General features: G+C 65.8%; 45 protein-coding genes and 1 tRNA gene. 15 read left to right on the top strand and 31 right to left on the bottom strand.

Annotation, left to right across the window (positions count from 1 at the left end):
* Positions 1–344: 344 nt before the first annotated feature.
* From HSX43_RS18285 to rpsJ, 4 genes are read right to left on the bottom strand one after another with little or no spacing between them, the layout of a single operon-like run.
* The gene (locus HSX43_RS18285; protein ID WP_179381585.1) at positions 345–629 is read right to left on the bottom strand and encodes a 50S ribosomal protein L23; all 285 of its coding nucleotides are present in this window, start codon (positions 627–629) and stop codon (positions 345–347) included.
* Positions 626–1,243, bottom strand: coding sequence for a 50S ribosomal protein L4 (gene rplD, locus HSX43_RS18280; protein ID WP_179381584.1), 618 nt, complete (start codon positions 1,241–1,243; stop codon positions 626–628). The genes HSX43_RS18285 and rplD overlap by 4 nt, the downstream gene beginning before the upstream one ends.
* Entirely contained in the window at positions 1,240–2,112 is an 873-nt protein-coding gene (gene rplC, locus HSX43_RS18275; RefSeq protein ID WP_179381583.1) for a 50S ribosomal protein L3, read from the bottom strand. The genes rplD and rplC overlap by 4 nt, the downstream gene beginning before the upstream one ends.
* Before the next feature lie 12 nt (positions 2,113–2,124).
* A complete protein-coding gene (gene rpsJ, locus HSX43_RS18270; RefSeq protein WP_179381582.1) occupies positions 2,125–2,433 on the bottom strand; it encodes a 30S ribosomal protein S10 in 309 nt (102 codons plus the stop codon).
* A 371-nt stretch (positions 2,434–2,804) separates the two neighbouring features.
* On the opposite strand from rpsJ, the gene HSX43_RS18265 reads away from it, so the two are divergent.
* Both HSX43_RS18265 and HSX43_RS18260 read left to right on the top strand, forming a co-directional pair.
* Positions 2,805–3,065: a hypothetical protein gene (locus HSX43_RS18265; protein WP_179381581.1), complete on the top strand. Its 261-nt coding sequence runs from the start codon at positions 2,805–2,807 to the stop codon at positions 3,063–3,065.
* 240 nt (positions 3,066–3,305) lie between these two features.
* On the top strand, positions 3,306–3,647 hold the full coding sequence (locus HSX43_RS18260; protein ID WP_179381580.1) for a hypothetical protein: 342 nt from the start codon (positions 3,306–3,308) through the stop codon (positions 3,645–3,647).
* Between the two features lie 266 nt (positions 3,648–3,913).
* On the opposite strand, the gene tuf (HSX43_RS18255) is transcribed toward HSX43_RS18260, so the two are convergent.
* The 4 genes from tuf (HSX43_RS18255) to rpsL form a co-directional block, all read right to left on the bottom strand.
* On the bottom strand, positions 3,914–5,089 hold the full coding sequence (gene tuf, locus HSX43_RS18255; protein WP_179381563.1) for an elongation factor Tu: 1,176 nt from the start codon (positions 5,087–5,089) through the stop codon (positions 3,914–3,916).
* 69 nt (positions 5,090–5,158) lie between these two features.
* On the bottom strand, positions 5,159–7,276 hold the full coding sequence (gene fusA, locus HSX43_RS18250) for an elongation factor G (RefSeq protein WP_179381579.1): 2,118 nt from the start codon (positions 7,274–7,276) through the stop codon (positions 5,159–5,161).
* An 84-nt stretch (positions 7,277–7,360) separates the two neighbouring features.
* On the bottom strand, positions 7,361–7,831 hold the full coding sequence (gene rpsG, locus HSX43_RS18245; RefSeq protein WP_179381578.1) for a 30S ribosomal protein S7: 471 nt from the start codon (positions 7,829–7,831) through the stop codon (positions 7,361–7,363).
* 113 nt (positions 7,832–7,944) lie between these two features.
* On the bottom strand, positions 7,945–8,316 hold the full coding sequence (gene rpsL / locus HSX43_RS18240; RefSeq protein ID WP_179381577.1) for a 30S ribosomal protein S12: 372 nt from the start codon (positions 8,314–8,316) through the stop codon (positions 7,945–7,947).
* Between the two features lie 297 nt (positions 8,317–8,613).
* Here rpsL and HSX43_RS18235 point away from each other — a divergent pair, with 297 nt between their 5' ends.
* Positions 8,614–9,417, top strand: coding sequence for a glycosyltransferase (locus HSX43_RS18235; RefSeq protein WP_179381576.1), 804 nt, complete (start codon positions 8,614–8,616; stop codon positions 9,415–9,417).
* A gap of 57 nt (positions 9,418–9,474) precedes the next feature.
* Here the strand turns inward: HSX43_RS18235 and HSX43_RS18230 are convergent, their stop codons facing one another.
* The 12 genes from HSX43_RS18230 to HSX43_RS18175 all read right to left on the bottom strand — a co-directional run bounded on the left by HSX43_RS18230 (position 9,475) and on the right by HSX43_RS18175 (position 26,012).
* On the bottom strand, positions 9,475–10,362 hold the full coding sequence (locus tag HSX43_RS18230; protein WP_179381575.1) for a DMT family transporter: 888 nt from the start codon (positions 10,360–10,362) through the stop codon (positions 9,475–9,477).
* A 4-nt stretch (positions 10,363–10,366) separates the two neighbouring features.
* Positions 10,367–11,200, bottom strand: coding sequence for a glycosyltransferase (locus HSX43_RS18225; protein ID WP_179381574.1), 834 nt, complete (start codon positions 11,198–11,200; stop codon positions 10,367–10,369).
* Between the two features lie 204 nt (positions 11,201–11,404).
* Positions 11,405–15,646 (bottom strand): DNA-directed RNA polymerase subunit beta', encoded by a 4,242-nt coding sequence (gene rpoC, locus HSX43_RS18220; protein ID WP_179381573.1) that lies wholly within the window; start codon positions 15,644–15,646, stop codon positions 11,405–11,407.
* 97 nt (positions 15,647–15,743) lie between these two features.
* Complete coding sequence (rpoB, locus tag HSX43_RS18215; protein ID WP_179381572.1) at positions 15,744–19,883, bottom strand: DNA-directed RNA polymerase subunit beta; 4,140 nt, start codon at positions 19,881–19,883, stop codon at positions 15,744–15,746.
* 309 nt (positions 19,884–20,192) lie between these two features.
* Positions 20,193–20,573, bottom strand: coding sequence for a 50S ribosomal protein L7/L12 (gene rplL / locus HSX43_RS18210; protein WP_179381571.1), 381 nt, complete (start codon positions 20,571–20,573; stop codon positions 20,193–20,195).
* Between the two features lie 77 nt (positions 20,574–20,650).
* A complete protein-coding gene (gene rplJ / locus HSX43_RS18205) occupies positions 20,651–21,163 on the bottom strand; it encodes a 50S ribosomal protein L10 (RefSeq protein ID WP_179381570.1) in 513 nt (170 codons plus the stop codon).
* Positions 21,164–21,517: 354 nt separating this feature from the next.
* Complete coding sequence (rplA, locus tag HSX43_RS18200; protein ID WP_179381569.1) at positions 21,518–22,231, bottom strand: 50S ribosomal protein L1; 714 nt, start codon at positions 22,229–22,231, stop codon at positions 21,518–21,520.
* Positions 22,231–22,680, bottom strand: a complete 450-nt coding sequence (gene rplK / locus HSX43_RS18195; protein WP_179381568.1) for a 50S ribosomal protein L11 — start codon at positions 22,678–22,680, stop codon at positions 22,231–22,233. Before rplK ends, rplA begins: the two co-directional genes overlap by 1 nt.
* Positions 22,681–22,810: 130 nt before the next feature.
* Positions 22,811–23,344: a transcription termination/antitermination protein NusG gene (gene nusG / locus HSX43_RS18190; RefSeq protein WP_179381567.1), complete on the bottom strand. Its 534-nt coding sequence runs from the start codon at positions 23,342–23,344 to the stop codon at positions 22,811–22,813.
* Between the two features lie 172 nt (positions 23,345–23,516).
* On the bottom strand, positions 23,517–23,711 hold the full coding sequence (gene secE / locus HSX43_RS18185; protein WP_179381566.1) for a preprotein translocase subunit SecE: 195 nt from the start codon (positions 23,709–23,711) through the stop codon (positions 23,517–23,519).
* Between the two features lie 90 nt (positions 23,712–23,801).
* A complete protein-coding gene (locus HSX43_RS18180) occupies positions 23,802–25,829 on the bottom strand; it encodes a methyl-accepting chemotaxis protein (protein WP_179381565.1) in 2,028 nt (675 codons plus the stop codon).
* A gap of 107 nt (positions 25,830–25,936) precedes the next feature.
* A tRNA-Trp gene (locus tag HSX43_RS18175) sits at positions 25,937–26,012 on the bottom strand.
* A gap of 50 nt (positions 26,013–26,062) precedes the next feature.
* Between HSX43_RS18175 and HSX43_RS18170 the strand changes: the two genes are divergently transcribed.
* On the top strand, positions 26,063–26,527 hold the full coding sequence (locus tag HSX43_RS18170) for a hypothetical protein (protein ID WP_179381564.1): 465 nt from the start codon (positions 26,063–26,065) through the stop codon (positions 26,525–26,527).
* 465 nt (positions 26,528–26,992) lie between these two features.
* Here HSX43_RS18170 and tuf (HSX43_RS18165) read toward each other — a convergent pair whose 3' ends face one another.
* The 3 genes from tuf (HSX43_RS18165) to HSX43_RS18155 all read right to left on the bottom strand — a co-directional run bounded on the left by tuf (HSX43_RS18165) (position 26,993) and on the right by HSX43_RS18155 (position 31,195).
* Complete coding sequence (gene tuf, locus HSX43_RS18165) at positions 26,993–28,168, bottom strand: elongation factor Tu (RefSeq protein ID WP_179381563.1); 1,176 nt, start codon at positions 28,166–28,168, stop codon at positions 26,993–26,995.
* Between the two features lie 111 nt (positions 28,169–28,279).
* Complete coding sequence (locus HSX43_RS18160; RefSeq protein ID WP_179381562.1) at positions 28,280–28,828, bottom strand: hypothetical protein; 549 nt, start codon at positions 28,826–28,828, stop codon at positions 28,280–28,282.
* Positions 28,829–28,876: 48 nt separating this feature from the next.
* Positions 28,877–31,195: a DNA topoisomerase IV subunit A gene (locus tag HSX43_RS18155; RefSeq protein WP_179381561.1), complete on the bottom strand. Its 2,319-nt coding sequence runs from the start codon at positions 31,193–31,195 to the stop codon at positions 28,877–28,879.
* Between the two features lie 222 nt (positions 31,196–31,417).
* On the opposite strand from HSX43_RS18155, the gene HSX43_RS18150 reads away from it, so the two are divergent.
* The 6 genes from HSX43_RS18150 to HSX43_RS18125 all read left to right on the top strand — a co-directional run bounded on the left by HSX43_RS18150 (position 31,418) and on the right by HSX43_RS18125 (position 35,566).
* Positions 31,418–31,978: an SH3 domain-containing protein gene (locus HSX43_RS18150; RefSeq protein ID WP_179381560.1), complete on the top strand. Its 561-nt coding sequence runs from the start codon at positions 31,418–31,420 to the stop codon at positions 31,976–31,978.
* 87 nt (positions 31,979–32,065) lie between these two features.
* Positions 32,066–32,887: an SDR family oxidoreductase gene (locus HSX43_RS18145; RefSeq protein WP_179381559.1), complete on the top strand. Its 822-nt coding sequence runs from the start codon at positions 32,066–32,068 to the stop codon at positions 32,885–32,887.
* A 45-nt stretch (positions 32,888–32,932) separates the two neighbouring features.
* On the top strand, positions 32,933–33,136 hold the full coding sequence (locus tag HSX43_RS18140) for a twin transmembrane helix small protein (RefSeq protein ID WP_179381558.1): 204 nt from the start codon (positions 32,933–32,935) through the stop codon (positions 33,134–33,136).
* 4 nt (positions 33,137–33,140) lie between these two features.
* Positions 33,141–33,716 carry a cob(I)yrinic acid a,c-diamide adenosyltransferase gene (locus tag HSX43_RS18135; RefSeq protein WP_179381557.1) on the top strand — a complete coding sequence of 192 codons (576 nt, stop codon included), beginning with the start codon at positions 33,141–33,143 and terminating at the stop codon, positions 33,714–33,716.
* A 165-nt stretch (positions 33,717–33,881) separates the two neighbouring features.
* Positions 33,882–34,640, top strand: a complete 759-nt coding sequence (locus HSX43_RS18130; RefSeq protein ID WP_179381556.1) for an electron transfer flavoprotein subunit beta/FixA family protein — start codon at positions 33,882–33,884, stop codon at positions 34,638–34,640.
* Complete coding sequence (locus tag HSX43_RS18125) at positions 34,640–35,566, top strand: FAD-binding protein (RefSeq protein ID WP_179381555.1); 927 nt, start codon at positions 34,640–34,642, stop codon at positions 35,564–35,566. Before HSX43_RS18130 ends, HSX43_RS18125 begins: the two co-directional genes overlap by 1 nt.
* Before the next feature lie 355 nt (positions 35,567–35,921).
* Here HSX43_RS18125 and HSX43_RS18120 read toward each other — a convergent pair whose 3' ends face one another.
* Entirely contained in the window at positions 35,922–36,740 is an 819-nt protein-coding gene (locus HSX43_RS18120) for a DUF6473 family protein (RefSeq protein WP_179381554.1), read from the bottom strand.
* Between the two features lie 156 nt (positions 36,741–36,896).
* Between HSX43_RS18120 and HSX43_RS18115 the strand changes: the two genes are divergently transcribed.
* The gene (locus tag HSX43_RS18115; RefSeq protein WP_179381553.1) at positions 36,897–37,772 is read left to right on the top strand and encodes a 3-hydroxybutyryl-CoA dehydrogenase; all 876 of its coding nucleotides are present in this window, start codon (positions 36,897–36,899) and stop codon (positions 37,770–37,772) included.
* A gap of 12 nt (positions 37,773–37,784) precedes the next feature.
* Here HSX43_RS18115 and HSX43_RS18110 read toward each other — a convergent pair whose 3' ends face one another.
* From HSX43_RS18110 to HSX43_RS18085, 6 genes are all read right to left on the bottom strand, one after another.
* Complete coding sequence (locus HSX43_RS18110; RefSeq protein WP_179381552.1) at positions 37,785–38,054, bottom strand: HPr family phosphocarrier protein; 270 nt, start codon at positions 38,052–38,054, stop codon at positions 37,785–37,787.
* Positions 38,055–38,074: 20 nt separating this feature from the next.
* The gene (locus HSX43_RS18105) at positions 38,075–38,467 is read right to left on the bottom strand and encodes a PTS sugar transporter subunit IIA (RefSeq protein WP_179381551.1); all 393 of its coding nucleotides are present in this window, start codon (positions 38,465–38,467) and stop codon (positions 38,075–38,077) included.
* Entirely contained in the window at positions 38,464–39,381 is a 918-nt protein-coding gene (gene rapZ, locus HSX43_RS18100; RefSeq protein WP_179381550.1) for an RNase adapter RapZ, read from the bottom strand. Before rapZ ends, HSX43_RS18105 begins: the two co-directional genes overlap by 4 nt.
* Positions 39,382–39,470: 89 nt before the next feature.
* On the bottom strand, positions 39,471–39,920 hold the full coding sequence (locus HSX43_RS18095; protein ID WP_179381549.1) for an HPr kinase/phosphorylase: 450 nt from the start codon (positions 39,918–39,920) through the stop codon (positions 39,471–39,473).
* Between the two features lie 3 nt (positions 39,921–39,923).
* Positions 39,924–41,675: a sensor histidine kinase gene (locus tag HSX43_RS18090; RefSeq protein ID WP_179381548.1), complete on the bottom strand. Its 1,752-nt coding sequence runs from the start codon at positions 41,673–41,675 to the stop codon at positions 39,924–39,926.
* Positions 41,676–41,687: 12 nt separating this feature from the next.
* A complete protein-coding gene (locus HSX43_RS18085; protein WP_179381547.1) occupies positions 41,688–42,389 on the bottom strand; it encodes a response regulator transcription factor in 702 nt (233 codons plus the stop codon).
* Between the two features lie 312 nt (positions 42,390–42,701).
* On the opposite strand from HSX43_RS18085, the gene HSX43_RS18080 reads away from it, so the two are divergent.
* Genes HSX43_RS18080 through HSX43_RS18070 form a run of 3 tightly spaced genes read left to right on the top strand, consistent with a single transcriptional unit; the run spans position 42,702 to position 45,328 of the window.
* Complete coding sequence (locus HSX43_RS18080; RefSeq protein ID WP_179381546.1) at positions 42,702–44,297, top strand: phosphoenolpyruvate carboxykinase; 1,596 nt, start codon at positions 42,702–42,704, stop codon at positions 44,295–44,297.
* Complete coding sequence (locus HSX43_RS18075) at positions 44,282–44,806, top strand: DUF3859 domain-containing protein (RefSeq protein ID WP_179381545.1); 525 nt, start codon at positions 44,282–44,284, stop codon at positions 44,804–44,806. The genes HSX43_RS18080 and HSX43_RS18075 overlap by 16 nt, the downstream gene beginning before the upstream one ends.
* Positions 44,807–44,815: 9 nt before the next feature.
* Positions 44,816–45,328, top strand: coding sequence for a DUF3859 domain-containing protein (locus HSX43_RS18070; RefSeq protein WP_179381544.1), 513 nt, complete (start codon positions 44,816–44,818; stop codon positions 45,326–45,328).
* Here the strand turns inward: HSX43_RS18070 and HSX43_RS18065 are convergent, their stop codons facing one another.
* Positions 45,329–46,087, bottom strand: a complete 759-nt coding sequence (locus HSX43_RS18065) for a sulfite exporter TauE/SafE family protein (protein WP_179381543.1) — start codon at positions 46,085–46,087, stop codon at positions 45,329–45,331.
* Positions 46,088–46,239: 152 nt separating this feature from the next.
* Here HSX43_RS18065 and HSX43_RS18060 point away from each other — a divergent pair, with 152 nt between their 5' ends.
* Positions 46,240–47,928 carry an acyl-CoA dehydrogenase family protein gene (locus HSX43_RS18060; protein WP_179381542.1) on the top strand — a complete coding sequence of 563 codons (1,689 nt, stop codon included), beginning with the start codon at positions 46,240–46,242 and terminating at the stop codon, positions 47,926–47,928.
* The last annotated feature ends 491 nt before the right edge of the window (positions 47,929–48,419 follow it).

Raw genomic sequence — 48,419 nt, 5'->3', positions numbered from 1 at the left:
TCGCCTTGAACGCGGCCGCGTGCCGCTTCCTCTTCGCCATCTCGTCCGTCTCCTTCTCGAAGACCAAGATGACCTCAGATCGTAGCTCCCGTCAGCGTCCAATTTCCAGGGAGCACCTCATTGTGAAAATCGATACGTGCTGAATAAGGAAATTGCTTCTGTGTTTCCCGGTACGCCGCTTTCGCGCCAATGAAGACGTTAGAGTTATCCCAGAATACAAATACTTTCTTCATCCTGTCTGCCCGTTTCTTAACTGTGGGTAAGCTAGGCGTAAGGCCCCGCCGTCTCCGGCGGGGCCTTATGTCTCGTGACAAGCAGTGGGCATGTGATGCCCACCCTTCGGCTTACAGCCCCGTCGTCACATCAATCGTGTTGCCCTCTTCGAGCGTGACGTAGGCCTTCTTCACGTCCTTCCGCTTGCCCATCTGGCCGCGGAAGCGCTTGGTCTTGCCCTTGGTGATGGTCGTGTTCACGGCCTTCACCTTCACGCCGAAGAGCTCCTCGACGGCAGATTTGATCTGCGGCTTGTTCGCGTCGATCGCCACTTCGAAGACGACGGCGTTGGCCTCGGAGGCCATGGTCGCCTTCTCGGTGATGATCGGTTTGCGGATCACGTCGTAGGTGTTCATTTCAGTCGGGCCTCCAGGGCTTCGACACCCGCCTTCGTGAGCACGAGCGTGTCACGCTTGAGGATGTCCATGACGTTGGCGCCCATCGACGGCAGCACGTCCACGGTGTCGAGGTTACGCGCGGCCTGCGCGAACTCCTCGTTCACCTGTGCACCGTCGATGATGAGCGCGCGCTTCCAGCCGAGCTCCTTGACCTGCTTGGCGAGGGCCGAGGTCTTGCCGGCGGCGCTCAGCTCGTCGAGCACGACCAGCTTGCCCGCCTGCGCCTTCGACGACAGCGCGTGGCAAAGACCCATCTTGCGGACCTTCTTCGTAAGGTCGTGCGCGTGGCTGCGGGGCGTGGGGCCCTTGTAGACGCCGCCCTTGCGGAAGATCGGCGCCTTGCGCGAGCCGTGGCGTGCCCCGCCCGAGCCCTTCTGACGCACGATCTTCTTCGTGGAGTAGCTGACCTCGGTGCGGGTCTTGACCTTGTGGGTCCCGGCCTGCGCCTTGTTGCGCTGCCAACGGACGACGCGGAACAGGATGTCGCGGCGCGGCTCCTGACCGAAGATGTCGTCGCTCAGCTCGACGGACCCGGCTTTGCCGCCGTCCAGGGTGATGACATCGAGTTTCATTCGTCACCTTCCTTCTTCTCGGCGTCGGAGTTGTCGGTGTCGGCGGACTCCTCGGCGATCTGGGCTTCGGCTTCCTTCAGCGCGGCTTCCTCGGCGGCGGCCTGCTCGGCGGCAAGTGCCTCCTCGGCGGCCTTGGCTTCGGCTTCGGCCTGGGCTGCGGCTTCCTCGGCGGCCTTGATGGCTTCCTTCTTGGCCGACATCAGCGCGGCGGGGACGATCGCGGTCTCGGGGAAGGGCTTCTTCACCGCATCCTTGATCGTGACCCAGCCACCCTTGGAGCCGGGAACGGCACCCTTGACCATGATGAGGCCACGGTCGGTGTCGGTGCGGATGACCTGCAGGTTCTGCGTGGTCACGCGGGCGGCACCCATGTGACCGGCCATCTTCTTGCCCTTGAACACCTTGCCCGGGTCCTGACACTGGCCGGTGGAGCCGTGCGAGCGGTGGGAGATCGACACACCGTGGGAGGCCCGCAGACCGCCGAAGTTGTGCCGCTTCATCGCACCTGCGAAGCCCTTACCGATCGAGGTGCCCGAGACGTCGACGAACTGGCCCTCGAAGTAGTGGTCGGCGATGATCTCCTCGCCCACTTCGATGAGCGCCTCGGCGTCGACGCGGAACTCCGCGATCTTGCGCTTGGGCTCGACGCCGGCGGCCTTGAACACGCCGCGCATCGCTTGGGACGTGCGCTTGGCCTTTGCCGTGCCCGCACCCAGCTGAACGGCGGTGTAGCCGTGCTTGTCTTCCGTGCGCTGACCCACGACCTGAAGACCGTCGAGCTGCAGCACGGTGACGGGGATCTGCTTCCCGTCTTCCATGAACAGGCGGGTCATGCCCACCTTCTTCGCGATCACTCCGGAACGCAGCATATCGTGCCCTCCTTAGACCGAGATCTGGACGTCGACGCCGGCGGCGAGGTCGAGCTTCATGAGCGCGTCCACGGTCTGCGGCGTCGGGTCGACGATGTCGAGCATCCGCTTGTGCGTGCGGATTTCCCACTGGTCGCGCGACTTCTTGTCGATGTGCGGACCGCGCAGGACGGTGAAACGCTCGATCTTGTTGGGGAGCGGGATCGGACCGCGCACCTGCGCGCCGGTCCGCTTGGCCGTGGCCACGATCTCCTGCGTGCTGGCATCGAGCACGCGGTAATCGAACGCCTTGAGCCGGATACGGATATTCTGGCTTTTCATGTCATTCGCCTGACAGGCCGCCCTGCCCCTTGTGCGGACGGACGGTCGTGAGAGTTGAGAGGAGGAGGACGGACCACCCGGCCCCCTCGTCGAACCCGAACGGACGCGGGGCCGCCAATGCGACCCCGTCCGTAGATGCGCGCGTCTAGACCGACTCGGCGGCCTCGGCAACCCCCTGCGCGAAAGGATTTGGAAAGACTTCGCCAGTAGGGGACTCGACGGGCCCTCCGGTGCGGGCGACCTCACAACCGGTCACGACACACGGAGATCACGGCCTTGTGGGGGGACTCGTGATCGCAGTGCGACGCACCCCTTCTGCATCGACCGTCCGAATGGCTCGGCCGGCGATGATCTCAGGACTGGAGAGATAGATGAAACTGAAGATGACCGCAGCTGCCGCCCTCATCGCACTGACCGCCGGGGCCGCCTTCGCCGACGGCCACGCCGGGCAAGGCTTCAACATGCTGCAGACCGCCCTGATGAGCGAGCTGGAGCGTATCGGCGTCGATCCTGCGTCGATGGGTGACGACCTGACCCTGGGCGAGATCGCGACGATCAAGACGATCGTCGACAGCGAAGACAGCGACGCCCAGAAGAAAGGCCGCATCGAGGCGATCATCGCCAACAACTGATCTAATCATCGGATTACAGAAAAGGGCGGTCTTTGGGCCGCCCTTTTCCATGCGCGGCTCGGTCGTTCCGCGACCGAATGTCTTGCCTGTATCCGCTTCAAGACCGGCCAAGGTCGAACGACGTTTGGAGAGAATTTCGTCAAATTCGCGTCGAGCAGCTCGAAATCGCCACAAAGGATCCAATCGACCGTCGCCATCGCCTCGCATGAGAACGGTGGGAACATCGAAAGGAACCCGACAATGACAAGATATACCCAAGTCGCACTTGCGGCAGCTTTTGCCCTGACCGCAGGTGTCGCAAAAGCTGATCACCACGATTTGGGCACCTGCTTCGAAGACGCAGCGATCGCTTCGGTCGCGGCATCCTCCGGTGTCGACCGGACGACCGCGCGGCAGATGGCCGCGATCTTGCCCGAGGGACAGCAAATGCTCGGGAATATGCGTTCCATGTCCCATCAGATCGCGACGGCCCGTCGCGATGGTGTTCAGCGTGAACTCCTCCTCGTGGTCTTGCGTGGCAGCATGCAAGACAGCCCGAGCCTCGCCGTCGGCGTGGAAACCTGCATCAACCGCTACTACTAGACGCTGCCGGCTAGGCCAGGACGCTGCGCCGCGATCGGTGGAGCGCTGGCGTGAAACCCGCGTTCTCTCGTGACAAGGGGCCGCCCGTTGGGGCGGCCCTGTCTCAAGGCTATTCTTGATCGGCTCTCGCGCCCCGGCAGGCCGGGACGCTGCGCCTTGTCGGGACAGTCACCGCTGGCGCGGTGAATACCCTTACTCTGTAATCTTGCTCACGACGCTATCGGGAGACTTCGCTGTGCGAAGTCCCCTGTCGCGTGCGAGCAAGATTACTCTGTAATCTTGCTCACGACGCCGGCACCGACGGTGCGGCCGCCTTCGCGGATCGCGAAGCGCAGGCCCTGCTCCATCGCGATCGGCGCGATCAGCTCGACCCCGAAGGACACGTTGTCGCCCGGCATCACCATCTCCGTGCCCTCGGACAGCTGGACCGTCCCCGTCACGTCCGTCGTGCGGAAGTAGAACTGCGGGCGGTAGTTGGCGAAGAACGGCGTGTGACGGCCACCCTCTTCCTTCGTCAAGATGTAGGCCTCGGCCTCGAACTTCGTGTGCGGCGTCACCGAACCCGGCTTGCAGAGCACCTGGCCCCGCTCGACGCCGTCCCGGTCCACACCGCGCAGCAGCGCGCCGATGTTGTCGCCCGCCTCACCGCGATCCAGCAGCTTGCGGAACATCTCGACGCCCGTGCAGGTCGTCTTCTTCGTGTCGCGGATGCCCACGATCTCGATCTCGTCGCCCACGTTGATCACGCCGCGCTCGACGCGACCCGTCACAACCGTGCCGCGACCCGAGATCGAGAACACGTCCTCGACCGGCATCAGGAACGGCTGGTCCACCGCGCGCTCGGGCGTCGGGATGTACTCGTCCACGGCCGCCATCAGCTTCTTGATCGACTCCTCGCCGATCTCCGGGTTGTTGCCCTCCATCGCGGCCAGGGCCGAGCCGGGGATCACCGGGATGTCGTCGCCGGGGTACTCGTAGCTCGACAGAAGCTCGCGGATCTCCATCTCGACGAGCTCCAGCAGCTCCTCGTCGTCCACCTGGTCGACCTTGTTCATGTAGACGACCATCTTCGGGATGCCGACCTGACGGCCCAGAAGAATGTGCTCGCGCGTCTGCGGCATCGGGCCGTCGGCCGCGTTCACAACCAGGATCGCGCCGTCCATCTGCGCGGCACCCGTGATCATGTTCTTCACGTAGTCCGCGTGGCCGGGGCAGTCGACGTGCGCGTAGTGACGCGTCTCCGTCTCGTACTCCACGTGCGCCGTCGAGATCGTGATCCCCCGCGCCTTCTCCTCCGGCGCACCGTCGATCTGGTCGTAGGCCTTGAAGTCACCGAAGTACTTCGTGATCGCCGCCGTCAGCGTCGTCTTCCCGTGGTCAACGTGACCGATCGTGCCAATGTTAACGTGCGGTTTCGTACGCTCAAACTTTGCCTTCGCCATGGAAGGTCTCCTCTTGTCAGATGTTGGGGGGCACCCGCCCCGCGCGGTCGCGGAGCGGGTGAAATCGCGTCAGGCGAACTTCTTCTGGATCTCTTCCGAGATGTTCTGCGGCACCGGATCGTAGTGATCGAACTGCATCGTGAACTGGGCCCGTCCGCTCGACATGGAGCGCAGCGTGTTGATGTAGCCGAACATGTTCGCCAGCGGCACGAAGGCGTCGATCGCGATGGCGTTGCCGCGCGGCTCCTGCCCCGAGACCTGGCCCCGGCGGGACGTCAGGTCGCCGATGATGCCGCCCGTGTATTCCTCCGGCGTGATCACCTCGACCTTCATCACCGGCTCGAGGAGTTTCGCCCCGGCCTTGCGCATGCCTTCGCGCATCCCCATCCGCGACGCGATCTCGAAGGCCAGGACCGACGAGTCCACGTCGTGGAACTTGCCGTCGAGCAGCTGGACCTTGAAGTCGATCACCGGGAAGCCGGCGAGCGGACCAGAGTCCATGACCGAGTTGATGCCCTTCTCGACGCCGGGGATGTACTCCTTCGGCACCGCGCCACCGACGATCTTCGACTCGAAGGAATACCCTTCGCCCGGCTCCGTCGGGGAGATGAGCAGCTTCACTTCGGCGAACTGGCCCGAGCCACCCGACTGCTTCTTGTGGGTGTAGGTGTGCTCGACCTCATGACCGATGGTCTCGCGGTAGGCCACCTGAGGAGCACCGATGTTGGCCTCGACCTTGAACTCCCGCTTGAGACGGTCGACGAGGATGTCGAGGTGAAGTTCGCCCATGCCCTTCATGATCGTCTGACCGGACTCGAGGTCGGTCTCGACGCGGAAGGACGGGTCCTCGGCGGCAAGCCGCTGCAGGCCCTGGGACATCTTCTCCTGGTCGGCCTTCGTCTTCGGCTCGACCGCGATCTCGATGACCGGGTCGGGGAAGGTCATCGTCTCGAGCACGACCTGGTCGTTCTGATCCGAAAGCGTGTCGCCCGTGGTCGTGTCCTTCAGGCCGGCGAGTGCAATGATGTCGCCCGCGAAGGCTTCCGTGATTTCCTCACGGTTATTCGAGTGCATCATCATCATCCGGCCGACGCGCTCTTTCTTGCCCTTCGTGGTGTTCTGGAGCGTGTCGCCCTTGTTCAGAACGCCCGAGTAGATGCGCGTGAAGGTCAGCGAGCCGACGAAGGGGTCGTTCATGATCTTGAACGCCAGACCGGCGAAGGGCATCGCATCATCCGCGCGGCGGGCGATGTTGCGCTCTTCGGTCTCGTCCCCCGGCTTGAAGCCCATGTAGTCGACGACGTCGAGCGGGCTCGGCAAGTAGTCGATGACGGCGTTCAGGAGGGGTTGGACACCCTTGTTCTTGAAGGCGGAGCCCCCGAGGACGGGAACGAAGCTGAGCGAGAGCGTGCCCTTGCGCAGCAGGGCGCGCAGGGTCGGCACGTCGGGCTCGTTGCCCTCGAGATATTCCATCATGGCGTCGTCGTCCATTTCGACGGCGGCCTCGACCATCTTGCCGCGCCATTCGTCGGCCATGTCCTTCAGACCGTCGCGGATCGGAGCCTTGACCCAGGACGCGCCGAGGTCTTCGCCCTGCCAGAGCCATTCTTCCATGGTGACGAGGTCGATGAGACCCTCGAGCTCGCTCTCGGCCCCGATCGGGATGCCGACGGGCACCGCGCGGGAGCCGGTGCGATCCTCGATCATCTTCACGCAATTGAAGAAGTCGGCCCCGATCTTGTCCATCTTGTTGACGAAGACCATCCGCGGAACCTTGTAGCGGTCGGCCTGGCGCCAGACGGTCTCGGTCTGGGGCTCGACACCGGCGTTCGCGTCGAGCACGCAGACGGCCCCGTCGAGCACGGCGAGCGAACGCTCGACCTCGATGGTGAAGTCCACGTGGCCGGGGGTGTCGATGATGTTCAGGCGGTGCTTCGGCGTGTCGGCCGTCTGGCCGTCCTCGGTGCGCTCCCAGAAAGTGGTCGTCGCGGCCGAGGTGATGGTGATGCCACGCTCCTGCTCCTGCTCCATCCAGTCCATGGTGGCGGCACCGTCGTGGACTTCACCGATGTTGTGGGATTTGCCGGTGTAATACAGGATCCGCTCCGAGCAGGTGGTCTTGCCTGCGTCGATGTGGGCCATGATCCCGAAGTTCCGGTAGCGGTCGAGGGGATAGTCGCGTGCCATTTGGCGTACCTCTGATTGAGGAGAAAACGGGCACGGGGGCCCCCTTCGGGCCCCCGTGATATGTGCTCTATATAAGCGCTGCGCTTACCAGCGGTAGTGGCTGAACGCCTTGTTGGCGTCGGCCATCTTGTGGGTGTCTTCGCGCTTCTTGACGGCGGAGCCACGGCTCTGGACGGCGTCGATCAGCTCACCGGCCAGACGCTCTTCCATCGTGTTCTCGTTGCGCGCGCGGCTTGCGTTGATGAGCCAGCGGATCGCCAGCGCCTCGCGGCGCTCGGGGCGGACCTCGACGGGCACCTGGTAGGTCGCGCCGCCAACCCGGCGGGAACGGACCTCGACCGAGGGCTTCACATTGTCGAGGGCCTCGGCGAAGACCTCGATCGGCGAGCGCTTCAGCTTGGCCTCGACGCGATCCATCGCGTTGTAGACGATCTTCTCTGCGACCGACTTCTTGCCGTCGATCATCAGGTTGTTCATGAACTTCGTCAGAACCTTGTCGCCGTACTTGGCGTCAGGCAGGACTTGGCGCTTTTCAGCGGCGTGGCGGCGGGACATCGGGGTATCCTCTTTGATCTCTTCGTTGCGTCATCCGCGGGCGTGACCCGAGGATCTTGCGGCCGGGAGATCCTCGGGTCGCGCCCGAGGATGGCCCGAACCGGCGGTTCGGGTCACTTCGGACGCTTGGCACCGTACTTGGAGCGGCGCTGGCGACGGTCCTTGACGCCCTGCGTATCGAGCACGCCGCGCAGGATGTGGTAGCGGACACCCGGAAGGTCTTTCACACGACCGCCGCGGATGAGCACGACCGAGTGCTCCTGCAGGTTGTGGCTCTCGCCCGGGATGTAGGAGATGACCTCGAACCCGTTGGTCAGGCGCACCTTGGCGACCTTCCGCATGGCCGAGTTCGGCTTCTTGGGCGTTGTGGTGTAGACGCGGGTGCAGACGCCGCGCTTCTGCGGGCAGTTTTCCAGGTGCAGCGACTTGGAACGCTTGACCCGGGGCTGACGCGGTTTGCGGATCAGCTGCTGGATGGTGGGCATTGATACTTCCCGTTCAGTTAATCTCAATCGTCGTCCGGCACGAGCCAGCAGCGCGAAAACCGGCTTGGCCGCATTCGCCCGGAATTCCGACCTGGACGATGCGGTTGTGTGACAGAGGATACGGGAAGCAGTATCCCGGATCTTGTGCGACGGTTTTGGCGTGCCGGACCCCGGACGTGTCACCACGCCCAGACCGAATTGCGGCTCACTTAGGGGAATCGCGACCGGGTGTCAACGCACCGCGACGGACCTGCGCGCCCTTGCCCGTCGGGGGCGATGGCGGCAACCTGCATCACCATGTCGGACCTGCAGATCCTCGCCATAACGCGTTTCGCCTATCCCGGTCTCGGCGGTTACCAGACCGAACACGAGACGGTCGAGGCGCGCAAGGCGCACCTCTGGCACCCGGACCGGATGGAGGCGCGGCTGAGGACGCTCGAACATGTCAGCTTGCGCACCCTCTCGATGCAGAGCGACAGTGACTTCCGCACTCTGGTCATCACCGGCGCGGATCTGCCGGAGCCCTGGCGCGGGCGTCTGGAACGCATCGTCTCTGGGCTCAAGGGCGGCACGATCGTCTATCACCCCGACGAGCCCTACCGCGACGCGATCCGCAACGCGGTTCTGCCGCACATCGACCCCGAGGGCCCGCCCGTGCTGCAGTTCCGTCACGACGACGACGACGGTGTCGCCCGCCGTTTCGTGGCCCGCGCTCGCGAGACCTTCACAGCGCTCGAACACGTCTGGGCGCAGCACAAGCGCCTGACGATCGACTTCAACCGTGGCTATCTGCTGAATCTCACACCGGACGGCCCTCGGGTGGAGGAGACGTTCTTGTCGTACATTTGTATCGCACAGGCGATCGTTCTCGCGCCGACAAACCGGCGAACGGCACTGCACTTTCCGCATCACCGGCTCGGTACGCTCATGCCGTCGTTCACTCTGCCCGATGCGCCCATGTGGCTGCGCGGGATCGACGGGACGAACGATAGCGGACAGGCAGGACAACTCAAACGGTTGAAGCCCGCGGACGAAGAACAGAAGCGCGTGCTGCGCCGCCGCTTCGCGCTCGACCTCAAGGCGATCCGCGAGAGTTTCTAGGGCTTGCCCCGAGTGAAGGTACCGGGATCGAGTATTTGACGCAGGAAGATGCGGCGGTCAGCGCGGCGCGTTCGGACGCGGGGCCGGGGCGGGGCGGCTTTCGCGGAAAAGCGTGTAGAGCCCTGTCCCCGCGATAAGCGCCGCGCCCATCAATGTCATCGGCTTCGGCCAGTCGCCGAAGACGAACCAGCCCAGCAGGAGACCCCAGATCAATGCGGTGTAGCGGAAGGGAGTCACGGCCGAGACCTCGCCCACGCGCATCGCCATGATCGAGAAGAGGTAGCCGCCCAGGATGAACGCGGAGGCCAGAAAGATGAGCCCGCCCTGCCCCGCGTCGACCGGAGCCCAGTCCTGTCCGACGGTGAGCGCGGCCCCGAGCGCCGTCACGCCGGCGGCGGTGATGATCGCCACGTTGAGCGAGGGCACCTCGGGCGAGAGGCGGCGCGTGATGAGGTCGCGCGCAGTTATCGTGAGCATGGCTGCGCAGGCGACGAGCGACCAGCCGTCGAAATCCGCTCCGCCCGGGCGCACGATCATCAGCACGCCGACGAAGCCCAGCGCGATCGCCGTCCATCGCCGCCAGCCCACCCTCTCGCCCAGAAAAACCGCCGAGGCCGCCGTGATGGTGAGCGGCAGCGCCTGCAGGATAGCCGTGACATTGGCGAGCGGCATATGCGTGAGCGCGAGGACAAAGGGAAAGAACGACGCCACCTCGACCACCGACCGCCCGATCACGGCGGGCCAGTCTCCGCGCGGAATCGGGCGGCAGAGCGCGCCCGTGAGCCAGGCGAGCAGCGTGATGAGCGCCGTCGCCGCGAGGCCGCGCAGCAAGACGACCTGAAACGTCGGCAGGCCCTGTGCGAGGTACTTGATGACCGCATCGTTGAGCGTGAAGGTCGCCATCGAGCCCATCATCAGGACGGACCCGCGCAGGTTCTCGTTCATCGTCTCACCAACCCGCGGGCCGGACCGGCATCAATCCGAAGACGCGATCCGCATCGAGCGCGAACCGCTTGCGCAGGAGCTTCGCCGCCTCCGCCGTTGCGATCGCCTCGGCATGGGGCGGCGCGACGCGGTTGCTGTCGTTGGTGTCATGCTGGGTGCGGACGAACATCTCCTGCCCGCCGGGCTCCAGGTAGGTCGGGATGAAGCTCGCGATACGGCGGTGGTTGTAGCGGTAGATGCAGGTCGGCATGTCGGGGGCGGTGATCATCGCGCAGGCGAGGCTCGGCGCAAAGGCTTCGCGGAAGCGGTGGAACGGCTCTCCGGGGGCGTTCAGATTCCAGTAGAGGCCGCGGGTGAAGGCGACGCAGGCCGGCTTCTCCGCAAAGCCGCCGGCGATCAGGCGGTCGGCCCGGTCCCGTGTCTTCTCGATGTAGTCGACCGCGAGCGCGTCGTCGTCGTCGAGGCGGAAGCCCGTCACGTGTGTCGCGTCGGTCTCCACGCAACGCCGGAAGCTGCGCTTCGCGGCGGGCAAGGGTCCCATGCGCTCGAGAAAGATCGGCCGCACGAAGGGAAACCGGTCGGTCAGCGCGCGCAGACGATCCTGCCACTCCTGCGGCAGGGTGTCGCCCGCGAGGATGCCGCAGATGAAATCCCCGTCGGTCTGCGCGGCGAGCGTCGGCAGCACCAGCGTCTCCAGATAGGCGAAGCGCATCGTCAGTCGCCGCGGATCGTAAAGCAGCTCCTCCAGCGCCGCTTGTCCAAGACGCGAGGCTGCGAAGCCTTCCGTCGCTGGGTAGCTGAAGCGGATCAGGCCGATGATCTGGTTGCGGATTGCCATGGGGCCTGCGTGGCATGGGGCACAGCGGCTGACAAGCGGGCAAGATCTGTCGGGGCCCGGGCTCCGCCGAAACGCGGCCCGCCGGTTGCGACGCATTGCGCAGGGCGCGCAAAGACCGGACCGCGACGAAGCCTTGCATTGCCAAGGAAAAACCCCCGCCGGATCGCTCCGGCGGGGGCTCTATCACATTGTCGGAAAGGTCGATCAGTCCTCCGACGTCTCCTCGGTCGTCTCGGCCGACTTGAAGGCGTCCTCCGCCGAAACCGTCTCCTCGGGCGCGGCGAGCGCCGCGGCCTTCTCGGCCTCGATCCGCGCCGCCTCAATCACCGTGTTGTCGCGGCTCTGGGCGATGGCGCGCATCTTCTGGGTCGCGCCACCGGTGCCCGCCGGGATGAGGCGGCCGACGATGACGTTCTCCTTGAGACCGACGAGACGGTCGCGCTTGCCCTGCACCGAAGCTTCGGTCAGCACGCGGGTCGTCTCCTGGAAGGAGGCGGCGGAGATGAAGCTGCGGGTCTGCAGCGACGCCTTGGTGATCCCGAGGAGGATCGGCTCGGCCTGGGCGAGGCGACCGCCCCGCTTCTCGGCCTTCTCGTTGGCTTCCTCGAGCTCCGCCTTGTCGATGTGCTCGCCCTTGAGGAGGGTCGTCTCCCCGCTGTCGAGCACCTCGTACTTCTGGAGCATCTGCCGGACGATGACCTCGATGTGCTTGTCGTTGATCTTCACGCCTTGCAGTCGATACACGTCCTGCACCTCGTCGATCAGGTAGTCGGCGAGCGCCTCGATCCCGAGGATGCGCAGGATGTCATGGGGGGCCGGGTTGCCGTCCATGATGTAGTCGCCACGCTGCACGAAGTCGCCTTCGCTGACCGGGATGTGCTTGCCCTTCGGCACCATGTAGTCGATCGGCTCGAGGCTGTCGTCCGCGGGGACGACCGTGATCCGGCGCTTGTTCTTGTAGTCCTTGCCGAATTTCACGGTGCCGTCGCGCTCGGCGATGATGGCGTGGTCCTTGGGACGACGGGCCTCGAAGAGTTCGGCCACCCGCGGCAGACCGCCGGTGATGTCCTTCGTCTTCGCACCCTCGCGCGGGATCCGCGCGACGACGTCGCCGGCCTTGAGATCCTGCCCGTCCTCGACCGACAGGATGGCGTCGACCGACATCGGATAGGTGACCGGGTTGCCGGCCTCGTTGCGTACCGGCTCCCCGTCGGCACCCACGATCAGGACCTCGGGCTTCAGGTCGCTGCCCTTCGGTGCAGAGCGCCAGTCCGAGACGATCTTCTGGGTCATGCCGGTCGCGTCATCGGTCTCGTCGCGGACGGAAATGCCCGCATAGAGGTCGACGAACTTCGCCTTGCCGTCGGCTTCGGCGATGATCGGCAACGTGTAGGGATCCCACTCGAAGAGCTTGTCGCCCCGCTCGACCGACTGGCCGTCCTTCACGAAGAGGGTCGTGCCGTAGCCCAGCTTGTGCGACGTGCGCTCCTCGCCGGTCTGGTCCTTGATGACGAGCTGCATGTTGCGGCCCATCACGATGATCCCGCCGGCCTCGTTCGTGAGCGTGTTCGGGTTGCGCAGCTCGATCGTGCCGGGGGCCGAGGCCTCCATGAACGACTGCTGACCGCCCTGGGCCACGCCGCCGATGTGGAACGTCCGCATCGTCAGCTGGGTGCCCGGCTCGCCGATGGACTGGGCCGCGATGATGCCGACGGCCTCGCCGAGGTTCACCTTGGTGCCGCGGGCCAGGTCGCGACCGTAACAGGTGGCGCAAACCCCCTCCTCGGCCTCGCAGGTCAGCGGCGAGCGGATGCGCATGGACTGCACGTTCGCCTGGTCGATGGCATCGGCCTTGCGCTCGTCGATGATCTCGCCGGCGGAGACGATCACCTCGTCGGTGCCGGGCACGAGCACGTCATCGGCCGCCGTCCGACCGAGCACGCGCTCGGCCAGCGTGGCGACGACTTCGCCGTCGTTCACGGCCGCCTCGGCGGTGATCGCACGGTCGGTGCCGCAGTCGTCCACGCGCACGATGCAATCCTGAGCCACGTCGACGAGGCGACGCGTCAGGTAGCCCGAGTTCGCGGTCTTGAGCGCGGTGTCCGACAGGCCCTTGCGCGCGCCGTGGGTCGAGTTGAAGTACTCGAGCACGGTCAGGCCTTCCTTGAAGTTCGAGATCACCGGCGTCTCGATGATGTCGCCGTTCGGGCGGGCCATGAGGCCCCGCATCCCGCCCAGCTGCTTCATCTGCGTGACCGAGCCCCGCGCGCCCGAATGGGCCATCATGTAGACGGAGTTCGGTTCCTGCTCGGACCCGTCCTCGGCCGTGCCGGCCTCGGAGATGGTGGACATCATGGCCTCGGTGACCTGGTCATTGCACTTCGACCAGGCGTCCACGACCTTGTTGTACTTCTCGCCCTGGGTGATCAGGCCGTCCATGTACTGCTGTTCGAAGTCCTTCACCTGCTCGCGCGTGGCGTCGACGATCGTCCACTTCTGATCGGGGATGACCATGTCGTCCTTGCCGAAGGAGATGCCGGCCTTGAAGGCCTCGCGGAAGCCGAGCGTCATGATCTGGTCGCAGAAGATGACCGATTCCTTCTGACCGCAGTAGCGGTAGACGGTGTCGATGACCTGCTGCACCTCCTTCTTGCGCAGAAGGCGGTTCACCAGCTCGAACGGAGCCTTGGCGTTGAGCGGCAGCATCGCGCCGAGGCGCACACGGCCGGGCGTCGTGTCGACGACGACGCCGACTTCCTCGCCCATCTCGTCGATCTGCGTGATGCGGCACTTGATCTTGGCGTGCAGGTGCACCTGCCCGGCGTCGAGGGCGTGCTGCACCTCGTCGACCGAGGCGAAGACCATGCCTTCGCCCGTCATCCCGGCCCGCTCCATCGAGACGTAGTAGAGACCGAGGATCATGTCCTGCGACGGGACGATGATCGGCGCGCCGTTCGCGGGCGACAGAACGTTGTTCGTCGACATCATCAGGACGCGCGCCTCGAGCTGCGCCTCGAGCGAGAGCGGCACGTGGACGGCCATCTGGTCCCCGTCGAAGTCGGCGTTGAAGGCCGAGCAGACGAGCGGGTGCAGCTGGATCGCCTTGCCCTCGATCAGCACGGGCTCGAACGCCTGGATGCCGAGGCGGTGCAGCGTGGGCGCGCGGTTCAGGAGCACGGGATGCTCGCGGATCACCTCGTCGAGGATGTCCCAGACCTCCGGGCGCTCCTTCTCGACCAGCTTCTTGGCTTGCTTAACGGTGGACGACAGGCCCTTGGCCTCCAGCCGCGAGTAGATGAACGGCTTGAAGAGCTCGAGCGCCATCTTCTTGGGCAGGCCGCACTGATGCAGCTTGAGTTCCGGCCCGGTCACGATGACCGAGCGGCCCGAGAAGTCGACGCGCTTGCCCAGAAGGTTCTGGCGGAAGCGGCCCTGCTTGCCCTTGAGCATGTCCGAGAGCGACTTCAGCGGGCGCTTGTTGGCCCCCGTGATGACGCGGCCGCGGCGGCCATTGTCGAAGAGCGCGTCGACGGATTCCTGCAGCATCCGCTTCTCGTTGCGCACGATGATGTCGGGCGCGCGCAGCTCGATGAGCCGCTTGAGGCGGTTGTTGCGGTTGATGACGCGGCGATACAGGTCATTGAGGTCGGACGTGGCGAACCGGCCGCCATCGAGCGGCACCAGCGGGCGCAGCTCGGGCGGGATGACCGGGATCACGGTCAGGATCATCCACTCGGGGCGGTTGCCCGACTCGATGAAGTTCTCGACGATCTTCAGGCGCTTGATGATCTTCTTCGGCTTCAGCTCGCCCGTCGCTTCCTTGAGATCTTCGCGCAGCGTCGCGGCTTCCTGTTCCAGGTCGATCTGGCTGAGCATCTCGCGGATGGCCTCGGCCCCGATGTTCGCCTGGAAGGCGTCCGCACCATAGGCGTCCTGCGCGTCCATGTACTCTTCCTCGGACATCAGCTGCCCGTAGGTGAGGTCGGTCAGGCCCGGCTCGATGACGACGTAGTTCTCGAAGTAGAGGATCCGCTCGAGGTCGCGCAGCGTCATGTCGAGCATGAGGCCGATGCGGCTGGGCAGCGACTTCAGGAACCAGATGTGCGCGACCGGCGAGGCCAGCTCGATGTGGCCCATGCGCTCGCGGCGGACCTTCTGGAGCGTGACTTCCACGCCGCATTTCTCGCAGACGACGCCGCGGTACTTCATGCGCTTGTACTTGCCGCAGAGGCACTCGTAGTCCTTGATCGGACCGAAGATGCGCGCGCAGAATAGGCCGTCACGCTCGGGCTTGAACGTGCGGTAGTTGATGGTCTCGGGCTTCTTGATCTCGCCGTAGGACCACGAGAGGATCCGCTCAGGCGAGGCCAGTGAGACTTTGATCTCGTCGAAGACCTTCTGCGGCGCGATCGGGTTGAACGGGTTGTTCGTCAGTTCCTGGTTCATGTCAGGTCCCTATCAATAAGGTGTGTGCGGAGGGCGGGGGCAAATCCTTCAAGAAGGATTTGCCCGGCCCGATTTTCTTCGAAAAGAAAATCCGGGCTCACTCGCTCTCTTCCTCCGCATCCAGGAGTTCCATGTTCAGGCCGAGACCGCGGACTTCCTTGACGAGCACGTTGAAGCTCTCGGGAACGCCCGCCTCGAAGTTGTCCTCGCCCTTGACGATGCTCTCGTAGACCTTGGTCCGGCCGGCCACGTCGTCGGACTTCACCGTCAGCATTTCCTGCAGGGTGTAGGCCGCGCCGTAGGCTTCCAGCGCCCAGACCTCCATCTCGCCGAAACGCTGGCCGCCGAACTGCGCCTTGCCGCCCAGGGGCTGCTGCGTGACGAGGCTGTAGGGCCCGGTCGACCGCGCGTGGATCTTGTCGTCCACGAGGTGGTGCAGCTTCAGCAGGTACTTCACGCCGACCGTCACCTTGCGCGAGAACTTCTCGCCGGTGCGACCGTCGTAGAGGTCCGACTGACCGGAGGTGTCGAAGCCCGCGCGGGTCAGCGCGTCGTTGACGTCGCCTTCCTTCGCGCCGTCGAAGACGGGCGTGGCGATCGGCACGCCGTTCGTTACGTTACCCGCGTATTCGAGCAGGGCGTCCTCCTCCATACCGGCCATCGCTTCCTCGTAGGCCTCCTCGCCGTAGGCGATGCGCATGGCCTCGCGGACGGGGGTGAGATCGCCCGAGCGGCGATACTCGTCGAGCGCCTCGTCGATCTTGAGGCCAAGGCCGCGCGCGGCCCAGCCCATGTGGGTCTCGAGGATCTGGCCGACGTTCATGCGCGAGGGCACGCCGAGCGGGTTGAGGCAGAAGTCGACGGGCGTGCCGTCGGCGAGGAAGGGCATGTCCTCCATCGGGACGACCTTGGAGATGACGCCCTTGTTGCCGTGACGGCCGGCCATCTTGTCGCCCGGCTGAAGCTTGCGCTTCACCGCGATGAAGACCTTGACCATCTTCATCACGCCCGGCGGCAGGTCGTCGCCGCGGCGCACCTTCTCGACCTTGTCCTCGAAGCGGGCCTCGAGGGCGCGCTTCTGGATCTCGTACTGCTCGTTGAGGGCCTCGACCTGCTTGGCCGCTTCCTCGTCCTCGAGCGCGATCTGCCACCACTGGCCGAAGCTGAGCGCCGAGAGCGCCGCCTCGTCCACGGTGGAGTTCGCCTTGAAGCCCTTGGGGCCCTTCACGGCCGTCTGACCCTCGATCATCGAGCGCAGGCGAGCGTAGATGTTGCGGTCCAGGATCTCGCGCTCGTCGTCGCGGTCGCGTGCGAGGCGCTCCACGAGCTCCCGCTCGATCTGCAGCGCGCGCTCGTCCTTCTCGACGCCGTGCCGGTTGAAGACGCGGACCTCGACCACGGTGCCGTAGTCGCCCGGCTTCACCCGCAGCGAGGTATCGCGCACGTCCGAGGCCTTTTCGCCGAAGATGGCGCGGAGCAGTTTTTCCTCCGGCGTCATCGGGCTCTCGCCCTTGGGGGTGATCTTGCCCACCAGGATGTCGCCCGGCTCCACGTCGGCCCCGATATAGACGATGCCCGCCTCGTCGAGGTTGCGCAGGGCCTCCTCGCCGACGTTCGGGATGTCGCGGGTGATCTCCTCCGGCCCGAGCTTGGTGTCGCGGGCGGCGACTTCGAATTCCTCGATGTGGATCGAGGTGAAGACGTCATCGCGCGAGACGCGCTCGGAGATGAGGATCGAGTCCTCGTAGTTGTAGCCGTTCCACGGCATGAAAGCGACAATGACGTTCTTGCCGAGCGCCAGTTCCCCCATGTCGGTGCTCGGGCCGTCGGCCAGCACCTGGTCCTTGGCGACGGCGTCGCCGACCTTCACCAGCGGGCGCTGGTTGATGCAGGTGTTCTGGTTCGAGCGCTGGAACTTGCGCAGGCGGTAGATGTCAACGCCTGCGTCGCCGAGGGCCAGATCTTCGGTCGCGCGCACGACGATGCGTTCGGCATCGACCTGGTCGATGACGCCGCCGCGGCGCGCCATGATGGCGGCCCCGGAGTCGCGGGCCACGACGGCCTCCATGCCGGTGCCGACGTAGGGCGCATCCGCCCGCAGGAGCGGCACGGCCTGACGCTGCATGTTCGAGCCCATGAGAGCGCGGTTCGCGTCGTCGTTCTCGAGGAACGGGATGAGGGCGGCCGCGACGGACACGAGCTGCTTCGGCGACACGTCGATCAGGTCGACCTGATCGGTCGGAGTGAGCGTGTATTCCCCGGCGTGGCGGGTGTTGACCATCTCGTTGACGAACTTGTTGTCGTCATCGAGGTTGGCGTTCGCCTGCGCCACGACATGCCGCATTTCCTCGGTCGCGGACATGTAGCTGACCTCGTCGGTCACGGTGCCGTTCTCGACCTTGCGGTAGGGCGTCTCGATGAAGCCGTACTTGTTCACCCGCGCGAAGGTGGCGAGCGAGTTGATGAGACCGATATTCGGGCCTTCCGGCGTCTCGATCGGGCACATCCGGCCGTAGTGCGTCGGGTGCACGTCGCGGACCTCGAAGCCCGCGCGCTCGCGGGTCAGACCGCCCGGCCCGAGGGCCGAGAGACGGCGCTTGTGCGTCACCTCCGAGAGCGGGTTCGTCTGGTCCATGAACTGCGAGAGCTGCGAGGAGCCGAAGAACTCGCGCACGGCGGCGGCGGCCGGCTTCGCGTTGATGAGGTCCTGCGGCATGACCGTGTCGATTTCCACCGAGGACATGCGCTCCTTGATGGCGCGCTCCATCCGCAGGAGACCCACGCGATACTGGTTCTCCATCAGCTCGCCGACCGAGCGCACCCGGCGGTTGCCGAGGTGGTCGATGTCGTCGATCTCGCCCTTGCCGTCGCGCAACTCGACCAGGGCCTTGATGCAGGCCATGATGTCCTCGTCGCGCAGCGTGCGGACGGTGTCCTCGGCGTCGAGGGCGAGGCGCATGTTCATCTTGACCCGGCCCACGGCCGAAAGGTCATAGCGCTCGCTGTCGCGGAAGAGTTGATCGAAGAGCGCCTGCGCGGCGTCGACGGTGGGCGGCTCGCCCGGGCGCATGACGCGGTAGATGTCCATGAGCGCGGTCTCGCGGCCCATGTTCTTGTCCGACGCCATCGTGTTGCGCATGTAGGGGCCGACAGTGACGTTGTCGATGTCGAGCACCGGGATCTCGGTCACGCCCGCGTCGAGCAGCTCCTTGAGGGTGCCGCCCGTGACTTCGCCGTCTTTGTCGACTTCCCAGGTCAGCTCGTCACCGGCCTCGACGTAGATCGCGCCGTTCTCCTCGTTGATGATGTCGCGCGCGGCGAACTTGCCCACGATCCCATCGAACGGAACGAGGATCTGGCCGATCTTGCCTTCCTCGTTGAGCTTCTTGACGAGGCGCGGCGTGACCTTCTTGCCGGCCTCCATCACGACCTCGCCGCTGTCGGCGTCGATCACGTCCATGGCCGGGCGGGTGCCCGCGTAGCGCTCGGGGAAGAACTTCGTCGCCCAGCCCTCGCCCTTGCGCAGCTCGTAGTCGACAGTGTCGTAGTAGGCATTCATGATGCCTTCCTGGTCGAGCCCGAGCGCGTAGAGCAGCGTCGTCACCGGCAGCTTGCGGCGACGGTCGATGCGGCAGAACACCAGGTCCTTGGCGTCGAACTCGAAGTCGAGCCAGGAGCCGCGGTAGGGGATGATGCGGCAGGCGAACAGCAGCTTGCCCGAGCTGTGCGTCTTGCCCTTGTCGTGGTCGAAGAACACGCCGGGCGAGCGGTGCATCTGGCTGACGATCACGCGCTCGGTCCCGTTCACGATGAACGTGCCGTTCTTCGTCATCAGGGGCATGTCGCCCATGAAGACGTCCTGTTCTTTGATGTCCTTGACGGACTTCGCGCCGGTATCCTCGTCGATGTCGAACACGATGAGCCGCAGCGTGACCTTCAGCGGGGCCGAATAGGTCATGTCGCGCTGCTGGCACTCCTCGACGTCGTACTTCGGCTCTTCGAGCTCGTACTTCACGAACTCGAGGATCGCGGTCTCGTTGAAGTCCTTGATCGGAAACACCGACTGGAAGGTGCCCATCAGGCCCTCCCCGTCGGAGGGCTCTGCCTGGTCACCGGACTTCAGGAAGAGATCGTAGGAGGATTTCTGAACCTCGATGAGGTTCGGCATCTGGAGCACTTCTTCCAGTTTGCCGTAATACCGACGGATACGCTTGGAGGACGCCTGCGTCTGAGCCATGTGATGCTCGCCTTTCAAGTTTCGCGCCGCGCGGTCCGTCGGGCACCGGACCGCAGCAGCCTGCGAAGAGGTCGTCGGAAAGGACCATCTGGCAGCACCCTCCCACAGGTGCGCCCCCGTCCTTCCTCCTGACCGGGAAAACCGCGAAAGGCGGCTTTCCGAGACAGGAGCGGGTGGAGCGGGAAATCCCGCTCCACCCCTCGAAATCCGTACCCCCGCCGCTTACTCGGGAGGCTTTGCAGGCAAAGCCCCCTTTCGCTTCGAGGGAACGCGACGCTCGCGCGTCGCGCCATCACGGCAGGGCCGTGATTACTTCAGCTCGACTTCGGCACCGGCCGCTTCGAGCTTCGCCTTGATGTCCTCGGCCTCGGCCTTGTCGACGCCTTCCTTGACGGCTTTGCCGCCGGCTTCGACCAGGTCCTTGGCTTCCTTCAGGCCGAGACCCGTGATGCCGCGGACTTCCTTGATCACGTTGATCTTGGAGGCACCCGCCGACTTCAGGATGACGTCGAACTCGGTCTGCTCCTCGCCGCCGCCGGCAGCGCCGCCGTCGGCCGGACCCGCCATCATGACCGCGCCGCCGGCGGCGGGCTCGATGCCGTACTCGTCCTTGAGGATGGTTTTCAGTTCCTGGGCTTCCAGGAGGGTGAGACCGACGATGTCCTCGGCCAGTTTTTTCAGATCAGCCATTTCACTGTTTCCGTTTTGCTAGGTGTGTTCCGGTGTCGTGCCGTTCAAGGCCCCGACGAAGGATGACTTCAGGTGCTTCAGGCAGCCTTCTCTTCGATGGTCGAGAGAATGCTCGCGATGTTGGAAGCAGGCGCGCCAATGGCCCCCGCGATGTTCGAAGCGGGTGCGCCGATGCAGCCCACGATGGAAGCGATGAGCTCCTCGCGGCTGGGCATCTTCGCGACCGCTGCGACACCGGCGGTGTCCAGCGCCGTCTCGCCCATCGCCCCGCCCAGGATCACCAGCTTCTGGTTGTCCTTGGCGTAGGCGTCGAAGACCTTGGCCGCAGCCACGGGATCTTCGGAATAGCCGAGTACGGTCATGCCCGTGAGGTAATCGGAAATGCTGCTGACAGCCTTCCCCTCGAGGGCGATCTTGGCGAGCTTGTTCTTGGCAACGCGAACGGATCCGCCGGCTTCGCGCATACGCGCCCGCAGGTCCTGCATTTCGGCAACTGTCATGCCTTCGTAGTGGCTGACCACCACGACGCCAGAGCTTTCGAAGATCTGGCCGAGCTCTTCGACCAATTTCTCTTTCTGGGCTCTATCCACAGTTTCACTCCAAGTATGGGGGTTGCCCCCCGGCTCAGCGGTACCGGATCGCTCCGGCGGTTGGGTCCTTTGACAACGGGACTCCCGAACCGCCCGGAGCCTGATGCCCACGGTCAATCTGGTCTGATCCCGCCTCGGGCAGGAATTAGCGGGGCATGGCCCCAACCCACCGTCTCGGACGAACGAAACACGCCAGGCGACGAATCGTCTGGCGTGTCACGACGTTCCCTATTCCTCTTTCCGTCCGGATCCAACCCCCGTTTCCGCACTTTGCGGGGGTGCGCGGGCCGCAGCCGTAGAAACGAAAACGGCGGGGATCGCCCCCGCCGCTCTCCTGTCGCAATGATCGGTCGATCAGCCGGCGGCCGCCTCGTTGCCCGTCGCGCTCTCGACGCTGACGGAGACGCCCGGGCCCATGGTCGAGCTCAGGAAGATCTTCTTGAGGTAGGAGCCCTTGGCCCCTGCCGGCTTGGCCTTCGACACGGCGTCGACGAACGCGAGAACGTTCGCCTTGAGCGCCGCCTCGTCGAACGACGCCTTGCCGACGCCCGCGTGGATCACGCCGGCCTTCTCGACCTTGAACTGGACCTGGCCGCCCTTGGCCGCCTCGACGGCTTCCTTGACGTCCATCGTCACCGTGCCGACCTTCGGGTTCGGCATCAGGTTGCGGGGCCCGAGTACCTTACCCAGACGACCCACGATGGGCATCATGTCGGGCGTGGCGATGCAGCGGTCGAAGTCGATCTTGCCCGACTGAACCGTCTCCATCAGATCCTCGGCCCCGACGATGTCGGCACCGGCGGCCTGGGCCTCTTCGGCCTTCGGTCCGCGGGCGAAGACCGCCACGCGGACTGTCTTGCCGGTGCCGTTGGGCAGGCTGACCACACCGCGGACCATCTGGTCGGCGTGACGCGGGTCGACGCCGAGGTTCATCGCGATCTCGATCGTCTCGTCGAACTTCGCCTTGGCGTTCGACTTGACCAGCTTCACGGCCTCGTCGATGGCGATGTCTTCCTTGCCGGCGAACTGCTCGCGGGCGGCTTTGGTGCGTTTTCCGAGCTTGGCCATTACTTCACCTCGATGCCCATGGACGCCGCAGAGCCCAGGATGATCTTCATGGCCTGATCGACGTCGTTGGCCGACAGGTCCTTCATCTTCGCTTCCGCGATCTCGCGCACCTGCTTGACGGTGACGGTCGCGACGGTCTCGCGACCCGGGTTCTCGGCCCCGCGCGGACGGTTGCGCTTGCCCACGGGCTTCAGACCGGCGGCCTTCTTGAGGTAGTAAGACGCGGGCGGCGTCTTGATTTCCATCGTGAAGGACTTGTCCTGGTAGTAGGAAATCACGGTGGGGCACGGCGCGCCGGGCTCCATTTCCTGCGTCTTGGCGTTGAACGCCTTGCAGAATTCCATGATGTTGATGCCGCGCTGACCCAGGGCGGGGCCCACGGGCGGCGACGGGTTGGCCTTGCCTGCAGGGATCTGCAGCTTCATCGTGCCGACGAGTTTCTTCGCCATTGGCTTTCTCCTTCCGGCGGCGGGATGACCCCGCCCTACATCTGCCCCGAGGGGCGGTTATGCCGTGGTTCGGTCCGGACAAATGCCCTCGCCTCCCACGTCCGTTGCCACCGGTTGCCCGGTCGCGGAATCACGCGGTCTTGGCGACCTGCGTGAATTTCAGCTCGACCGGGGTCGCCCGGCCGAAGATCGAAACCGTCACCTTCAGCGACTGCGCCTCGTCGTCCACTTCCTCGACCTGACCCGAGAAGCCCTCGAACGGACCATCGGTCACGTTCACGTTCTCGCCGATCTCGAAGGAGATCAGGCTGCGCGGGGCTTCCTCACCTTCCTGGACGCGGTTGAGGATCTGGTTCACCTCGGCGTCGCGCATCGGCATCGGGCGGCCCTGGGGACCGAGGAACCCGGTGACGCGGTTGATCGAGTTCACCAAGTGATAGCCCTCGTCCGACATCTCCATGCGCACCAGCACGTAGCCCGGCATGAAGCGCCGCTCGGAGGTGACCTTCTTGCCGCGACGGACCTCGATCACCTCTTCGGTAGGCACCAGGACTTCTTCGATCTGGTCCTGCAGCTCCTGCTCCTCGACGGCGGTGCGGATATGTTCCGCGACCCGTTTCTCGAAGTTGGACAGCACGCTGACCGAATACCACCGCTTCGCCATGTCTCGTTCGTGCCTCTCGTCTGGTCGATGCCGGGTCGGCATGGCGCGCACGCCGCCCCGAAACGTCAAGCAGCGCGCATCCGAATCAATGCGCGCCGCCTCATGAAAATCCCGCTCTGTCTAGCGCCCGCCTGTCACGGGTTCAACCCCGCATCCCCGACCCTCGCCGGGCTCAGAAGGCCGCGAGCAGCTCGGTCAGACCAGTCCGGATGACGAGGTCCACGAGGAAGAAGAAGGTCGCCGCGACGATCGCCAGAAGGAAGACCATCACCGTCGTCAGCATAACCTCCCGACGGGTCGGCCAGGAGATCTTGGCCACTTCCGCCCGGGTCTGCTGAATGAACTGGACCGGATTGGTCATCGCCATCTGTCGCTCTCCTGCGCTTCGATTGGAGTGCAGATAAGCGGGGCCGTCTGGCAATGCAAGGTAGAGCGTCACGGGTCGCGACGGGGCGGCTCAACCGGCCTCGGCCCAGGCACGACGCTCGTCGCGCAGCTCGGCGAGGTCGAACTGCTCGATCAGGCGCAGCATCTCGGAGGCCGACCCCTTGAGCGACTGGTTGGCCGTCGTGATCTCCTCGAACATGGCGGTGTTCTGCTGGGTCGCGCCGTCGATCTCGTTCATGGCGCGGTTGATCTCGGCGGCCGCCGCCGACTGGGCCCGCGAAGCCTCGGCGATCTCGTCGACCTGATCGCCGATCTTCGCCACGCTGTCACCGAGGAGCGTCAGCGTCTCGCCCGTTCGCGCGACCCGCTGCACGCCGGTGTCGATCTGCTCCGAGCTGCGTTCGATGAGGAGACCGATCTGCTGTGCCGCATCGGACGCCCGCTGCGCCAGCGCACGAACCTCCGAGGCAACCACGGCAAATCCGCGGCCGGCCTCGCCCGCCCGTGCCGCCTCGACGCCCGCATTGAGCGCGAGCAGGTTGGTCTGGAACGCGATGTCGTTGATGACCTCGAGCGTCCGGGAGATCTCGCCCGACACGCTCTGGATCTCCTGCATGGACTGCACCGCGTCGTTGACCACCTGATCGCTCTCGCGGGCTTCGGTCCGCGCCGTTTCGGCAAAACCGCGGGCGCGTCCCGTCAGGTCCGCGGTCGAGGAGATCGACTCCACGATCTGGTCGAGCGCATGGGTCGTCTCGGCAAGCGACCCGGCCGTCCGCTCCGTCCGCTTCGACAGATCCTCGGCCGAGGCCGAAAGATCGCTGCTGTCGTCGAGGATGCCGGTCGCGTGCCGCGACAGGTCGCCGAGCGCCGTCTGGAGCTGCTCGGCCATCGCATTCGTGGAGGCCTGCAGCCGGCCGAAGGATCCGGGGCGTTCTCCCTCGAGCCGCGCCCAGAGCTGCCCTCCCTCGAACTGCGCGAGGACGGAGATCATCTCCGCGATATTCGTCCGGACCCGCTCGAACGCGGTATTGAGCATCCGACGGATCTCGATCTGGTCGTCGGGAACGCCGTCGAGCGCCATACGCTGATCGAAGTCGCCGGATGCTGCAGCACCGAGAACGCGGGACAAATCCGACTGCAGCGCCTCGCGTTCGGTGGCGAGGCGCGTGGCGCGCGCGCGTGCCTCGCTCTCCCTTTGTCGAGCCGCGGCCTGTTCCGCCTTGCGGGCTTCCTCCTTCTCTTCCTCGAAAGTCCGGTTCTTTTCCTCGGCCGCCTTGCTTCGGACCTCGAGGTCGTGCCGTGCTAGGATGTTGGACTGGAACACGCGAAGCGCATCGGCGATACGCACGAGTTCGGTCGCGCTTCCCTTCGGAATCGTCAGATCGACCTCGTCGCGGGCGAGCCCCTGCATGGCGGCGATCATGCCGTTGACAGGCCGGACGAGCGTGATGCGCATCATCAGAAAGAGGATCCCCGCGATCACGGCAATGACGACCGCCAGCATGATCAGCATGAGGTTCCAGTCCTTGCCGAGTTCGGCCATCAACGCCGACTTGTCGAATACGGTCTCTGTCCAGCCGACGACCGGGCCATCGGGGCCGATCTGCGAATAGACCGGGGCCCGCACGACAAGACGTTCGCCGATCCCGGACGATCGCGCGACGCCGGGCACGGATGTCGCGGGCTCCAGCCCGCGAAAGGCATCCCGGGCACCCGTTGCCTCGGTCTGGAAGACAAGCGCGCCCTCCGCGTCGAAAGCCCGGGTGCCGAGGATGTTGATCCCCTCGATCTCGAAGAGCATCCGGCTCATACGCTCCGCCTGCGCGGCATCGTAGGCCCGGATGCCTGAAGAGATGCGATCCGTCAGAAGGACAGCCTTGATCATCGCGCTCGACCGGAAGTCCTCGACCGAAAGACGGCTGCCCTGATTGAAGACGGTGTAGAGCGAAATCGACAGGCTTGCCGCCAAGACGAGCAATGTAAGGCCGATGACGCGAAACGAAAGAGAGTTCCAAGCCCGCTTGACAGGAGTTGACGTGCCGTCTTCCAGGCGTTGACCGGGCAGGCCCGGCTCCTGCGCATCGTGATCCAGCATGACGACCTCGGGTTGTTTCCCGGGCTCGATATCCGACAGGACTTAACAAACGCTTTCCGTGCGGTCCGTCGGTCGGGATTTCCGGAAGCTTACTTGGTTGAAGCACCTGGCAGGGGCAGCAGGATTCGAACCCGCGACCTACGGATTTGGAATCCGTTGCTCTACCAACTGAGCTATACCCCTGCGGTGCGCTGCGGGGATACGTCCGAGACGCGCACAGCGCAAGGGTCCAGATGGCGGAGAACGAAGTTTCTGCCCGGGCCACGATGCCGGTCGAGACAGACCAAGGCGGAATATTCGGCCCGCTGGATAAAAAGTGGCGACGTTGCGGAACCTTATCCGATGTCGGGCGGTTGTTGGTGCGAGCCGGCCGCAACTTGGACGTTGCGGTGTCTGATGCTCAGACCACTGCTTTCGAAAAGGAGCACACCATGAAGCGCACTCTTGTTTCCCTCGCCACTATTGCCACCCTCGCGGCTGGTCCTGTTTTTGCGGATGCGCATTCGCCGACCATGGGCGAAGGCTTCGACATGCTGCAGACGGCCCTGATGAGCGACTTCGAGCGGATGGGCATTCCGACCGACTCGCTCGACGACCTGACACTGGGTCAGATCGCAGCCATCAAGGCGGTCGTCGAGTCGAGCGACAGCGACACGCAGAAGAAGGGTCAGATCGAGGCGATCATCTCGAACAACTGATCCGCATCGGATGTTCCGGAGGGCGGTCCGTCGGGCCGCCCTTTTGCGTGGGCGGCTCCGGACGGACACGGGCGCGCCCTCGAACGCCGCCCGCCGATGCCACGCCATCACTCGCGCAGCAGGAGCCGCCCCTTTATCTCAACCGGGTGGTAGAGCGTGGCGTGCGGCCGTCGGCGTTCGCCGAAGGCATGGCCACCCCCGTTGCAACCCGAGGGTGTCGATGTCGCGGATGCCCTCTCGTGACAAAGGCCGCCCCTCGCGGGGCGGCCCTTGCAGTGTCGGGTGACGCGCATCCGTCCTGCGGGCTGTCACGCTTCCGCGGCTCTCGCGCCCCGGCAGGCCGGGACGCTGCGCCGTGTCGGGACGTTCACCGCTGGCGCGGTGAATACCCTTACTCTGTAATCTTGCTCACGACGCTATCGGGAGACTTCGCTGTGCGAAGTCCCCTGTCGCGTGCGAGCAAGATTACTCTGTAATCTTGCTCACGACGCCGGCACCGACGGTGCGGCCGCCTTCGCGGATCGCGAAGCGCAGGCCCTGCTCCATCGCGATCGGCGCGATCAGCTCGACCCCGAAGGACACGTTGTCGCCCGGCATCACCATCTCCGTGCCCTCGGACAGCTGGACCGTCCCCGTCACGTCCGTCGTGCGGAAGTAGAACTGCGGGCGGTAGTTGGCGAAGAACGGCGTGTGACGGCCACCCTCTTCCTTCGTCAAGATGTAGGCCTCGGCCTCGAACTTCGTGTGCGGCGTCACCGAACCCGGCTTGCAGAGCACCTGGCCCCGCTCGACGCCGTCCCGGTCCACACCGCGCAGCAGCGCGCCGATGTTGTCGCCCGCCTCACCGCGATCCAGCAGCTTGCGGAACATCTCGACGCCCGTGCAGGTCGTCTTCTTCGTGTCGCGGATGCCCACGATCTCGATCTCGTCGCCCACGTTGATCACGCCGCGCTCGACGCGACCCGTCACAACCGTGCCGCGACCCGAGATCGAGAACACGTCCTCGACCGGCATCAGGAACGGCTGGTCCACCGCGCGCTCGGGCGTCGGGATGTACTCGTCCACGGCCGCCATCAGCTTCTTGATCGACTCCTCGCCGATCTCCGGGTTGTTGCCCTCCATCGCGGCCAGGGCCGAGCCGGGGATCACCGGGATGTCGTCGCCGGGGTACTCGTAGCTCGACAGAAGCTCGCGGATCTCCATCTCGACGAGCTCCAGCAGCTCCTCGTCGTCCACCTGGTCGACCTTGTTCATGTAGACGACCATCTTCGGGATGCCGACCTGACGGCCCAGAAGAATGTGCTCGCGCGTCTGCGGCATCGGGCCGTCGGCCGCGTTCACAACCAGGATCGCGCCGTCCATCTGCGCGGCACCCGTGATCATGTTCTTCACGTAGTCCGCGTGGCCGGGGCAGTCGACGTGCGCGTAGTGACGCGTCTCCGTCTCGTACTCCACGTGCGCCGTCGAGATCGTGATCCCCCGCGCCTTCTCCTCCGGCGCACCGTCGATCTGGTCGTAGGCCTTGAAGTCACCGAAGTACTTCGTGATCGCCGCCGTCAGCGTCGTCTTCCCGTGGTCAACGTGACCGATCGTGCCAATGTTAACGTGCGGTTTCGTACGCTCAAACTTTGCCTTCGCCATGCTGGGCCCCTGACTTGAAGGGGGCCCCGTACGAGGCCCCGGAATTGCATCGCGGGCCGTCTAACCGCCGGACGCCCACTTGGCAAGCCCGGGCAGCATGGGGCCAGGGGCTCAGGCGGCGAGGCCGATCAGGTCGCGATGGTCGCGCAGGATCCAGCTCTGCACCTTCCTGGCCATGTTGCGGCAGAGCGTCTCCAACTGCTCCTCGGCGCTCTTCACGAGGCCCGAGCCCAGAATCAGCGTATCGGCCCCCTCGAAGGTCGTGATCTGGTTCGGACCGGCAAGTTTCTCCTGCGGATCGGCCCGCCAGAGATTGGCGGACACCACCATGATCGACTTCGGCGTCAGTACGACCGGGATACCCGGCGGGGCGAGCGCGTAGCCGTCGATGTTGAGCGCGATCACGTAGCCCGTGCCGCCCGCGTAGGCCCCGAAGCGGCGCTCCACTTCGGCCGTCATAACCGACTTGAGCTGCTCGGGCGTCGCATCCCGCGACGGCGGGATCTTCTTGGCGTTCTCGGAGACCACCACGGTGAAGGCCAGTTGGAAGTCGCCCATCGGCGGTAGGTCCTCGCCCAGCGGATCGGGGGTCGCGCAGGCCGAAAGCCCCGCCGCGAGGCCGGTCGCGCCAAACGTCCGCCGGTTCATCAGATATGCCATGCCATACCTCTCGTCTCGTTACGGGCGTCTGTCGCGCCCCTGCGGTCCTTATCCGAACCTGTTGTCGCGCGGGAAGCCGCGCGGTGCCATTCGCCCCGCCTGAGCCCGCGTGCCGAGCCATTCGCCGAGATCGGGCTCGTGCCGCGTGCGGCCCGCCGGATCGGACCACGACAGCCCCTCGGCCAGCGTGATGACCGTAACGTCGGCCAGCCCGCCGTCCTTGAACTTCTGGAGCCGAACGCCCTTGCCACGCGGCATCTCGGGCAGGTCGGCAAGCGGGAACACCAGCATCTTGCGGTTCTCCCCGATGCAGGCGACGTGATCGCCCGTCGCCACCGCGGGCTTCATCGCGCGCACCCCGGCTTTCACGGTCATCACCGCCTTGCCCGCACGGCGCATGGCGACCATCTCCTCCTCGGGGACGACGAAGCCGTCGCCCGCGCTCGACGCCAGCAACAGCTTGCGGCCCGGCTGATGGATCAGGATGTCGACGATCTCGCTCTCGTTCGGGAGGTCGATCATGAGGCGCAGGGGCTCGCCCATGCCCCGCCCGCCCGGGAGCGCGTTCGCCATGATCGTGAAGGCACGCCCGTCGCTGCTCCAGACGATGAGCTTGTCGGTCGTCTCGGCGTGGAACATGAAGGCCGGGCCATCGCCGTCCTTGAACTTCAATTCCTTGTCGAGCGGCTGGTGCCCCGAGAGCGCCCGTACCCAGCCCATCCTCGAGCAGACGACCGTGACCGGCTCGCGCTCGATCATCGCCTCGAGCGGTACGTCGGCCACCTCGACCGCTTCGGCGAAATCGGTCCGCCGGCGGCCGAGATCGGTCGACTTGCCGAAAAGCTTGCGCTGCGCGCGCAACTCGTCGGCGATGGTCTTCCACTGGATCTCGTCGCTTTCGAGCAGATCCTGCAGGGTCGCGCGCTCTTCCATCAGGGCGTCGCGCTCCTTCAGGAGCGCCAGTTCCTCGAGCCGCCGCAGGGCCCGGAGCCGCATGTTCAGGATCGCTTCCGCCTGCACCTCGGTCAGTGTGGACGGCCGCTCCGTCGGCAGGGGCGAGCGATAGTCGGCCTCATCCGCGGCCCGCACATAGCCCTCGCCCCACGGCTCGTGCATCAGGGCCTGCTTGGGCGCGTCGTCGTAGCGGATGATGTCGATCACCCGGTCGAGGTTCAGATAGGCGAGGATGAACCCTTCGAGCACCTCGAGCCGGTGGTCGATCTTGTCCATCCGGTGCTGCGAGCGGCGCAGGAGCACGTCGCGCCGGTGGTCGAGGAAGGCCTGCAACACCTCGCGCAGGCCGCACACACGCGGCGTCACCCCGTCGATCAGCACGTTCATGTTGAGCGAGAAGCGCGTCTCCAGGTCCGACAGCCGGTAGAGCGTGTTCATCAGCACGTCCGGGTCGACGTTGCGCGACTTGGGCTCGAGCACGATGCGGACGTCGTCGGCGCTCTCGTCGCGCACGTCCGCCAGGATCGGCACCTTCTTCTGCAGGACCAGTTCGGCCAGCTTCTCGATCAGCTTGCCCTTCTGGACCTGGTACGGGATCTCGGTGACGACGATCTGCCACTGCCCCTTGCCGAGGTCTTCCACCACGTGCCGCGCCCGCAGGCGGAAGGCCCCGCGCCCGGTGTTGTAGGCTTCGAGGATGTTCTCCTTCGGCTCGACGATCACACCGCCCGTCGGGAAGTCGGGCCCGGGGATATGCTCCAGAAGCGTCTCGGCCCGCGCATTCGGGGCCTTGATGAGATGCAGGCAGGCCGCGATCAGCTCGTCGAGGTTGTGGGGCGGGATGTTCGTCGCCATGCCGACCGCGATCCCCGCCGCGCCATTGGCCAGAAGGTTCGGGTACGCCGCCGGCAGGACGACCGGCTCCTGCAGGGTGCCGTCGTAGTTGTCGCGGAAGTCGACCGCGTTCTCGTCGAGCCCGTCGAGCAGCGCTTCGGCGGCGGCGGTCATGCGGGCCTCGGTATAGCGGGCGGCAGCCGGGTTGTCGCCGTCGATGTTGCCGAAGTTCCCCTGCCCGTCCACGAGCGGATAACGCACCGCGAAGTCCTGCGCGAGGCGGGCCATCGCATCGTAGATCGCGGCGTCGCCGTGGGGATGATAATTGCCCATCACGTCGCCCGAGATCTTGGCCGACTTGCGAAAACCCCCGGTGGACGACAGCCGCAACTCCCGCATCGCGTAGAGGATGCGCCGATGGACGGGTTTCAGACCGTCACGGGCATCGGGCAGCGCCCGGTGCATGATCGTCGAGAGCGCATAGGTCAGGTAGCGGTCCCCGATCGCGCGGCGCAGCGGCTCGCGCAGGATCTCCCCGGAAACCGGAGGCAGATCGTCCGTGTCGTTCTGGTCACTCATACCGAATGATGTATCGGGGCGGGTTCGACCACACAAGCACTCGGGGGTAGGAGGCCGCAGCGACGGGGAACCGGGGTGTTTTTGCAACGCCGCCCTCGCCACGACGGGCTGTCCCTACGGCACCCCATGTGTTAACCTTAGTTTCGGAACGACGGAACCGCTGCCACGGTCGTTTGTTCTTGTATCAAGTTGTTTTCGATCATGTCCGGGGGGACGTCCATTATGATCAAATTGACCTTTACGCTCGCCGTGGCGCTCTATGCCGGCTTCGTCATCTGGGGCCAGCCTACCGACGACCTTCTCACCGATCGCAGCACCCGCGATATAGATATCGCCGCCGTGGGCGCGGCGCAGGCCGATCCCGTTCTGATGGAGCCGCGGACCGCCGATGCCGAGGTGACGCGTGCCGCAGTCTCCGAGCCGGTCGTGCCCGACGCCGCAGTCATCGCCGCCTCCGCGCCGACGCCAAGCCTTCCCGGCGACAGCCCGCGCCTCATCGGCGAGCCGGTGATCGTCAGCCTCGTTCAGCCGCAGATTCCGGTCGAAGAAGACGTCACCGACGCCGCCGCGGAGCCGGAAGGCGCGCGCGAACTGCTCAAGGTGACTGGCAGCCGGGTCAACATGCGCGCCGGTCCCTCGACCGCCAATGCCGTCGTCGACAGCCTGCCGGGCGGCACCGTGACCGAAGCCCTCGGGGCCGAGGAGAACGGCTGGATCCAGATCCGAGACGTCGAAAGCGGTCGGACGGGTTACATGTCCGCGCGCTTCCTCGCCCCGGCCTGACTGAAATCCGTCGCCACGACCAGCCTTTCGGGCGCGCCATACGCGCGCCCGTTTGCATTCGGGTCCCGGACTGCTAACGCGAAGACCATGACCCGCAGCATCCTCATCACCGGGGCGTCCACCGGCATCGGCCATGATGCGGCGCATACGCTCGCTGAGCGGGGCTGGACGGTCTTCGCCGCCTGCCGCAAACCCGATGACTGCGCGCGGCTTGAATCGGAAGGCCTGACGTCTCCGCACCTCGACTACGAAGCTCCCGAAACGATCGCCCCCGCGCTCGACAGTGTCCTGGCCGCCACGGGTGGTCGTCTCGACGCGCTTTTCAACAACGGGGCCTACGCAATTCCCGGCCTCGTCGAGGATCTGCCGACCGACGCCCTTCGCGCGATCTTCGAGGCCAATTTCTTCGGCTGGCACGATCTGACGCGGCGCGTCATTCCCGTGATGCGGGCGCAGGGCCACGGCCGCATCGTCCAGAATTCCAGTGTCCTCGGCTTTGCCGCCGCCCCCTGGCGCGGAGCCTACAACGCCACGAAATTCGCGCTCGAGGGCCTGACCGACACCCTGCGCATGGAGATGCGGGGCACCGACATCCATCCGATCCTGATCGAACCCGGCCCCATCACCTCGCGCTTCCGCGCCAATGCCCGCGCGCAGTTCGAGCGCTGGATCGACTGGAAGGCGTCCGTCCGCCGCGCCGACTACGAGCGCCTGATGGATCGGCTCTATCGGGACGAAACAGCCCGGTTCGAGCTGCCCGCGAGCGCGGTGACCAAGGCTCTTGTCCACGCGATCGAGAGCCCCCGGCCCCGGGCCCGCTATCGCGTCACGGTGCCCACGACGCTCGCGACGGCACTCAAGCGCACCCTGCCGACGCGCGCCTTCGATCGAATCGTCTCGAATTCCTGAGCGACCGCCTTAGGTGGCTCGACACTCCAACGATAGGAATAGCCCATGCGCGATGACCCCCTCTTCTATCTCGTGGCAGGTGCCTGCCTGATCGTCCTCCTGATCCTGATGACGGGGATCGGGGGCTTCGCGAAGGGCGGCGACTTCAACCGCAAGTACGCCAACAAGATCATGCGCCTGCGCCTCGTCGCGCAGCTCGTGGCCGTGATCCTGCTGGTGGGCTTCGTCTGGATCCGGTCGAAAGGGTAAACCAATGGTCGTTCTCTCCAAAATCTACACCCGCACCGGCGATAGCGGCACGACCGCGCTCGGCGACGGCTCCCGCGTGGCCAAGACGTCGGCCCGGGTCGAAGCCTATGGCACCGTCGACGAGGCGAACGCCACGATCGGGATGGCCCGTCTCCACGCCGAGGGCGACATGGATGCGCGGCTCGCCATGATCCAGAACGACATGTTCGACCTCGGCGCGGACCTCTGCCGTCCAGGGCTCGCCAACGACGATCAGGCCGAGTATCCGCCCCTGCGCGTCTCGGACGGGCAGGTCGCCCGCCTCGAGGAGGAGATCGACGCGATGAACGGCGCGCTCGAGCCGCTCCGGTCCTTCGTTCTGCCCGGCGGCTCTCCGCTGTCGGCGCATCTGCATCTCTGCCGGACGGTCACGCGGCGGGCCGAGCGGCTCTGCGTCGAACTCGCCGACGAGGGCGACGTCAACGCCGCCGCGGTGAAATATCTCAACCGCCTCTCCGACTGGTTCTTCGTGGCCTCCCGCATCGCCAACGACGACGGCCGGGGCGACGTGCTCTGGGTGCCCGGCGCGAACCGGGGCTGAAGCGCGCGCCGGAGGTCCGCTGCGATCCGCCACACGGGTTTCCGATCCACGTCACGCAGGGCGAAACGGTGCGTCACAAGGCATCATCGTGTCGCTTTCGCCCTGTCCCGCGCGCCTTTGCTGGTCTAACACCCCGGAAGGTAATTTTCGCAGGAGGAGTGACCGATGAAAGTCCTCGTACCCGTCAAGCGGGTGATCGACTACAACGTCAAGGTGCGTGTGAAGGCCGATGGTTCCGGCGTTGACCTCGCCAACGTCAAGATGTCGATGAACCCCTTCGACGAGATCGCCGTCGAAGAAGCCATCCGCCTGAAGGAAGCCGGCACCGCGACCGAAGTGGTCGCCGTCTCGATCGGCGTCAAGCAGGCGCAGGAGACGCTCCGCACCGCGCTCGCCATGGGGGCCGACCGCGCCATCCTCATCACGGCGGCCGACGACGTGCACACCGACATCGAGCCCCTCGCCGTCGCCAAGCTCCTCAAGGCCGTCATCGACGCCGAGGAGCCGGGCCTCGTGCTCGCCGGCAAGCAGGCCATCGACAACGACATGAACGCGACCGGGCAGATGCTCTCGGCTCTTCTCGGCTGGTCGCAGGCGACCTTCGCCTCCGAGGTCAAGGTCGAGGGTGACAGCGCCGTCGTCACCCGCGAGGTCGACGGCGGGCTCCAGACCATCAAGGTCAAGATGCCGGCGATCGTCACCGTCGACCTGCGCCTCAACGAGCCGCGCTACGCGTCGCTGCCGAACATCATGAAAGCCAAGAAGAAGCCGCTCGAGGAGAAGACGCCCGAGGACTACGGCGTCGACGTCGCGCCGCGGCTCGAAATCGTCAAGACCGCCGAGCCCGAGGCGCGCAAGGCCGGCGAAATGGTCGGCTCGGTCGACGATCTGGTTGCGAAACTCAAGGAAGCGGGGGCTGTGTGATGGCTGTTCTTCTGATCGGTGAAGTCACCAACGGTGAACTCAATGTCGACGCCACGGCCAAGGCGATGACGGCGGCGAAGCAACTCGGCGACGTGACGCTCCTCTGCGCCGGGGCCTCCGCCTCGGCCGCGGGCGAAGCGGCCGCCAAGCTCGAAGGCGTCTCGAAGGTGCTCGTCGCCGAGGATGCCTCGCTGGGCCATCGCCTGGCCGAGCCGACAGCGGCGCTCGTCGCCGGGCTCGCCGGGGACTACTCCCACATCCTCGCCCCCTCGACGACGGACGCGAAGAACGTGATGCCCCGCATCGCTGCACTCCTCGACGTCATGGTCCTCTCGGACGTGACCGCCGTGATCGACGCCGACACCTTCGAACGCCCGATCTACGCGGGCAACGCGATCCAGACGATCAAGTCGTCGGATGCGACCAAGGTGATGACGATCCGCACCTCGACCTTCGACGCCACGCCCGAAGGCGGGTCGGCCCCGGTCGAGACGATCGGCACCGCCGAGAACCCGGGTCTTTCGGAATGGGTCGAGGACAAGGTCGCCGAGAGCGACCGGCCGGAGCTGACCTCCGCCGGTGTCGTCGTCTCGGGCGGCCGCGGCGTCGGTTCGGAAGACGACTTCGCGATGATCGAGAAGCTCGCCGACAAGCTCGGGGCGGCCGTCGGGGCGTCGCGCGCGGCGGTCGACTCGGGCTACGCGCCGAACGACTGGCAGGTCGGCCAGACCGGCAAGGTCGTCGCTCCCGATCTTTATGTCGCGGTCGGCATCTCCGGTGCGATCCAGCACCTCGCCGGCATGAAGGACTCGAAGATCATCGTCGCGATCAACAAGGACGAGGAAGCGCCGATCTTCCAGGTCGCCGACTATGGCCTGGTCGCCGATCTCTTCACCGCCGTGCCGGAGCTCATCGAGAAGCTCTGACGCTGCTGCGGCACGTGAGTATTGACGGGCGCGGCCTCTGACGGGGCCGCGCCCTTTTCTTTTGGCACCCCAAGGTCCAGCACGGCGCCGAGAGTGTTTTCGGCGGCAGACGGTCTCGCACCCGCATTCAACCGCGCGAATCTTCACCGCCCGCAACGACCCCTGCTCCTTTCCACTTCGGCTGGAGAACCGAACGATCGCCGACACCGAGCATACGGCCCATCCTGGGCCGTCGCCATGCCGGTCGGTCCGGCTGCGCGCGACAGAGCGACCCGCTCTACCGGCCGGAGACAGAGCCCGCGGCGAGCCCCCGACACCCTTGGAAACCGGCGAGGGCGGGACAGGCTGCCGTTTCTCATGCGGCGAGACCGTCCTGGCGCCGAATGACCCGTGCGAGGGCCTTCGCGATCCGCTCGTGCGCATCGACCGAGATCATTCGCATCGCGGCGTCGCGCTCCGTCTCGGGATACACCATCTCACGGAGCGGATCCTCTCCGTCCCCATCGCCGACAACGCATTGCACCACCTTGTCGAACTTGCCCTCTAGCGCCTGAAGCTGATCGACTGTCACGAAGCAGGGCTCGGGCCCGAGCCCGTGATCCCGGCTGTCCTCGAGATGCAGAAGCACGCATTTGCCCGAGATACCGGAGAGCAAGGTCTCCATCCGGGCGAGCCAGGCCGTCGAAAGCTCTTCGGCGACCACCGCGAAGCGTTTGGAACAGGTTCGGCGAAGCGTCGTCAGCATGTGCCGCGTGAAGGCGAAGTCGCTGAAGTCGACCTCTCGATAGAGCCTGCAGAGCGCGCTCGACGCCCGGAGAAACCGGTCGTTCCGTCTCGGATGCACGGTGTAGAACCGGTTCGACATATTCTGCGCGCCCATCGTCTGCACCACGACGATCTCGGCCCGCGCGAGCACGGCCGCGAGGCCGTCGTCCTGAATGAAGGCGTCGATTCCCGCATTCATCACACCGAGGTTCACCACCCGGCGACCCGTCATGTCGGCCAATTGATCGGTAAAGGGATCCTCCACGTATTTTCCGAACACCTCCGATCCGCCGACGACTGCGGTATAGGCCCAGTCGAGCGGCACCGGCGGGCCGCGAAACTGGATCCGCGCGCGACCGTAGGTGCAGGGATAGTAGTTGATCGTATCGCGCCGTCCTTCGTCGCTCATGCCTCGGGAACCCTGATTCTGTGTCCGTGGAGCAGAGTGCCGGCGAAGGCTTACCGATTGGTTGAACGGCGCATTCGTCGCGAATTGTCTCAGACCGCGCCGCTTGCCCCCCTGCCCCCCGCTGCTATGGTCCGCCCGACGGACAGGAGAGCGGCCATGGACATCAAGAGCATCGGCATCGTCGGGGCGGGCCAGATGGGCAACGGCATCGCCCATGTCTGCGCGCTGGCCGGCTATGACGTGGCACTCACCGATGTGAACGAAGATGCGCTCGATGCGGCGATGGATCTCATAGACCGGAACATGGAGCGGCAGGTCAGCCGCGAGAAGATCACCGCCGACGCCCGCGACGCCGCCCTTGCGCGGATCACGCCGACGCTCACGCTCACCGATCTCGGCCCGTCGGACCTCATCATCGAGGCGGCAACCGAACGAGAGGACATCAAGCACGCCATCTTCGCCGAGCTTCTGCCCAGCCTGCGGCCCGAGACGATCCTGACGTCGAACACGTCGTCGATCTCGATCACGCGCCTGGCCAGCGCGACGGATCGGCCCGAGCGTTTCATGGGGTTCCACTTCATGAACCCAGTTCCGATCATGCAGCTCGTCGAGCTCATCCGCGGCATCGCGACCAGCGAGGAAACCTACAAGGCCTGCCACGGTGTCGTGGAACGGCTCGAAAAGACCTCCGCCACGGCCGAGGACTTTCCCGCCTTCATCGTCAACCGCATCCTGATGCCGATGATAAACGAGGCGGTCTACACGCTCTACGAGGGCGTGGGCACCGTCACCTCGATCGACACCTCGATGAAGCTCGGTGCGAACCACCCGATGGGACCGCTGGAACTGGCGGATTTCATCGGGCTCGATACCTGTCTCGCCATCATGAACGTCCTGCACGACGGTCTGGCGGACACCAAGTATCGGCCCTGCCCGCTCCTGACGAAATACGTGGAGGCCGGCTGGCTCGGCCGCAAGACGCAGCGGGGCTTCTACGACTACCAGGGCGACGCGCCGGTCCCCACCCGATAGGCCGACGCTGGGCTACATGCCTTCGCCGAAGTAATCCGCGACGAGCGCGGCGAGCGCCTCCATCAGCGGCCCGGCCTCCGACCCCGAGGTCTCGACGTCGATCGACGTGCCGCGCGCGGCCCCGAGCATCAGAAGCCCCATGATCGAGTCGCCCGCGGCCTCCATCCCGTCCTTTCGGACGGTCGCGCGCGCGTCGAACCCCTCGACGCATTCGGCGAACTTCGCCGAGGCACGGGCGTGAAGCCCCTTTTCGTTGATGATGTCGAGCGTGCGTTGCGCCATGGTCCCCCCGTCCGGCAGGGTCAGGCCGCCGGACCCTGGGCTACGTCCATGTAGCGCGTTCCCGCCGCCTTCGCCAAGGCCAGCGCCTCGTCGAGGGGCTTGCCCCGCGACCGCGCCAGCTTGATGAGCGCCGGCAAGTTCGCCCCGTAGAAGATCTTGCGGTCGGAGGGCGCGCAGGCTCCCATCGACAGGTTCGACGGCGAGCCGCCGAAGATATCGGTCACGACGACCACACCGTCGCCCATGTCCACGCTGTCGGCGATGGCACAGATTTCCTGTTCCTTGCCCGCACGGTCGCAGGTGGCCGCGACCGAGACGGCACGGATCCCCTCCTGCGGGCCCATCACATGCTCCACGGCGCGCCGATATTCCTCGGCCAGCCCCCCGTGGGCGACGATCACGATGCCGATCATGCGGCGTTTTCCCCATGGCCCGTGTCATCCGGGCCTTTCGTCGATGCCGCGGCGCGGCGATCCAATTCCCGATGTCGTTTAGACACCCGCCAACCCTCGACGGCAAGGGTTTCGGCGAGACTTTCTGCAACGGCAACCGACCGGTGCCGCCCGCCCGTGCATCCGAGACCGATCGCGAGATGCGCGCGGCCCTCGTCGCGATAAGCCGGAAGGAGCGACAGGATGAGCCCGCTCATCCGGGCATAGAAATCGCCGTAGCGCGGGTCGGCGGCGACATGGGCCTGAACCTCCGCCTCGCGCCCCGTCAGCGCGCGCAGTGCGGGCACCCAATGGGGGTTCGCGAGAAACCGCACGTCGAATACGAGGTCGAGGCCCCGCGGAACGCCGCGCTTGTAGCTGAACGACTGCACGGAAAGCGCAAGACGGCGCGCATCGCCACCGAACCAGCGCAGGATCTCGTCGCGCAGGTCGTGCACCGTCATCTCTGTCGTGTCGATCACGGCGTCCGCATGGTCGTCGAGCCCCGTCAGCACCGACAGCTCCCGCGCCACACCGACCTCCGCGTCCTCCTCTGGGGCAAGCGGGTGACGACGGCGCGTCTCGGAGAACCGCGCGACGAGCGTTGCGGCGGCGCAGTCGAGATAGAGGAGCCGGGCCGCGAAGGTCGGGTCGGCGCGGATCCGCGCGGCGAGCGACAGGAGCGCGTCGATGCTGAAGTCGCGGTTGCGCACGTCGATCCCGAGCGCCAGCGGGCGGTCGAGCCCCCCTTCCAGCAGCCGGGCGACGAGCGACAGCGGCAGATTGTCGATCACCTCGTAGCCGATGTCTTCCAGAACGTGGATCGCAGTCGTGCGCCCGGCCCCCGACGGGCCGGTCACGAGGATCAGGTCTGTCTGCGCGCCGTGATCTGCCATCGCATCCTCCGTCACTTCGCCTACATAGCGCCGTCCCCGGTCGAGTTTAAGGCGGATGGCGGCAGCATCACCGCCATTTCAACACCCTGTTACGCAGTCGCCGCACGCAGCCACAGGACGGCCTTGGCCGCCAGCGCGGGTCGGACCGGGTGACGCAGGAGCGGCACGGCCACCCCTTCGATCTCCTGCGCCTCCGGCTCCGGCAGCCGCGCCGGCGACGGGCCGAGCCAGAGCAGACCGGCGAGCACCGCGGGTGGCGCGAGGGGCAGCGCGATCAGCCCGATCCCCCGTGTCTCCAGCGCGGCGGGTGCGCCCGCCGGGGCGCTCGCCCGCAGAGACGAGCCTTCCCGGCGCAACAGGGTCAGGTCGTCGCTCACCAGCACCGCGCCGAGCGCGATCATCTGCGCCGCCGTCTCGGACTTTCCGGCACCGGACGGGCCGCAGATCGCCAGGGCCCGGCCATCGAGCGCCACGGTGGTCGCATGGAGCGAGACCCCTCCGCCCGGCAGTCGGTTCGGCCGGGGGAAGGTCTCCGCCATGGCTCAGATCGGCAGGCCGACGACGAAGCGCGCGCCCAGCGGATCGGAGGTCAGATCCATATCGGTCGGCCGGATATTCTCGGCCCAGATGACGCCGCCGTGCGCCTCCACGATCTGCTTCGAGATGGCGAGGCCGAGGCCCGAGTGGTTACCGAACTGCTTTTCGGGCCGCTCCGAATAGAAGCGGTTGAACACCTTGGTCAGCGCGGCCTCGGGGATGCCGGGCCCGGTGTCCTCGACCACGACCAGAACGCGGTTCTCGCGCCGGCGGAGCCAGACGCGCACGGCGTCGCCCTCTTCGCAGAAGGACATCGCGTTGGTGATGAGATTGACGAAGACCTGGGCCAGCCGGGCCTCGAGGCCCATGATGACGATCGGATCCTTCGGCAGGTCGGTGATGAAGTCGATGTTCTGCGTCTCCGCCTCCTGTCCGTGGTAGACACCGAGGTTCGAGATCATCTTGACCAGATCGAACGGCTCTTCCTCTTCCTTCACGAGCTCGCTGTCGAGGCGGGAGGCGTTGGAGATATCGCTGACGAGGCGGTCGAGGCGGCGAACATCGTGCTCGATCACCTCGAGAAGCCGCCCGCGTTGTTCGTCCGTCTTGGCGAGGCGCAGGGTACCGACGGCGGAGCGCAGGCTCGCCAGCGGATTCTTGATCTCGTGGGCGACGTCGGCCGCGAACTGCTCGTTGCTGTCGATCCGGTCGTAGAGCGCGCCGACCATGCCGCGCAGCGCACCCGACAGGCGACCGATCTCGTCGGGCCGCGCGGTCAGGTCGGGGATGCGCACCCGCTGCGGCGACATCTTGCGGGCGTGCTTGTCGCGGCCGAGTTCGGCGGCGGCCGAAAGGTCCGACAGGGGGTTCGCGATCGTGGAGGCGAGCACGAGGCTGAGCCCTATGGAGACGAGCAGCGCGATGACGAACATCTGCAGCAGTTGTTCCCGCTCCACGCGCACGAGCGCGTCGATCTCGCCCGCGCGGGTGGTCACGGCGATCATGCCGAACGCGGCGTCGCCCATGGTGATCGGCGTCGTGACGGTGAAGAGCTTGCCGTCGACGCCGTTGTAGCCGCGGATCGCCGTCGTCTCGGGCGACTGCAGCAACATGGCCTGAGCCACGTCGAGGGGGGCCGGCTCGCCATCCTCGCCACGCTGGAACAGGCTCGACGCCATCTCCCAGATCCCGTTGAGAGCGGAGGTGATGATCGTCGTCTTGCTCGTGCCGTCGGTGAGGCCCGTGACGGTCTCGGGCGTCGCCGCGCCGATCTCCTGCGCGATGAGGTTTCCGGCACCATCGAAGACGTGGACCTCGACACCGTCGGGCAGGTCGACGTCCGAGAGGAGCGTCTGCACATCGACGCCGTCACCCGCGGCAAGCGAGACCGGGGCGGTCTGCGGCAGCGAGGCCTGGACGACATCGGCAATCAGCCGCGCCTCGGTGACGAGGCCGCGCTCGCGCTGCACGAGGAGGCTGTCGCGCGACGGATTGAGGAAGAGGACACCCGCCACCAGAAGGAGGATCGCGAGCAGGTTGAAGACGATGATCTTGCGCGCCAGCGGCGAGCGGTCGAGCGAGAAGAGCCCGCGCCGCGCCCGCGCCTCGCTCAACTCGCTCTCGAGCGATCCTTCGGGACGCTCCCAGTCCTCGCCGAGCACGACCTCGCCATCGGCCGCGGCGCGCTTTTTGCGCCGGAAGAAGCGCCGCGCCTTCGGGGCCGCATCGCTGACATCGAGATCGGTCAAGGAAGCCATCCCGGTCGTCCGTTATTCTTCGTTGTAGCGGTAGCCGATGCCGTAGAGCGTCTCGATCGCGGAGAACTCCGGATCGGCGGAGCGCATCTTCTTGCGCAGACGCTTGATGTGACTGTCGATCGTGCGGTCGTCGACATAGACCTGGTCGTCGTAGGCGACGTCCATCAACTGGTCGCGCGACTTCACGAAGCCGGGACGCTGCGCGAGGGCCTGGAGGAGGAGGAACTCCGTCACCGTCAGGGTGACATCCTTGCCCTTCCACTTCACCGCATGGCGCAGCGGATCCATCGTCAGCTCGCCCCGCTGCATGACCTGGGTGTCCTCGGGCGCTTCGGTCTCATCGGAGGCGATCGCCTCCTGCCGGCGCAGGATCGCGCGGATCCGTTCCACCAGAAGACGCTGGGAGAAGGGCTTGCGGACGTAGTCGTCCGCCCCCATCCGCAGGCCGAGCACCTCGTCGATCTCGTCGTCCTTCGACGTCAGGAAGATGACGGGAACCGAGGATTTCTGCCGCAGACGCTGCAGCAGATCCATACCGTCCATCCGCGGCATCTTGATGTCGAAGACACCGAGATCCGGCATCTGACGGCTGAAGGCGTCGAGCGCGCTCTGTCCGTCGTTGTAGGTTTCGACCTCGAAGCCTTCCGCCTCGAGAGTCATGGAGACCGACGTCAGGATGTTCCTGTCGTCGTCGACGAGCGCGATCCGCGACATGCCAATGTCCTCTGGTTGCCTGTTTTACTGCCGTGTTTTTCGTCACGTTCCCCGAAAAGGGCCCCCGAGATCAACACATTTCGCCTCCGAAGTGATTCGTCGGCCAGACTGTGGCGCGTCTGCCATTAAGGCGGAGTTAATCGCGTGTCTCCGATCCGACACATGATTGCGCTACCGGAGGGGGGTGGTTGCGCTAACGACCTCTGCCGCCCGGCCCGCCGCGATGTTACATTCCGCAAAGGGAGGCCCGATGCGACGGCACTGACGCCAAGTCGCTCAACCTGAACGGGTTTCCGCCATCAGGAGAAGACCATGACCCATCGCGTGAACCCCGAGCAGACGCTCGAAGCCCAAGGCATCACCGGACTGGGTCGGGTTTATTACAACCTCCTCGAACCCGCGATCATCCAGGAGGCTCTCGTCCGCGGCGAAGGCACGCTCGGCCAGGGCGGGGCCTTCCTCGTGACCACCGGCAAGTTCACCGGTCGCTCGCCCAAGGACAAGCACGTCGTCCGTTCGGCCGCCACCGAAGACACGATCTGGTGGGACAACAACGCGCCGATGGAGCCCGGTGCCTACGACGTCCTGAAAGCCGACATGCTGGCCCACATGAAGGGGCGCGACTACTTCGTGCAGGATCTCTTCGGCGGCTCCGACCCGGCGCATCGCCTCGATGTGCGCGTGGTGACTGAGCTGGCCTGGCACTCGCTCTTCATCCGCCACATGCTGCGCCGCCCCGATGCGCAGGAACTGGCGGCTTTCGTGCCCGAATACACGGTCATCAATTGCCCCAGCTTCAAGGCCGACCCCGACCGCCACGGCTGCCGCAGCGACGTGGTGATCGCGCTGAACCTCGACGCGAAGGAGATCCTGATCGCCGGCACCGAATACGCGGGCGAGAACAAGAAGAGCGTCTTCACGCTGCTGAACTACATCCTGCCCGAGAAGGGCGTGATGCCGATGCATTGCTCGGCCAACCACGCCATCGGAAAGCCCACGGACGCCGCCGTGTTCTTCGGCCTGTCGGGCACCGGCAAGACCACGCTCTCGGCCGCGCCCGACCGTGTGCTGATCGGCGATGACGAGCATGGCTGGTCCGACCGGGGCATCTTCAACTTCGAGGGCGGCTGCTACGCCAAGACGATCAACCTCTCGCCCGAGGCGGAGCCGGAGATCTTCGCCACCACGACGAAGTTCGGCACCGTGATCGAGAACATGGTCTTCGATCCCGAAACGCTGGACCTCGACTTCGAGGACGACAGCATCACGGCCAACATGCGCGCGGCCTACCCGCTGGACTACATCTCCAACGCCTCGCCCACGGCACTCGGCGGCAACCCCGGCAACGTCGTCATGCTGACCTGCGATGCCTTCGGCGTCCTGCCCCCGATCGCGCGGCTGACCCCGGCGCAGGCGATGTACCACTTCCTCTCGGGCTTCACCTCCAAGGTCGCCGGCACCGAGCGCGGCGTCACCGAGCCGGAGCCGACCTTCTCCACCTGTTTCGGCGCGCCCTTCATGCCGCGTCGCCCCGAGGTCTATGGCAAGCTCCTGCAGCAGAAGATCGCGAAGCACGGCTCCGATTGCTGGCTCGTCAACACCGGCTGGACCGGTGGGGCATACGGCACGGGCTCGCGGATGCCCATCAAAGCGACGCGCGCGCTCCTGACGGCGGCCCTCGACGGCTCCCTCTCGAAGGGCGAATTCCGCAAGGATCCGAACTTCGGCTTCGAGGTGCCCGTCGCCTGCCCGGGCGTGGCGGACATCCTCCTCGATCCGCGCCGCACCTGGGCGGACAAGGACGCATATGACGCGCAGGCGCAGAAGCTGGTGGACATGTTCTGCGACAACTTCGAGAAATACGTCGACCACATCGACGAGGACGTGAAGGCGTGCGCCATCGGCTGAAGCCGCTTCTGATACCGCTTGTCCTGGCCCTGTCTTTCGGGGCCGGGGCCGCCCGGGCCGAGATCACGCTCCTGCGGGCGGGGATCGTCTGCCCGGACGGTCGGGACGGCCCGATGCGGGACGCGCCCGACACGCTGATCGGTGGCGTCCGCGAAGTCGACGGCCTCGCCATCGACCTCGATACCCGGGACGTCCCGATGATCCCGGGGCTCGGCCTCGGCCTGCAAACCCGGTGGGAAGGCCCGGGCGGCGCCACCCTGCGCATGGTGACGCTGCACCCGCCGATGGGCGAAAACGGCGTGACCGAACAATCCTACACCCGTGATTTCGCCCCTGGCGAGACCTCGACACGGGCCTATACCTTCGAGTTCGCCTACGAGATGGTGCCCGGCCCCTGGACGCTGCAGATCGCGGATGCGACGGGCACGCTCATCTCCGTCGACTTCACCGTTTCCGATACGCCGAATGCCGCCGTAACCGAGGTCTGCGGCCTCTTCCTCAACAGCTGAAACCTCTACATGCGCCTCTTCCCTTTGCTTTTCCTCGCCCTGCTCTGCGCCGCACCGGCGGCCGCTCAAGTGCGCCTCGTCGAGGCCGGCATCATCTGCCCCCGGCCCACGGACGGGGAGTTGATCGACGCGCCCGGCACCGAGTCGGGCTTCATCCGCCGGATCGAGCAGGGCCTCGCCTTCGACTTGCCCGATCGCACCGTGCCGACGCTCGACCAGTTGAGCTTCGGCTTCCGCACCGCGCTGAAACCCGGCACGCCCGAAATGGATGTCACCGTCGTCGTGACCCATCCGCCCATGGGCGAACGCGGCATCGAGCGGGAGGAATGGACCGATACGCTCACGCCCGGCACGACGAACCTCAATCTTTTCACCTTCGAATACGACTACGAGAAGGTGCTCGGCCCCTGGACCTTCTCCATCGAGGTCGCCGGCGAGCCGGTCGTGACCGTGCCCTTCGAAGTGACCGAGACCGAAAACCAGGGCCGTGTCGAGCAGGCCTGCTTCCAGTTCCTCTCCTGATCAGCCCATGAGGCCCTTGCGGATCAGGTTGAGCCCCGCAACGACCAGCACGATCAGCGTGACCTTCTTGAAGAGCGCCTGATCCATCCGGTCCTGCAACCGAAAACCGATCGCCATGCCCAGAAGCGCCGCCGGAAGCAGCGCGGCCGAGAACCAGACCGTGTCGCCGTTCAGCACCCCCGAGCGCAGATGCGCGAGCACCAGCATCACCGAGCCGGCCCCGTAGATGACGCCCTGCACCACCATCTGCCGGGCCTTCGGCGTGTCGATCGCGATCAGGTAAAGCACCGTCGTCGGCCCCCATGTGCCCGCGAGACCGCCGAGGATGCCCGAGACGAGACCGATGATCCACTCCGCGGCGACCCGCCGCGCCTCCGGCACCGCGAGGCGCACGCCACTCAACTGCAGAAGCGACAGCCCAACGACCGGCACGCCCAGAATGAAATAGAACACCCGGCTCGGGATCGCCGTCACCACCTGCGCGGTCAGGAAGATCGCGACCATCACGACGAGCAGGTAGCGCCAGTGCAGCACCGCCGCGTCCCGTGCCGCGGCATAGCCCTGACGCGTCACCTGCCAGCCGTTCGTCGCCAGCACCGAGACGAGGATGCCGGCGAGCGCGAGCTTCGGGTCGAGGAAGCTGGAGAGCCCCGAAATCATGATGAGCGGCAGCGCGAAGCCGACCGAGCCCTTCACGACGCCGGCAAACAAGGCGATGACGAGCGCGAGCGTCCAAAGGGCGAGCGAAAGCGGTTCCATGCCCCTCGATACGCCCGGGCCGCACGCGGGGCCAGCCCGCACAACCGAAACAAGAAAGTCATTTTCTTCACTTGCGACTGCCGTTTCGTGGAATTAAGTTTCGCTGCAACTGCAAAACAGAGATCGACAGATTCCCGACAGGAGGTTTCGCCATGCCCCACGACGGTCAGACCATGCCGCTCCCCCAGGACGCCCGCCTGCCGGAGCTGCTGACGCTCACGGCGCAGGCCTGCGACGCGCTCGAAACCCTTGCCGCAAAGGCGAAAACCGCCGTCTCGGCGCGCGTGACCCGCGACGGCCGCATCGACGCGGCCCTCCTCGAGGCGGAGCAGACGGCGACCCACGGCTTCGCCTGGCTCGCCACCTACGCCCAGGCCCTGCGGCAGATGCAGCATTGGGCCGACCGCCTCGACGCGGAGGGGGCCTTCGGCGAGGCCGAGGCGCTCCTGCATCAGATCGCTTTCGGCGAATACCTCTGGCAAGCCTATGGCGGCCTGCCGATGTCCCAGGGCGAGATCGTCCGTCCGCAGGACATGCACCTGAGCCAGGACGACCAGCGTGCGATGATGGTGCCCGCCGTGATGACCCTCTGCAACGAGGGCAACACCCAGGCCGCGCGCACCCGCCTGGTGGAGCTTCTGCGCGACGCGACCGCCAACGCGACCTTCGGGGCGACCGGTCTCGACGAAGAGCTCGAGATGATCCGCGACCAGTTCCGCCGCTGGGCTGCCGACCGCGTCGCGCCCCACGCGCACGAGTGGCATCTGAAGGACGAGCTGATCCCGATGGAGATCATCGAGGAGATGGCGGAGATGGGCGTCTTCGGCCTGACCATCCCCGAGGAGTTCGGCGGCCTCGGCCTGCCGAAGGCGGCGATGTGCGTCGTCTCCGAGGAGTTGTCGCGCGGCTATATCGGCGTGGGCTCCCTCGGCACCCGCTCCGAGATCGCCGCCGAACTCATCCTCTGCGGCGGCACCGAGGAGCAGAAGGCGAAGTGGTTGCCCCGTCTTGCCTCGGGCGAGACGCTACCGACGGCCGTCTTCACCGAGCCGAACACCGGCTCCGACCTCGGCTCCCTGCGCACCCGTGGCGTCAAGGGCGAGGACGGCGACTGGACGATCAACGGCAACAAGACCTGGATCACCCACGCCGCCCGGACCCACGTGATGACCGTGCTCGCGCGGACCGTGCCCGACACGAACGACTACCGCGGCCTGAGCATGTTCCTGGCCGAAAAGACGCCGGGCACCGACGCGCAGCCCTGGCAGGATCCGGGCATCTCGGGCGGCGAGATCGAGGTGCTCGGCTATCGCGGCATGAAGGAATACACGGTCAATTTCGACGACTTCAAGGTGAAGGGCGAGAACCTCCTCGGCGGGGCCGAGGGTCAGGGCTTCAAGCAGCTCATGCAGACCTTCGAGAGCGCCCGCATCCAGACGGCCGCCCGCGCCATCGGCGTGGCCCAGGCCGCGATGGACACGGCCCTCGCCTACGCCGAGACGCGCAACCAGTTCGGCAAGCCCCTCGTCGCCTTCCCGCGCATCGCCAACAAGCTCGCCATGATGGCGGTGGACATCATGGTGACGCGGCAGCTGACGTATTTCTCGGCCGCCGAGAAGGACAACGACCGCCGCTGCGACATCGAGGCCGGCATGGCCAAGCTCCTTGGGGCGCGCACCGCCTGGGCCGCCGCCGACAACGGGCTGCAGATCCACGGCGGCAACGGCTTCGCGCTCGAATACCCGATCAGCCGCCTCCTCTGCGACGCCCGCATCCTCAACATCTTCGAGGGTGCCGCGGAGATTCAGGCTCAGGTGATCGCGCGCAGGCTGCTGGCCTGACCAACCGGTCGCCACTCGCGCACGTCATCGCCGGGCTTGACCCGGCGATCTCCGCCCGGTCAGGCGAGAGGCGAGGCAGGAGATGATCGGGGCAAGCCCGATCATAACTCGGTCTCTAAATCTCCCATCTGAAAACTTGCGGGAATGGACCTTCAAATCGATCTTTAGCGCCCAGTAAGACCGCAGTCTGACAACGTCTTGTCCAACGTGGCCCCAATCTCAAACATAAACGGTGTTAGCGAAAGGATCGCCCATGACCCTCCCTATCGATCTTAAATCCTCGACGCAGGGGACCGGCTTCGCAGTCGCAACTCTCAGCCTCCTGATCGGCGCGAGTTACCATTCAGACATTCCACCCGCGCTCATCTTCGTGAGGTGCTCCCCGATCCTTGGACAGGATCTGGCGTTTTCTAAGCTACTCTCTGGGCCTCCTGGTCGGGTTGCATGATCGTCGTGCCGGCGCGGTAGACCACGTCCGGTGGTTGTCCGTC

It is taken from the genome of Jannaschia marina (assembly GCF_013404595.1).
GTDB classification, from domain to species: Bacteria; Pseudomonadota; Alphaproteobacteria; order Rhodobacterales; family Rhodobacteraceae; genus Jannaschia; species Jannaschia marina.
The sequence above is the reverse complement of the archived record's forward strand: the minus strand, read 5'-3'. Positions and strand labels throughout refer to the sequence as shown.

Bases quoted from the DNA above. Each gene is read 5' to 3' on its own strand.
- HSX43_RS18285 (WP_179381585.1), bottom strand. From the start codon at position 629: ATGAACACCTACGACGTGATCCGCAAACCGATCATCACCGAGAAGGCG.
- rplD (WP_179381584.1), bottom strand. From the start codon at position 1,243: ATGAAACTCGATGTCATCACCCTGGACGGCGGCAAAGCCGGGTCCGTC.
- rplC (WP_179381583.1), bottom strand. From the start codon at position 2,112: ATGCTGCGTTCCGGAGTGATCGCGAAGAAGGTGGGCATGACCCGCCTG.
- rpsJ (WP_179381582.1), bottom strand. From the start codon at position 2,433: ATGAAAAGCCAGAATATCCGTATCCGGCTCAAGGCGTTCGATTACCGC.
- HSX43_RS18265 (WP_179381581.1), top strand. From the start codon at position 2,805: ATGAAACTGAAGATGACCGCAGCTGCCGCCCTCATCGCACTGACCGCC.
- HSX43_RS18260 (WP_179381580.1), top strand. From the start codon at position 3,306: ATGACAAGATATACCCAAGTCGCACTTGCGGCAGCTTTTGCCCTGACC.
- tuf (WP_179381563.1), bottom strand. From the start codon at position 5,089: ATGGCGAAGGCAAAGTTTGAGCGTACGAAACCGCACGTTAACATTGGC.
- fusA (WP_179381579.1), bottom strand. From the start codon at position 7,276: ATGGCACGCGACTATCCCCTCGACCGCTACCGGAACTTCGGGATCATG.
- rpsG (WP_179381578.1), bottom strand. From the start codon at position 7,831: ATGTCCCGCCGCCACGCCGCTGAAAAGCGCCAAGTCCTGCCTGACGCC.
- rpsL (WP_179381577.1), bottom strand. From the start codon at position 8,316: ATGCCCACCATCCAGCAGCTGATCCGCAAACCGCGTCAGCCCCGGGTC.
- HSX43_RS18235 (WP_179381576.1), top strand. From the start codon at position 8,614: ATGTCGGACCTGCAGATCCTCGCCATAACGCGTTTCGCCTATCCCGGT.
- HSX43_RS18230 (WP_179381575.1), bottom strand. From the start codon at position 10,362: ATGAACGAGAACCTGCGCGGGTCCGTCCTGATGATGGGCTCGATGGCG.
- HSX43_RS18225 (WP_179381574.1), bottom strand. From the start codon at position 11,200: ATGGCAATCCGCAACCAGATCATCGGCCTGATCCGCTTCAGCTACCCA.
- rpoC (WP_179381573.1), bottom strand. From the start codon at position 15,646: ATGAACCAGGAACTGACGAACAACCCGTTCAACCCGATCGCGCCGCAG.
- rpoB (WP_179381572.1), bottom strand. From the start codon at position 19,883: ATGGCTCAGACGCAGGCGTCCTCCAAGCGTATCCGTCGGTATTACGGC.
- rplL (WP_179381571.1), bottom strand. From the start codon at position 20,573: ATGGCTGATCTGAAAAAACTGGCCGAGGACATCGTCGGTCTCACCCTC.
- rplA (WP_179381569.1), bottom strand. From the start codon at position 22,231: ATGGCCAAGCTCGGAAAACGCACCAAAGCCGCCCGCGAGCAGTTCGCC.
- rplK (WP_179381568.1), bottom strand. From the start codon at position 22,680: ATGGCGAAGAAACTCGTCGGCACGATGAAGCTGCAGATCCCTGCAGGC.
- nusG (WP_179381567.1), bottom strand. From the start codon at position 23,344: ATGGCGAAGCGGTGGTATTCGGTCAGCGTGCTGTCCAACTTCGAGAAA.
- secE (WP_179381566.1), bottom strand. From the start codon at position 23,711: ATGGCGATGACCAATCCGGTCCAGTTCATTCAGCAGACCCGGGCGGAA.
- HSX43_RS18180 (WP_179381565.1), bottom strand. From the start codon at position 25,829: ATGCTGGATCACGATGCGCAGGAGCCGGGCCTGCCCGGTCAACGCCTG.
- HSX43_RS18170 (WP_179381564.1), top strand. From the start codon at position 26,063: ATGGCGGAGAACGAAGTTTCTGCCCGGGCCACGATGCCGGTCGAGACA.
- tuf (WP_179381563.1), bottom strand. From the start codon at position 28,168: ATGGCGAAGGCAAAGTTTGAGCGTACGAAACCGCACGTTAACATTGGC.
- HSX43_RS18160 (WP_179381562.1), bottom strand. From the start codon at position 28,828: ATGGCATATCTGATGAACCGGCGGACGTTTGGCGCGACCGGCCTCGCG.
- HSX43_RS18155 (WP_179381561.1), bottom strand. From the start codon at position 31,195: ATGAGTGACCAGAACGACACGGACGATCTGCCTCCGGTTTCCGGGGAG.
- HSX43_RS18150 (WP_179381560.1), top strand. From the start codon at position 31,418: ATGATCAAATTGACCTTTACGCTCGCCGTGGCGCTCTATGCCGGCTTC.
- HSX43_RS18145 (WP_179381559.1), top strand. From the start codon at position 32,066: ATGACCCGCAGCATCCTCATCACCGGGGCGTCCACCGGCATCGGCCAT.
- HSX43_RS18140 (WP_179381558.1), top strand. From the start codon at position 32,933: ATGCGCGATGACCCCCTCTTCTATCTCGTGGCAGGTGCCTGCCTGATC.
- HSX43_RS18135 (WP_179381557.1), top strand. From the start codon at position 33,141: ATGGTCGTTCTCTCCAAAATCTACACCCGCACCGGCGATAGCGGCACG.
- HSX43_RS18130 (WP_179381556.1), top strand. From the start codon at position 33,882: ATGAAAGTCCTCGTACCCGTCAAGCGGGTGATCGACTACAACGTCAAG.
- HSX43_RS18125 (WP_179381555.1), top strand. From the start codon at position 34,640: ATGGCTGTTCTTCTGATCGGTGAAGTCACCAACGGTGAACTCAATGTC.
- HSX43_RS18120 (WP_179381554.1), bottom strand. From the start codon at position 36,740: ATGAGCGACGAAGGACGGCGCGATACGATCAACTACTATCCCTGCACC.
- HSX43_RS18115 (WP_179381553.1), top strand. From the start codon at position 36,897: ATGGACATCAAGAGCATCGGCATCGTCGGGGCGGGCCAGATGGGCAAC.
- HSX43_RS18110 (WP_179381552.1), bottom strand. From the start codon at position 38,054: ATGGCGCAACGCACGCTCGACATCATCAACGAAAAGGGGCTTCACGCC.
- HSX43_RS18105 (WP_179381551.1), bottom strand. From the start codon at position 38,467: ATGATCGGCATCGTGATCGTCGCCCACGGGGGGCTGGCCGAGGAATAT.
- rapZ (WP_179381550.1), bottom strand. From the start codon at position 39,381: ATGGCAGATCACGGCGCGCAGACAGACCTGATCCTCGTGACCGGCCCG.
- HSX43_RS18095 (WP_179381549.1), bottom strand. From the start codon at position 39,920: ATGGCGGAGACCTTCCCCCGGCCGAACCGACTGCCGGGCGGAGGGGTC.
- HSX43_RS18090 (WP_179381548.1), bottom strand. From the start codon at position 41,675: ATGGCTTCCTTGACCGATCTCGATGTCAGCGATGCGGCCCCGAAGGCG.
- HSX43_RS18085 (WP_179381547.1), bottom strand. From the start codon at position 42,389: ATGTCGCGGATCGCGCTCGTCGACGACGACAGGAACATCCTGACGTCG.
- HSX43_RS18080 (WP_179381546.1), top strand. From the start codon at position 42,702: ATGACCCATCGCGTGAACCCCGAGCAGACGCTCGAAGCCCAAGGCATC.
- HSX43_RS18070 (WP_179381544.1), top strand. From the start codon at position 44,816: ATGCGCCTCTTCCCTTTGCTTTTCCTCGCCCTGCTCTGCGCCGCACCG.
- HSX43_RS18065 (WP_179381543.1), bottom strand. From the start codon at position 46,087: ATGGAACCGCTTTCGCTCGCCCTTTGGACGCTCGCGCTCGTCATCGCC.
- HSX43_RS18060 (WP_179381542.1), top strand. From the start codon at position 46,240: ATGCCCCACGACGGTCAGACCATGCCGCTCCCCCAGGACGCCCGCCTG.